At 59.3% G+C, this 57,671-nt stretch carries 46 protein-coding genes (1 of these 46 running past the window's edge); 23 read left to right on the plus strand and 23 right to left on the minus strand.

What is annotated here, in order from left to right; genetic code table 11:
• The first annotated feature begins 273 nt into the window (after nucleotides 1-273).
• Nucleotides 274-630 carry a PadR family transcriptional regulator gene (locus WCA10_RS23470; protein ID WP_472824968.1) on the plus strand — a complete coding sequence of 119 codons (357 nt, stop codon included), beginning with the start codon at nucleotides 274-276 and terminating at the stop codon, nucleotides 628-630.
• Between the two features lies 1 nt (nucleotide 631).
• Complete coding sequence (locus tag WCA10_RS23475) at nucleotides 632-3,337, plus strand: ADOP family duplicated permease (RefSeq protein WP_472824969.1); 2,706 nt, start codon at nucleotides 632-634, stop codon at nucleotides 3,335-3,337.
• Between the two features lie 174 nt (nucleotides 3,338-3,511).
• Here the strand turns inward: WCA10_RS23475 and WCA10_RS23480 are convergent, their stop codons facing one another.
• Nucleotides 3,512-4,084 carry a methyltransferase family protein gene (locus WCA10_RS23480; protein WP_472824970.1) on the minus strand — a complete coding sequence of 191 codons (573 nt, stop codon included), beginning with the start codon at nucleotides 4,082-4,084 and terminating at the stop codon, nucleotides 3,512-3,514.
• A 163-nt stretch (nucleotides 4,085-4,247) separates the two neighbouring features.
• The gene (locus WCA10_RS23485; RefSeq protein ID WP_472824971.1) at nucleotides 4,248-5,732 is read right to left on the minus strand and encodes a hypothetical protein; all 1,485 of its coding nucleotides are present in this window, start codon (nucleotides 5,730-5,732) and stop codon (nucleotides 4,248-4,250) included.
• 158 nt (nucleotides 5,733-5,890) lie between these two features.
• On the opposite strand from WCA10_RS23485, the gene WCA10_RS23490 reads away from it, so the two are divergent.
• Nucleotides 5,891-7,165, plus strand: coding sequence for a SpoIIE family protein phosphatase (locus WCA10_RS23490; RefSeq protein ID WP_472824972.1), 1,275 nt, complete (start codon nucleotides 5,891-5,893; stop codon nucleotides 7,163-7,165).
• Between the two features lie 19 nt (nucleotides 7,166-7,184).
• On the opposite strand, the gene WCA10_RS23495 is transcribed toward WCA10_RS23490, so the two are convergent.
• The 3 genes from WCA10_RS23495 to WCA10_RS23505 are packed head-to-tail and all read right to left on the minus strand — an operon-like array spanning nucleotide 7,185 to nucleotide 9,671.
• A complete protein-coding gene (locus tag WCA10_RS23495) occupies nucleotides 7,185-7,751 on the minus strand; it encodes a GNAT family N-acetyltransferase (protein WP_472824973.1) in 567 nt (188 codons plus the stop codon).
• Nucleotides 7,752-8,171: a VOC family protein gene (locus tag WCA10_RS23500; RefSeq protein ID WP_472824974.1), complete on the minus strand. Its 420-nt coding sequence runs from the start codon at nucleotides 8,169-8,171 to the stop codon at nucleotides 7,752-7,754.
• Between the two features lie 54 nt (nucleotides 8,172-8,225).
• Nucleotides 8,226-9,671 (minus strand): sensor histidine kinase, encoded by a 1,446-nt coding sequence (locus WCA10_RS23505; protein WP_472824975.1) that lies wholly within the window; start codon nucleotides 9,669-9,671, stop codon nucleotides 8,226-8,228.
• Between the two features lie 180 nt (nucleotides 9,672-9,851).
• On the opposite strand from WCA10_RS23505, the gene WCA10_RS23510 reads away from it, so the two are divergent.
• Together WCA10_RS23510 and WCA10_RS23515 are read left to right on the plus strand one after the other, a co-directional pair.
• A complete protein-coding gene (locus WCA10_RS23510; protein ID WP_472824976.1) occupies nucleotides 9,852-12,077 on the plus strand; it encodes an alpha-galactosidase in 2,226 nt (741 codons plus the stop codon).
• 68 nt (nucleotides 12,078-12,145) lie between these two features.
• Complete coding sequence (locus tag WCA10_RS23515; RefSeq protein ID WP_472824977.1) at nucleotides 12,146-13,522, plus strand: serine hydrolase; 1,377 nt, start codon at nucleotides 12,146-12,148, stop codon at nucleotides 13,520-13,522.
• A 42-nt stretch (nucleotides 13,523-13,564) separates the two neighbouring features.
• Here WCA10_RS23515 and WCA10_RS23520 read toward each other — a convergent pair whose 3' ends face one another.
• The 3 genes from WCA10_RS23520 to WCA10_RS23530 form a co-directional block, all read right to left on the minus strand.
• On the minus strand, nucleotides 13,565-14,725 hold the full coding sequence (locus WCA10_RS23520) for an alpha/beta hydrolase (protein WP_472824978.1): 1,161 nt from the start codon (nucleotides 14,723-14,725) through the stop codon (nucleotides 13,565-13,567).
• A 196-nt stretch (nucleotides 14,726-14,921) separates the two neighbouring features.
• Nucleotides 14,922-15,779, minus strand: a complete 858-nt coding sequence (locus WCA10_RS23525; protein WP_472824979.1) for a 3-hydroxybutyryl-CoA dehydrogenase — start codon at nucleotides 15,777-15,779, stop codon at nucleotides 14,922-14,924.
• A gap of 253 nt (nucleotides 15,780-16,032) precedes the next feature.
• Entirely contained in the window at nucleotides 16,033-16,965 is a 933-nt protein-coding gene (locus tag WCA10_RS23530; RefSeq protein WP_472824980.1) for a TraB/TrbI/VirB10 family type IV secretion system protein, read from the minus strand.
• A 456-nt stretch (nucleotides 16,966-17,421) separates the two neighbouring features.
• Between WCA10_RS23530 and eno the strand changes: the two genes are divergently transcribed.
• Nucleotides 17,422-18,714 (plus strand): phosphopyruvate hydratase, encoded by a 1,293-nt coding sequence (gene eno / locus WCA10_RS23535; protein ID WP_472824981.1) that lies wholly within the window; start codon nucleotides 17,422-17,424, stop codon nucleotides 18,712-18,714.
• Between the two features lie 153 nt (nucleotides 18,715-18,867).
• The gene (ampH, locus tag WCA10_RS23540; protein WP_472824982.1) at nucleotides 18,868-20,139 is read left to right on the plus strand and encodes a D-alanyl-D-alanine-carboxypeptidase/endopeptidase AmpH; all 1,272 of its coding nucleotides are present in this window, start codon (nucleotides 18,868-18,870) and stop codon (nucleotides 20,137-20,139) included.
• 10 nt (nucleotides 20,140-20,149) lie between these two features.
• Here ampH and WCA10_RS23545 read toward each other — a convergent pair whose 3' ends face one another.
• Nucleotides 20,150-20,995 carry an FkbM family methyltransferase gene (locus WCA10_RS23545; RefSeq protein ID WP_472824983.1) on the minus strand — a complete coding sequence of 282 codons (846 nt, stop codon included), beginning with the start codon at nucleotides 20,993-20,995 and terminating at the stop codon, nucleotides 20,150-20,152.
• Between the two features lie 196 nt (nucleotides 20,996-21,191).
• On the opposite strand from WCA10_RS23545, the gene gpmI reads away from it, so the two are divergent.
• The gene (gene gpmI, locus WCA10_RS23550; RefSeq protein ID WP_472825018.1) at nucleotides 21,192-22,796 is read left to right on the plus strand and encodes a 2,3-bisphosphoglycerate-independent phosphoglycerate mutase; all 1,605 of its coding nucleotides are present in this window, start codon (nucleotides 21,192-21,194) and stop codon (nucleotides 22,794-22,796) included.
• A gap of 73 nt (nucleotides 22,797-22,869) precedes the next feature.
• Here the strand turns inward: gpmI and WCA10_RS23555 are convergent, their stop codons facing one another.
• Nucleotides 22,870-23,352: a hypothetical protein gene (locus tag WCA10_RS23555; protein ID WP_472824984.1), complete on the minus strand. Its 483-nt coding sequence runs from the start codon at nucleotides 23,350-23,352 to the stop codon at nucleotides 22,870-22,872.
• A 215-nt stretch (nucleotides 23,353-23,567) separates the two neighbouring features.
• Complete coding sequence (locus WCA10_RS23560) at nucleotides 23,568-24,569, minus strand: MBL fold metallo-hydrolase (RefSeq protein WP_472824985.1); 1,002 nt, start codon at nucleotides 24,567-24,569, stop codon at nucleotides 23,568-23,570.
• 149 nt (nucleotides 24,570-24,718) lie between these two features.
• On the opposite strand from WCA10_RS23560, the gene WCA10_RS23565 reads away from it, so the two are divergent.
• A complete protein-coding gene (locus WCA10_RS23565; protein WP_472824986.1) occupies nucleotides 24,719-25,867 on the plus strand; it encodes a hypothetical protein in 1,149 nt (382 codons plus the stop codon).
• A gap of 227 nt (nucleotides 25,868-26,094) precedes the next feature.
• Here WCA10_RS23565 and WCA10_RS23570 read toward each other — a convergent pair whose 3' ends face one another.
• Together WCA10_RS23570 and uvrA are read right to left on the minus strand one after the other, a co-directional pair.
• Nucleotides 26,095-27,156, minus strand: coding sequence for a lysostaphin resistance A-like protein (locus tag WCA10_RS23570; RefSeq protein ID WP_472824987.1), 1,062 nt, complete (start codon nucleotides 27,154-27,156; stop codon nucleotides 26,095-26,097).
• Nucleotides 27,153-30,284 carry an excinuclease ABC subunit UvrA gene (uvrA, locus tag WCA10_RS23575; RefSeq protein ID WP_472824988.1) on the minus strand — a complete coding sequence of 1,044 codons (3,132 nt, stop codon included), beginning with the start codon at nucleotides 30,282-30,284 and terminating at the stop codon, nucleotides 27,153-27,155. The genes WCA10_RS23570 and uvrA overlap by 4 nt, the downstream gene beginning before the upstream one ends.
• A gap of 274 nt (nucleotides 30,285-30,558) precedes the next feature.
• Between uvrA and WCA10_RS23580 the strand changes: the two genes are divergently transcribed.
• Nucleotides 30,559-30,723 (plus strand): hypothetical protein, encoded by a 165-nt coding sequence (locus WCA10_RS23580; protein ID WP_472824989.1) that lies wholly within the window; start codon nucleotides 30,559-30,561, stop codon nucleotides 30,721-30,723.
• 118 nt (nucleotides 30,724-30,841) lie between these two features.
• Here WCA10_RS23580 and WCA10_RS23585 read toward each other — a convergent pair whose 3' ends face one another.
• Nucleotides 30,842-31,657 (minus strand): hypothetical protein, encoded by an 816-nt coding sequence (locus WCA10_RS23585; protein WP_472824990.1) that lies wholly within the window; start codon nucleotides 31,655-31,657, stop codon nucleotides 30,842-30,844.
• Between the two features lie 253 nt (nucleotides 31,658-31,910).
• Here WCA10_RS23585 and WCA10_RS23590 point away from each other — a divergent pair, with 253 nt between their 5' ends.
• A complete protein-coding gene (locus WCA10_RS23590; RefSeq protein WP_472824991.1) occupies nucleotides 31,911-32,900 on the plus strand; it encodes a hypothetical protein in 990 nt (329 codons plus the stop codon).
• 132 nt (nucleotides 32,901-33,032) lie between these two features.
• On the plus strand, nucleotides 33,033-34,064 hold the full coding sequence (locus tag WCA10_RS23595) for a threonine aldolase family protein (protein ID WP_472825019.1): 1,032 nt from the start codon (nucleotides 33,033-33,035) through the stop codon (nucleotides 34,062-34,064).
• Nucleotides 34,065-34,087: 23 nt separating this feature from the next.
• Here WCA10_RS23595 and WCA10_RS23600 read toward each other — a convergent pair whose 3' ends face one another.
• From WCA10_RS23600 to WCA10_RS23615, 4 genes are all read right to left on the minus strand, one after another.
• Nucleotides 34,088-34,846, minus strand: coding sequence for a Dph6-related ATP pyrophosphatase (locus WCA10_RS23600; RefSeq protein WP_472824992.1), 759 nt, complete (start codon nucleotides 34,844-34,846; stop codon nucleotides 34,088-34,090).
• A 50-nt stretch (nucleotides 34,847-34,896) separates the two neighbouring features.
• Complete coding sequence (locus WCA10_RS23605; RefSeq protein WP_472824993.1) at nucleotides 34,897-35,358, minus strand: GNAT family N-acetyltransferase; 462 nt, start codon at nucleotides 35,356-35,358, stop codon at nucleotides 34,897-34,899.
• A gap of 218 nt (nucleotides 35,359-35,576) precedes the next feature.
• The gene (locus WCA10_RS23610) at nucleotides 35,577-36,407 is read right to left on the minus strand and encodes an Mrp/NBP35 family ATP-binding protein (RefSeq protein WP_472824994.1); all 831 of its coding nucleotides are present in this window, start codon (nucleotides 36,405-36,407) and stop codon (nucleotides 35,577-35,579) included.
• Between the two features lie 38 nt (nucleotides 36,408-36,445).
• Nucleotides 36,446-36,973 carry an acyl-CoA thioesterase gene (locus WCA10_RS23615; RefSeq protein WP_472824995.1) on the minus strand — a complete coding sequence of 176 codons (528 nt, stop codon included), beginning with the start codon at nucleotides 36,971-36,973 and terminating at the stop codon, nucleotides 36,446-36,448.
• A gap of 187 nt (nucleotides 36,974-37,160) precedes the next feature.
• Between WCA10_RS23615 and WCA10_RS23620 the strand changes: the two genes are divergently transcribed.
• The 4 genes from WCA10_RS23620 (at nucleotide 37,161) to WCA10_RS23635 (ending at nucleotide 40,552) form a co-directional block, all read left to right on the plus strand.
• Nucleotides 37,161-37,481 carry a tetratricopeptide repeat protein gene (locus tag WCA10_RS23620; RefSeq protein ID WP_472824996.1) on the plus strand — a complete coding sequence of 107 codons (321 nt, stop codon included), beginning with the start codon at nucleotides 37,161-37,163 and terminating at the stop codon, nucleotides 37,479-37,481.
• A gap of 105 nt (nucleotides 37,482-37,586) precedes the next feature.
• On the plus strand, nucleotides 37,587-38,591 hold the full coding sequence (locus tag WCA10_RS23625) for a glycosyltransferase family 2 protein (protein WP_472825020.1): 1,005 nt from the start codon (nucleotides 37,587-37,589) through the stop codon (nucleotides 38,589-38,591).
• 209 nt (nucleotides 38,592-38,800) lie between these two features.
• Nucleotides 38,801-39,769: a quinone oxidoreductase family protein gene (locus tag WCA10_RS23630; protein WP_472824997.1), complete on the plus strand. Its 969-nt coding sequence runs from the start codon at nucleotides 38,801-38,803 to the stop codon at nucleotides 39,767-39,769.
• 63 nt (nucleotides 39,770-39,832) lie between these two features.
• On the plus strand, nucleotides 39,833-40,552 hold the full coding sequence (locus tag WCA10_RS23635) for an SIR2 family NAD-dependent protein deacylase (protein WP_472824998.1): 720 nt from the start codon (nucleotides 39,833-39,835) through the stop codon (nucleotides 40,550-40,552).
• Nucleotides 40,553-40,688: 136 nt separating this feature from the next.
• On the opposite strand, the gene WCA10_RS23640 is transcribed toward WCA10_RS23635, so the two are convergent.
• Together WCA10_RS23640 and WCA10_RS23645 are read right to left on the minus strand one after the other, a co-directional pair.
• Nucleotides 40,689-42,989 (minus strand): TonB-dependent receptor, encoded by a 2,301-nt coding sequence (locus WCA10_RS23640; RefSeq protein ID WP_472824999.1) that lies wholly within the window; start codon nucleotides 42,987-42,989, stop codon nucleotides 40,689-40,691.
• 82 nt (nucleotides 42,990-43,071) lie between these two features.
• A complete protein-coding gene (locus WCA10_RS23645; protein ID WP_472825000.1) occupies nucleotides 43,072-43,461 on the minus strand; it encodes a hypothetical protein in 390 nt (129 codons plus the stop codon).
• Between the two features lie 181 nt (nucleotides 43,462-43,642).
• Here WCA10_RS23645 and WCA10_RS23650 point away from each other — a divergent pair, with 181 nt between their 5' ends.
• Together WCA10_RS23650 and WCA10_RS23655 are read left to right on the plus strand one after the other, a co-directional pair.
• Nucleotides 43,643-44,872 carry a homoserine dehydrogenase gene (locus WCA10_RS23650; protein ID WP_472825001.1) on the plus strand — a complete coding sequence of 410 codons (1,230 nt, stop codon included), beginning with the start codon at nucleotides 43,643-43,645 and terminating at the stop codon, nucleotides 44,870-44,872.
• A 67-nt stretch (nucleotides 44,873-44,939) separates the two neighbouring features.
• Entirely contained in the window at nucleotides 44,940-45,146 is a 207-nt protein-coding gene (locus tag WCA10_RS23655; protein ID WP_472825002.1) for a hypothetical protein, read from the plus strand.
• A 9-nt stretch (nucleotides 45,147-45,155) separates the two neighbouring features.
• Here the strand turns inward: WCA10_RS23655 and WCA10_RS23660 are convergent, their stop codons facing one another.
• Both WCA10_RS23660 and WCA10_RS23665 read right to left on the minus strand, forming a co-directional pair.
• A complete protein-coding gene (locus WCA10_RS23660) occupies nucleotides 45,156-46,235 on the minus strand; it encodes a LacI family DNA-binding transcriptional regulator (protein WP_472825003.1) in 1,080 nt (359 codons plus the stop codon).
• A 96-nt stretch (nucleotides 46,236-46,331) separates the two neighbouring features.
• Complete coding sequence (locus WCA10_RS23665; RefSeq protein ID WP_472825004.1) at nucleotides 46,332-48,785, minus strand: alpha-L-rhamnosidase-related protein; 2,454 nt, start codon at nucleotides 48,783-48,785, stop codon at nucleotides 46,332-46,334.
• Nucleotides 48,786-49,067: 282 nt separating this feature from the next.
• Between WCA10_RS23665 and pstC the strand changes: the two genes are divergently transcribed.
• From pstC to WCA10_RS23690, 5 genes are all read left to right on the plus strand, one after another.
• Nucleotides 49,068-50,096: a phosphate ABC transporter permease subunit PstC gene (gene pstC / locus WCA10_RS23670; RefSeq protein WP_472825005.1), complete on the plus strand. Its 1,029-nt coding sequence runs from the start codon at nucleotides 49,068-49,070 to the stop codon at nucleotides 50,094-50,096.
• 38 nt (nucleotides 50,097-50,134) lie between these two features.
• Nucleotides 50,135-51,019, plus strand: coding sequence for a phosphate ABC transporter permease PstA (pstA, locus tag WCA10_RS23675; RefSeq protein WP_472825006.1), 885 nt, complete (start codon nucleotides 50,135-50,137; stop codon nucleotides 51,017-51,019).
• A gap of 1 nt (nucleotide 51,020) precedes the next feature.
• On the plus strand, nucleotides 51,021-51,779 hold the full coding sequence (gene pstB / locus WCA10_RS23680; RefSeq protein ID WP_472825007.1) for a phosphate ABC transporter ATP-binding protein PstB: 759 nt from the start codon (nucleotides 51,021-51,023) through the stop codon (nucleotides 51,777-51,779).
• Entirely contained in the window at nucleotides 51,776-52,483 is a 708-nt protein-coding gene (phoU, locus tag WCA10_RS23685; RefSeq protein ID WP_472825008.1) for a phosphate signaling complex protein PhoU, read from the plus strand. Before pstB ends, phoU begins: the two co-directional genes overlap by 4 nt.
• A gap of 75 nt (nucleotides 52,484-52,558) precedes the next feature.
• The gene (locus tag WCA10_RS23690) at nucleotides 52,559-54,379 is read left to right on the plus strand and encodes a MutS-related protein (protein WP_472825009.1); all 1,821 of its coding nucleotides are present in this window, start codon (nucleotides 52,559-52,561) and stop codon (nucleotides 54,377-54,379) included.
• On the opposite strand, the gene WCA10_RS23695 is transcribed toward WCA10_RS23690, so the two are convergent.
• Nucleotides 54,376-57,671: the 3' portion of a UvrD-helicase domain-containing protein gene (locus tag WCA10_RS23695; protein WP_472825010.1), read on the minus strand. Its footprint extends 340 nt past the window's final position; the window shows 3,296 of its 3,636 coding nt (coding positions 341-3,636); its start codon lies off the right edge, out of view — the gene reads right to left on this strand; it ends in the stop codon at nucleotides 54,376-54,378. The genes WCA10_RS23690 and WCA10_RS23695 overlap by 4 nt on opposite strands.

Below are 57,671 nucleotides of genomic sequence, written 5' to 3' on the forward strand. Positions count from 1 at the left end.
CCACGTCCTGCATCCCTATCCCGATGCTCGCTTCTACGCCACTCATCCTTCATAAGAGCCGTATGCGTAGACGCGCTCGTACGGATCTGCGCAGGGGGCGATCAGTGATGATCGTCCCTACTGCGACACTTGCCGGAAACACTGATCGACTTGAATAGCTCAATAAGTGATTGGCCTGAAGTCGTCATTGAAATCCCACATTCTGTTATGGCGCTTGACAATCGATAGTCGAGTGTCTACCATCATCGCCACATTGAGGGTAGAACGTCTTCCATGGCAAAACACACACCTACGCGGGTCGGACTTCTCCAGGGGACCTTGGACATGCTCATATTGCGGACCCTCCTCTACGGCCCTGCTCACGGTCATCAGATTGGCAAGCATATCCAGAGAACCACCAATGAATTCCTGCAAATGCAGCACGGTTCCCTCTATCCCGCGTTACATCGTCTGGAAGAAAGAGGATGGGTAAGCGCCAAATGGGAGATGGCTCCGGATCGAAACCGGGAATTCAAATACTACCGATTGACGGATAAAGGCAAGAAACAACTTGTCGTCGAAGAATCGCAGTGGAAGCAGATGGCCGAGGCCGTGGCGCGAGTGATGTGGCCCGCCGCTGAGGAGAGCTGAAATGAAAGGATGGCAGATTCGGAAACGCGATGCGGATTTGGAGCGGGAGCTGCGCTCTGATATCGAACTGGAAGAAGAGGAGCAACGTGAAAACGGCCTCTCACCGGAAGAGGCACGATACGCCGCTCGGCGTGCCTTCGGCAACTCAACGCTGATCCGCGAGCAGACACACGAAGCCTGGGGCTGGGCTGCACTCGAACGTCTCGGCCAGGACATCCGATACGGAGTGCGACAGCTGCTAAGATCTCCGGCATTCACCGTTACTGCCGTGTTGATTCTTGCTCTCGGCATTGGCGCTGTTACTGCGGTGTTCGGCCTGATCGATGCGGCACTTCTCAGGATGCTGCCGGTCGAGAAACCTGAGCAACTCGTCGAGTTCAAGGCAGCCAATCCCGCCCTTCCGGCGAACGATACTTTTTCGTATCCGACTTTTCAAACTTTCAAAAGTCAAACGCAGGTTTTGGCCGGTGCGTTCGCTTTTCGCAAACTATTCAAAATTGATGTCGAGGTGGACGGGCGAAGCGGACTGGCCGAAGGACAGTTGGTATCGGGGAATTACTTCACTGTGCTGGGAGTGGGAGCGGCCCAAGGTCGCACGATTCTGCCGATAGATGAATCCTTGACGGGACAAGCGCCGGTAGCAGTCATAGGGTATGACTATTGGCGGACCAGATTTGCACTCGATCCTGGCATTGTTGGAAAGCACGTCCTGATCAACAGCGTACCTTTCACGATTGTCGGTGTCACGAAACCTGAGTTCTACGGCGTTCAACCAGGTGACAAGGTCGAGATCTCAGTTCCGCTCACAATGATTGGCTCGGTGTATCCGGGCTTTGCTGCCACCGGGAGCCCCGCAGACGCCCTTAAGGCTCCCTTCCGCAACTGGCTTCACGTAATGGGCCGATTACAGGAGGGTGTTACCAGGGAGCGAGCGACCGCCAGCCTATCGCCGGCTTTCGCTCAGTCGATGCGCGAGGCTGCGGCAAGCCTCGCCGGGACCCCCATCGACTCCCCGGCTGTAAGGCAGACGTTTCTCAATTTCCGCCTGCAACTCGAACCCGGTGGCCAAGGACTCGCTGCGTTGCGCCAGCAATTCTCGAAGCCGCTTTGGATCGTAATGGCAATTGTCGGGTTGCTACTTCTGATCACTTGCGCCAATGTGGCGAATCTGCTGTTGGTGCGCGCCGGCGCCAGAGAAAAGGAAATCGCGTTGCGGTTCGCATTAGGCGTGGGCAAGGGGCGCTTGGTTCGTCAATTGCTTACCGAAAGCATCTTGCTTGGTCTGGGCGGCGGAGTGATGGGCGTGGGCTTGGCGTATTGGGGCAACAGATTGTTGCTCGCTCTCATGGCGCGTGGGCGCAGTCCGGTGTTGCTCAGTGCTCATCCTGACCTTAGGGTACTCGGATTTGCACTGGGAGTCTCTTTGCTTACTGCGCTCATCTTCGGCACGATTCCGGCATGGCGCGCCGCGGGTGTGGATCCCTCCCGCGGGCTCATGCAGAATGCGCGCAATAGCGCTGCCTCGGCTACGCGTTCTCGCGTGGGCAAGTCACTGGTTGTCCTGCAAGTAGCCATCTCGCTGGTGCTTGTGGTTGGCGCGGGCTTGCTGACACGGACGCTTGCCAATCTCAAAGACTTTTACCCGGGATTCGATCGGGACAATGTGCTTCTGTTCTCGGTGGATCCGACGGTAATCGGCTACAAGAATGTTGTCCCGCTTTACGAACGACTGCTCACCCGCCTGCGAGCAGTCCCTGGAGTCCGGTTGGCGTCGATGTCGGTCCACGAACCGTTAAGCATGAGTATGAGCACCACCCCGGTCCGAGTGCAGGGTTCGGCCTCCGGGCAGGCAGAGGATCTTGCTCCCGTGAATATTGAGCCGGTTGGACCGGACTATTTCGCCACCATGGGAACGCCTCTGTTACGTGGTCGCGACTTTTCCTGGAGCGATCGCGACGGAACCACCGAGGCTGCCATTGTGAGCGAAGGCATGGCCACGCATTACTTTGGAAATGCGGATCCGATCGGGCGGTTCGTAAGTATTCCCGGCTTTGTCGGCGATTCGAGCTGGATTCAGATTGTTGGCGAGATTCGGGATGTAAAAGTCCACGAACTCCGCGAGACCGGCGCGTTCATGCTTTATCTGCCTCTTCTCCAGTTGCCTGAAGGCGGCGCCACGTTTGAGCTGCGGACTGCGATCGATCCTGCATCCGTTCAGAGTGCCGCTCTTGACGCGGTCGAGGCGATTGACCCCCGCTTGCCGGTCGATTCGGTAAAGACCCTCAAGGTGCAACTCAATGACTCTCTTGTCCAGGAACGACTTGTCGGTTCGCTTTCGGGACTGTTCGCAGTGTTGGGGCTTTTGCTCACCTGCGTGGGTCTCTATGGGTTGATGGCTTACACCGTAAATCGTAGAACCAGCGAGATAGGCATTCGCATGGCCCTCGGCGCTGATCGGGCGCGGGTAGCGCGCATGGTATTGAGTGAAACTCTCGTGCTCGTGCTCTGTGGTCTCGTCCTAGGCTTTCCGGGTGCGGTCTTCGCTTCGCGTCTCATTGCGAGCCAGCTCTTTGGAGTAAAACCATGGGATCCTTTCACATTCATGGTTGCTTGCCTGCTCATGACAGCGGTCACGATAACTGCCAGTTACATCCCGGCTCGGCGGGCTGCATCGGTCGATCCGATGAAGGTATTGCGAACCGAGTAGACTGATAATCCTGCTATCTGTCTAGTCACTTTCAATTGGCGAATGATCGCCAATGCGCTCATCGAGGATGGAACGCAGAGCACTTGGCCGAATAGTCGCCTGCTCGTGCCGATGGTTTCCATCCTCAGGTTGGTTCAACTCGCTCTTGCTGGGGCTGAGATCGAGATGCAGCGATCAGAGGAGGTAAGGCACGAGGGCAGCAGTCTGACGAGCATAGGTGGCATACGTCTCGCCGAACTGGGAACGCATCCACTGTTCCTCCATGCGGAGCTTGATCCAGAGCGCGAGGAAGACGAGAACGAAAGCGATGAAGCCGCGCACTTGAGAGATGGCAATCGCCATGCCGAGGAAACCGGTCAGAATACCGGTGTAGATGGGGTGACGGACCACGGCATAGGGACCGGTGGTGATGAGTTCGTGGCCCTGCTTAATGGTGACGGAGCGGCTCCAGTTTCTGCCGAGGTGCTCGCGTGCCCAGACAGCGAACAGAAGGCCGGCGATGGTGACGGCAGCTCCCAGCCAGAAGGGCAAAAGGCCAACCGGCCAGAGCTGGAGATAAAGCAAGGGCAGCGGGATGCGCGTTGTGGAGAGAAGGACGATCGCGATCAGGAAGATGAAGACACGCAGGACGCGCGATGCAGCCGGCTCGAGGCGCTGGGTGGTTTTGGTCTTGGCGGCTTTGATTTCCCAGTAGAGAAGAAAAAAAATCCAGACCACGGGGAAGAAAGATTCGTAGAACCAGAGCATTCAGGACCTCCGGGCTCTGAAGGTGCTTACGCAGGTGAGCGAGGGGAGGTTCCGGAGCAGGCGACATTTCGCCGCCCCGGTGCAGATCAAACGTGCATCCCTCATGGCGGCACGACTGAAAGTCGTGCCCTTTCAAGGCCCACTATCCAAGTTCTGTTTACCGTTATTGCTTAGTCAATGACGCCAGCATCAGGCCTTGAGTGGCGCCGCGGCGGTTGGGTGCATCTACGAGAGCTTGGCGAAATGCGATGGCGGCGTCTGCGAGATGATGCTGCTGGAGCAGGAGGTAGCCGAGTTGTTCGCGGGCGGGAATGATGGGGCCGGGAGTGGCGGGCGATTTCTCCATTGCGTCTTCCTGGTCGGCGGCTGCGCGCATTTCGGTTACGGCTTTTTGAGAATCTCCGTTTGCCTGGGTTGACCAGGCAGCCACTTCCGCAGCCAGAATGTGCACCTGCGCGGCCCAATATTCCTGACCTGTGCGGTGCAATTCGTGCTCGTACTTTTGCAGCTGCGTTATTTCCGCGCTGACATCTGCCGGCTGCCTAGAGCGCACGATGCCCAGCGCGCGCGCCCACACGGCAATGGCCGCAACGTGCGGCACCGAGCCGGGGATGGGCTGGATCTTTGCTGCCTCGTCCCACTTGCTCTGTTCGACGGCGAAGCGCACGGGCATGGCGGTAGCCGAGTAGCCAGTCTTGAAGTCACCCGCAGCAGGAATCGGCATGCTGTGGAGTTGATCGACCACCTGGCGAGCATCATCGTAACGCCCGAGTTGCAGGTAGGCGTAGACGAGATAATCCATTGCGTGAAGCTCTTCGCCGGTATCGTTCTGTTCGCGTGCTGCTTTGCTGGATGCGAGATTTGACGCGATCGAATCCTGCCAAAGGCCAAGGCGCGTGAAAATGTGCGACGGCATGTGCAGGGCGTGAGGAGCATCGGGCGCGATCCGCGCATATTTGCGTGCGGCAGGCAGACCGCGTTCGGCGAGTTCGCCGCTGTCGCAGGCGTGGATGATGTAATGCGTGATTCCGGGGTGATCGGGATATTTGCGGTCGAGCGGCTCGAGAATCGCGAGCGCCTGTTTTTGCCGGGCGTGGGTTTTGTCGGCGAGGGAGGCATTGGAGAGCAGGGCCAGGGCGTAAAAGACCTGGGCTTCGAGGTCGTTCTTATTCTGTTGGGCGAGATCGGCCATCGCTTGTTCGTAGTGCAGATCGCGGGCGACGAAGGGAACGGAATCTATCTCGGCAAATATTTGGGAGAGCGCGTGAATGTAGGCACGTTCGCGCGGGCTCGGCGATCCGAGGGTCTGCGCTAATTCGATTTCATGCTTTGCTTCAGGCAATGTGGCCGGCGGGAGTTGCGGCTCCCAGAGTTCGTGAAAATCGGACATCGCTATGCCCCAGTGGGCGATGGCGCATTGGGGATCTTCGGCCACTACTTTGCGAAATGTGGAGTTAGCGTCGGCGAATGCGAAGGAGTGAAGCAGGGCGACGCCGCGATTGAATTCGGCCTGGACCGCGGGGGCGCAGGAGATGGGGAACGACACGGTGCCGAGCCTGGCTGGGACGGGGTGGTCGTGCATTTCCTGGTCACAGAGAGCCGGATACGCGCATGCCAGAAACAAGACGATCCCGCGGGCAATGATCATGGCCGACCTCCGGCGATGGTTACATAGATTTCTATCAGAACCCGATGGGCTTACCCTTCCCGCGCTGGCCTTTGAGGCCGGTAAATCTGTTGAATCGAGTTACTTCTCCGGGAATCCATACAGGAGGTCAGCCCGGCTCAGGGCAAGAGGTGAGTTGCATGGCTTCAGTAGCTACAATCCGTCCGCGCGCCGAGTTTATTCCATCCAGCATTCACTCGTCCGCGGACTTTACGCAGACGCTGATGAAACTGCAGCGGGCCACTCACCTGATTGCTTCGACGCTGGACTTCGACGCGCTGGTGGATCGCGTGGTGAAAGAGATTGCCAGCTCCATTGGGAGCGTGGAAGTAGCGGTCTGGCTGCGGGACGACGATGCAAACGAGATGGTGATGCAGGGAGTGTGTGGCTGCACGAAGTTCTCAAAGGGCAACCGGCTGCAGATCGGCAAGCAGGGGATGGTGGGGCACGTTGGGGCTTCAGGATGCATGCGCTATGCTCCCGACGTCAGCGTGGATCCTTACTTTATGCCATGCGAGCCGGGGACGCGTTCTTCGGTGACGATTCCTCTGAGGACAGGCGAACGGGTGATGGGGGTGCTTTCGATCGATCACGAGGAACTGGATGCGTTTTCGCCGGACCAGTTGAAGGTGCTGGAGGCGATCGCAGGCCACATTGCGATTGCGATCGAGAATGCGCGAGTTCTGCAACTGGAGCGCGAGCATCGGCAGCGATTGCAGAAGGAGTCAGCCGATGCGCGGGCCATCCAGGAGGCATTGTTTCTGAAGCCGGTGCCGTTGATTCCGGGGTTTGCGCTGGAGACGGCATGGCATCCAGCGGGGTCTGTTGCGGGCGATTGGTTCGATTTCATCGATCTGGGGCAGGATCGCTACGGGATCGCACTGGCGGATGTTTCAGGGAAGGGAATGCCGGCCGCGCTGTTGATGTCGGCCACGCGTGCACTGCTGCGTTCGATTGCGCCACTTTGTGCTTCGCCCTCAGAGACGCTTGCTCGCCTGAATCGGGCTTTGATTGAGGATTTTCCGGCAGGGAAATTCGTGACCATGATCTATGGAGTGCTGGATGCGCGAACGCGACAACTGACGCTGGCAAGCGCAGGGCATCTGCATCCGCTGGTTGTGAATCACAAGACGGCTTTTCTTGAACTTGATACGGGTCTGCCGCTGGGGCTGAGCGAGTCAGTGTATCCGGAGAAGACTATTGCGCTTTCGGCGGATACGCATGTGCTGCTCTATACGGACGGGATTACGGAAGCGGAAAACACGGTGAACGAAGAGTTCGGCGCGGACCGCCTTCTCAGGCACTTTCTTGCTCCCGGAGCTTGCGTGGAAGGGCTTGTGAAGCAGGTGAAGGAATTCGTGGGCGGGTGCCCGGACATGGACGATGCAACGGCCGTGCTGCTGCGAAGCCGGTAGGCCGAGATCGTAACGCGGATTAGAAACAGCGGACGTAACTGAAGACGTCACTTTTCTTTTGCGGTTTCAGGTTGGGGAAGACGAAGTGCTCGCGGTGGACTTCTTCGCGGGTGAAGCCGCACTTCTCGAGGACGTGGGCGGACGGGGTGTGCTCGGCGTGGCAGAGGGCTTCGAGGCGGGTGACCCCGGTTTGCTGTGCAATGTCGACCATGGCCTGGAGAGCTTCTGTTGCAAAGCCGAGGCCCCAGGCGTCTTTGGCAATGACATAACCGGTGATAGCGCGGGTGGGGCTTTTGTAGAAAAGGCCAGTGCTGCCGACGAGCGATGCGGCGACTCCATTGTCTCGGGAGAGGACGAGGTAAGGGCCTGCAGGCCAGCGCTGCCACTCGTCGTCGCTCATGGCGAGGAAGGCGAGTGTATCGGCAACGCTGCGGTGCGTGGGCCAACTGAGGTAGCGTGTCACATCGCGGTTGGAGGCGTAGCGGTGAAAGACCGCCTGGGCGTCGCTGCGTTTGGGGCGGCGCAGGAGAAGCCGTTCGGTCTCGATGGTCTCCGGCGCTTTAACGGCTTTTGGTTCCAATTGCAATCATCCCTCCGAGAGCACTTTGCCGATTTCCCAGTGATGACCGAAGGGATCGAGCACGCGGCCGATGCGCCATCCGTATTCCTCATCGCGCACGGGGCAGATGGAAGAAGCGCCGGCGGCAACGGCCTGGTCGAAGACGGCATGGGGATCGTCGACGATGAGGACCATGTGCATGGTGCTGCCGCCGAGCGATTCGGGGCTGAAGTTCTGGTGGACGGGCGATTCTTCGGAGACCCAGAAGTCGCCTTTGCCCACGGCGAGATGCGCGAGGACGCTGCCGTCTTCGTTGTCGACGCGTTCGAGGGGCGTTGCGCCGAATGCGCGCGTGTAGAAATCAACGGCGGCGGCGCTGCGACGGACGTAGAGGATGGTGGTGAGGGTTGTTTCGACTTGGTTGCTGGTAGACGAAGAGTCGGCCATTGGAAAGCTCCTATGGTGTGGACGTGTGGTGTGCGTGTATTCAGTCTTGCGGCGTTAGTAGGCCTGGAGCTGATCGAGAGGCAGACGAACGCGGAAGCAGGTTGACCCCGGATCGGAACGGACGCTGAGGTGGCCGCGATGTTTCCGCACGATGCGCATGGCGTTGTCGAGGCCCAGACCGAGACCCTGGCCGGGCGCCTTGGTGGTGAAGAAGGGCTCGAAGATGCGGTCCTGCAATTCGGGAGGAATGCCGGGGCCGGTGTCCCAGATTTCGACCAGCATCATCTCGCCTTCAAGGCGGCAAGTGAGCTTAAGTTTGCCGCCGTGGTCGGTTTCTGCGAGGGCGTCGAGCGCGTTTTCAATGAGCGCGGTCCAGACCTGGTTCAGTTCGCTGCCATAAGCACTGATGCGGGGCAGATCGGGCTGGTAGTTGCGCTCGACGGCGACGTTTTTCATACGCGACTGGAGCATCTGGATGGTCGCATCGAGGCCGGCGGGTACGTCGACCTCGAGGATCGGGGCACGGTCCATGTAGGAATAGGCCTTGACCGCGCTGATGAGATCGAAGATGCGCGCTGTGGAGTTGAGCAGGGTATCGACGGAGCGGGCAGACCGTAAGTAGCGCGCGAAATATTGCAGGGAAACACACGTTTCGCCGGCGCCGATCAAGGCGCGAAGTTCTTCGAGGTCGGCGACGTTGGCGCGCTGTTCCGCGAGTTGTGCGGCTACTTCCCATGCACCTTCGCAGGGAAGGGCGGTGAGCCAGTTGCGGAGTTCCTCTTCAAGCTGGATCTGCGCGCCGGTGTCGCGCGGGTCCTGGCGGATTGAGCGGCTTATGACTTTCTGTTCCCAGGCTTCGACGCCATTGATCTGTTCGTCGGAGAGGCAGAGGTTGACGAGCTTGAACCGATTTTCGCGGTTCGAGCGCAGCTCCATGACAAGGCTGGAGGCAGCCCGCTGCGCGGCCGATGCGGGATTGTTGAGCTCATGGGCCAGATTGCCGGCGAGCTTGCCGAGGGCGGTCAGCTTTTCAGCCTGCTGCTCGATGCGGGTGACTTCGCGCACGCGGTCGAGGAGAGTGGAGACGACGCGCTGGCTCATGGAAGGGATGGCTTCGAGCATGGCCGGGAACTCATCCTTGCAGATGAGGAGCGCCCAAACGGGCGTGACGGCAAAGCCCTGTCCGCCGGAGACTTTCATGCGCGAGAAGGGGAGCAGGCCGGTCATCGCGCCGGTGCGGCCGATGAACAGCTCCATGGGCCCGCCGCGCTGACGGCGGACGTGAATCTCTCCCTTGAGGATGAGGATCATGCGATCGGCGGGCTGGCCCTCTTCGAAGAGGATGTCGCCGGGCTGTGCGACGACCTCTTCCCCATGCTGCGCGAGCCAGAGGCGGTCTTCGAAGGGGAGTCCCTGCAATGGAACGACGCGATCGATTGCAGCCGCGATGGTTTCGGCGGGAGTGGGACATGCTGGCGCGGTTAGGGTTGGGGAAAGCATCCTGAACCTCCGGCTAGGTCAGCTTCAGGATAGCCCATACCCCGGTGGAAGGCTGTCAAGAAGTGTTGTGAAGCGGTATGGCGGATGGGTGAACGGCGAAGGGTTGACGGCGAAGTGCGGCGAAGTGCGCATGCCGATGCTATGATGGGCGGTTTGAAAAATCACTTCAGGAAAGAACTTATGCTGCACAGAATGTTTTCAATCGCGCTGCTGGTTTCCTCTTCGTTTATCGCCATTGGGCAGTCCTCGAGTGCAACGTTTGACGAAGGCAGCAAAGTGTTTCGGCTGGACGGCGGCGACGTGACGTATGCGTTTGGCGTGAATGCGCGTGGGGAATTGCAGCAGCTTTACTGGGGCGGGCGGCTGGGGGCGGCGGATCGGATTCCGCAGGCGGCGCCGGCGCGGGAGTGGGCTTCGTTTGACTCTTCGTACACGACGACGCCGCAGGAGTATGCGGGATGGGGTGCGGGGCTGTTTGTGGAGCCGGCACTGAAGGTGACGTTTGCGGATGGGAATCGCGACCTGGTGCTGCATTACGATCGGCATGAGACTACATCGGATGGTTTCAATATTGTTCTCAAGGACATCAAACGGCAGGTTTTCGTGACGCTGCGCTACTCGATGGATGCGGGGAGCGGAATTCTGGCGCGGTCGGCGACGATTGAGAACAAGGAGGCACAGCCGATCACGATTGAGCAGGCGGCAGCGGCGGCCTGGGCGTTGTCTGCGGCGCATTACACGCTGAATTATCTAACAGGACGGTGGGCGGGCGAGTGGACGCTGACGCAGGAGACGCTCCATCCGGGAGCACGCGTGATCGAGAGCCGGCGCGGATCGACGGGGCACCAGGCGAACCCGTGGTTTGCGATCGAGGCAGGCGACAGGCCCGATGAAAATGCGGGCGAGGTGTGGTTTGGGGCGCTGGCGTGGAGTGGTTCGTGGCGGATAACTGTCGAGCAGGACCAGCTGGATGGAATTCGCGTGACGGGTGGATTCAATCCCTTTGATTTTGGGTATGTGCTGCATCCTGGCGAAAAGCTGGAGTCGCCGGTGTTCTATGGCGGATATAGCGCGCACGGGCTGGGTGGAGCATCAAGGATTTTGCATCACTACGAGATTGCGCACCTGCTTCCGCATCGTGTGGGCGAGGGGGATGAGGCGGCGCCGAAGCCGCGGCCGGTGATCTACAACTCGTGGGAAGCGACGGAGTTCAACGTTACCGAAGAGGGGCAGAAGGCGCTGGCGGAGAAGGCGGCAGAGCTGGGCGTGGATCGATTTGTGATGGACGATGGGTGGTTTGGGCAGCGCAAGAATGACCATGCGGGCCTGGGCGACTGGTATGTGAACTCGACGAAGTTTCCGCACGGGCTGAAGCCGCTGATCGACAAGGTGCACGCGCTGGGGATGGACTTTGGGCTGTGGGTTGAGCCGGAGATGGTGAATCCCGATTCGGATTTGTATCGGAAGCATCCGGAGTGGGTGTTGAATTTTCCGGGACGACCGCGGTCGGAACAGAGGAACCAGCTTGTGCTGAACCTTGCACGGCCGGATGTGCGCGAATACATTCTTGGATTTCTGGACAAGCTGCTTACGGAAAATGACATTGCGTTTTTGAAGTGGGATTACAACCGCAACTGGAGCGAGCCGGGGTGGGATCAGCTTCCGCCGGCGGAGCAGAAAAAAGTTTACGTGGAGTTCACGCGGAACCTCTATGCGATTCTTGCGGAACTGAAGAAGCGGCACCCGAAGGTGGAGTTGGAGTCGTGCTCGGGAGGCGGTGGGCGCGTGGACCTGGGGATTTTGCAATATGCGGACGAGGTGTGGCCGTCGGACAACACCGATCCGTTTGACCGGCTCACGCAGCAAGATGGGTTCACCTATGCGTATACACCGCAGATCATGATGGCGTGGGTGACGGATTCGCCGCACTGGTTGAACAAGCGGACGACTTCGCTCGAGTACCGGATGCTGAGTTCGATGCAGGGCTCGCTGGGGATTGGCGCGAACATCAGCAAGTGGAACGACGTGGAGATGGCGACGGCCAAGCGGCTGATCGCGGCGTATCACCAGGTGCAGAGGACGATTGTGCAGGGAGATTTGTATCGATTGATTTCTCCACGGAACGGGAGCGAGTTTTCGGCGACACAGACGGTGAATGGCGACAAGAGCCAGTCGGTGGTATTCGCGTTTATCCATTCAACGCAGGAGGGACGCGGGTTTCCGCTGCTGAAGCTGGAAGGGCTTGATGCGAAGGCGGAGTATGCGCTGACGCCGATTGAGGGCGCTGCGGCGAGGGGAACTTCGGCGACGGCGAGCGGCGCCTGGTGGATGAATCATGGGCTGGAGATGAGCGAAAACTTCAAGGGGGATTTTCAGGCAGCGGCATTCCGGCTGGACAGAAAGTGATAAGGGCTTCGAGATCGACCAGGTCCGGGCGGAAAGGCAAAATCAATGATTAACCGAAAGGGCAATTTATGACGCGTCGCATTTTTGTTGCGTTACTCGCATCGGTGTGTATCCTTGCCGGCACCATCACCAGTGGGGCTCAGCAGAAAGATGAAGCAGCTACCAAGGCGCGCCTCGAGCAGATTGCCAGCTCCTACACGCCTAAAGACACTTTTATGGGGACGGTTTTGGTGGTGGATGGTGACCAGGTTCTGCTCGACAAAGGGTACGGGATGGCCAGTCTCGAGTGGCAGGTGCCGAACGTTCCTGAAGCGAAGTTCCGGCTCGGATCGCTGACCAAGCAGTTTACGGCGACGCTTGTTCTGCTTCTGCAGCAAGACGGCAAGCTCAGCATCAACGATCCTGTCAGCAAGTATCTGCCTGACGCGCCGCCGGCGTGGGCGAAGATCACGCTGGCGAATTTGCTGGGGCACACCTCGGGAATTCCGAGCTTCACGGGCTTGAAGGAATTTCCTACGTGGAGCATGAATCCGCATACACCGGCGGAAGAGATTGCGCTGTTTCGCGACAAGCCGCTGGATTTCGAGCCGGGCAGCAAATTCGACTACAGCAACTCGAATTTCATCGTGCTTGGCGTGGTGATTGAGAAGGTGAGTGGGAAGAAATACGCGGATCTTCTGCGTGAGCGCATCTTCGAGCCGCTTGGGATGAAGGACTCCGGGCTTGATAGCGATGAACTCGTTCTTCCCAAGCGGGCCGAGGGTTATCGGCCAGGCCCGCATGGAATTGAGATTGCGCGGTCTGAGTCGATGAGCATTCCGTGGTCGGCAGGATCGATTTATTCGACGACCGGCGACCTGCTGAAGTGGGAACACGGGCTGTTCGGCGGCAAGATTCTGAACGCGGAGTCGCTGAAGTTGATGACGACTCCGGGGAAGGGCGACTACGGGCTCGGGGTCTTCATACAGAATAGGGACGGCATACGGATTGTCAGCCACGGCGGCGGCATCGAGGGATTCAATACTCATCTGGCTTACGCGCCGGAGAAACAGATTGCCGTCGTTGTTCTCAGCAATGTGAATGGTGGCGCGCCCGGAACGATGGGCGGCCAGTTAATGGATACCGTCCTCGGCAAACCAGTTGTCCTTGCCAGTGAACGCAAACCAGTACCGATCTCCAAGGAAGAGCTGACAAAGTTTGTCGGCGTTTACGATACCGCTCCGACATTCTCGCTTACCATTGCAATCGCCGGTGACCATCTTACGGGGCAAGGAACGGGGCAACCGGCGATAGACATGATGTATCAGGGAGTGAAGGACGGACATCCAAGTTTCTTCATCGCGCAGGTTGGTGCGGAAATTGAATTTGTACCGGATGCGAGTGGCGCAATCGGTTCGCTGATTTTGCACCAGGGCGGTCAGAATATTCCTGCGAAGAAGCGTTAAAACTGCCTCTATTTCGGTTCCGCGATCTGGGTTTGCACTACATCATTTCGACCCTGGCGCATTGTAGCCGGCCCAGACGTATTCGAGGGCTTCGGGGAGGGTCTGGGCTTTGACAGCGCGGTCGACGTGGGCGGCGTTTTCAGCGAAGACGAACTGGTGGTGATACTTCCTTGCTGCAAGGACTTTTGCCATGCGCTCGTTGGCTTCGACCCAGTCGTGCATGTTATCGCGCATGACGTTGGGATTGAAGAGATCGCGGTCGCCAACTTCCATCCAGAGGCGAATCGGCTTGCGTTTGCTTTGGGGAATCAGGTGCTCGTGGAATTCCCAGGCGCCATGGGGAGTCTTTGCGTCGGGGGGCCACTGCTGGTTGACGTAGGTTCCGGAGTAGGTGAGGACGCGGTGGTAGAGCTCGGGGTGATACCAGGCCATGATGAGCGCGCAGGAGCCGCCAGAACTTCCGCCCATGGTGGCGCGGCCGTCGGGGTCGTGTGTGAGTTTGACGTGGGCTTCGGTCTCGACGCGGGGAAGGACTTTGTTCTCGATGAACTCGGCGTAGCGGCCGGACATGGTGTCGTATTCAAGGCCGCGCTCGCTGCCCTGGGCGTCGCCGCTGCCGTTGCCGATGGAGATGGCGATCATGACGGGGAGTTTGTGTTCGGCGATGAGGCTGTCGAGCGCGGTGAAGAGCATGCGGTCGGTGCCGTCGGCGCCAACGATGAAGGGGGCTTCGCTGCCGGGGACGTAGGATTTGGGAACATAGACCGCAACTTTGCGCGTGTAGGGGGCGGGATGGCTGGTGGTGATGATGAGTTTTGCCGGGTCGGAGGGGTCGGGTGTGCCGAAGGTGCCTTTGTCGCGGGCGATGCCGGGGTAGTACTTGCTGTCGGCAGAGTTCATGGTGAATTCGACGACGGAGCCGTTCGTCAGATCGGGCGCCGTGGTTTCGGGCGCAGGCGTGTGGGTGGGACCGATGATGAAGTTGCCGTCGGCGGTGGGTGAGGGAACGGCGCCATCGGGCAACTGGGTGGCGGAGACGTAGCCGGGGGTGTGGGGATCGCGGGTGGGAAAGGCAGGGCGCGGAGATTGCGGCGCGGGAGGGATTGAGGGAGTTTGGGCCGATCCTGGAGATGCAAGCAAACATGCGGAGAGAGCGATGAGGAGGCAAGGCATTGCAATTCTTGTTTGGTGAGTCGCGCGCATTTTGGATCTCCTTGTCGCTTGTTGTCGAAGGCCCGGCCCGGGAAATGGATTGCTTCAGTAGCTCGTGAGGCTGCGCTAAAAGAGCAACTGCAGGTTCCTCGGCTCCCTTCGGTCGCTCGGAATGACAATGCTAAGAAGAATGACAGTGCTGAGTAGAATGACAGTGCTGACCCGGTGATGACGGGAATCGTCATCGCTATTTTTCGTAGGTGAAGAAGCCGCGGTTGGATTTGCGTCCTAGCCAGCCGGCGTCGACCATGCGGACGAGGAGCGGACAGGGGCGGTATTTTGGGTCGCCGAATCCTTCTTGCAGGACGCGCAGAATATCGAGGCAGACATCGATGCCGATGAAGTCGGCGAGTGTGAGCGGGCCCATCGGATGCGCCATGCCGAGCTTGAAAACCTGGTCGATGGCTTCGGGCGTGGCGACGCCTTCCATCACGGCGAAGGCGGCTTCGTTAATCAGCGGCATGAGGACGCGATTGGAGACGAAACCGGGTGCATCGTTCACCTCGACGGGCGTCTTGCCAAGCAGCACGGCGACCTCGTAGACCGTTGCAAAGGACGAATCGCTGGTTGCCATGCCGCGCACCACTTCTACCAGCGCCATCACGGGGACAGGGTTGAAGAAGTGCATGCCGATGACCTGGGCGGGGCGGCGGGTGAGCGCAGCCATTTTCGTGATCGAGATGGACGAGGTATTCGTGGCCAGGATTGCCGTGGAAGGCAGAATGCGGTCGAGGGCGCGAAAGACTTCGGCTTTCAACTCGTAGCGCTCGGGCGCGGCTTCGACAGCAAGCTCCGCGCCGGTCAGCGATTGCATGTCTACGGTTGCGCGAATACGGCTGAGGGTGGGCTCGATTTCGGCCTCGGACAGCTTGCCTTTGGCGGCTTCGCGGCCGAGGTTGGTCCGGATAGAGGCGAGGGCGCGGTCGAGGAACCGCTGTTCCACATCGCAAAGCGTGACTTGAAAGCCGGATCGGGCAAAAACATGGGCGATGCCTGAGCCCATGGTCCCTGCGCCGATGACGGCGATTGATTGTATGTCTGCCACTGCCGAGTCCTCCCAGGCAAAAGGGAGTTTAGCAGGGTTGCGGCGGATTCGAAGAACCAGCGAGGATGAACATGCGACCGGGAGCCTTTGCCAATCTCGATGGCTGCGCCCTAAAAGAGCAACTGCAGGTTCCTCGGCTCCCGTTGGTCGCTCGGAATGACAATCACCACCTCCAGGGTATTTGCCACGGTCCAAAGACAAAAGCGGCGCGAACTGAGTCGCGCCGCAAATTTACGCTATTCCCGCGAAGGAGTTAATTGCCCTGGGAGCCTTCGGGTACGAGCCGCACCTGCTCGGTGAGCGTGAGCATGAGGTAGGTTCCCGTTTCAAGGTTGGCCTGGGGATGGCTGACGAGAAGATGCGTGGTGACTACGCCGGCGCCGATGATGCCGCCAGCCAGCATTCCAACGGGGCCGCCGAGAGCAGCGCCGACGATCATGCCGCCGCCGCCCACACCAGCGTATTCATAGCCGTCCTTTTTAAGGCGCGAGCCGGGCGTTATGACACCTTCTGACCCGACGCGGAGGTTGGAACCTGGAGTGGAGGCAACCATGGCGTGGAGCTGATATCTGCTGCCGTTTTCGAGGGTGACGGTTTCCGGCTCGAGAAGGAGGGAACCGTGTCCGGCGAAGTGACCGGTAGAGACCTGGGCGACTTTGCCGTCGATCTCGGCGCCCGCGGGGATCACAACCCGGCCGTCCTGCAATACATCGGAGGCCACGCGGCTGCGGAAGGGCTCTCCCTGTTCTGAAAGTGCGCTTGAGATTTCGTTGATGAGCTGCACGCGGATGAGAGTGCCTTCACCGAGAGTGCCCGGGGGAAGCGGCGCGGGATGCACGATGTCGCCATCGGGATCAGCTGATGCGGCGCGAGAGACCAAGCCGGGAGCGGAAGGCGCGACTCCAACGATGCCGTCATCGGTGCCGTCGCCGTAGGTTTGTGGAACGGGACCGGCATTTCGAGCCGCGTTCATGGCTTGCGGAGCCGGTTGAGCCGCGGGCGCCTGTTGCATGGGATGGCCGGCGGGCGGCTTAGGGATGGGGACCGGCTGCTCGCTGGTGATGATGGTGTCGTCCGGAGGCGGATTGGAAGTTCCCTCGTACGGATTGGTCTGGCTTGATTGTTGAGCCACGAGGGCTGTGGTAGCCAACGCCAAGAATGCACATGCAAGAATCGGCCGATTCATCCGAATTCCCCCTCTGATTTGGTGCAGGCAGTACTCCCCTGCGAATATAGACCCGCGCTGCGGGAAAAAGTTCTGAGATGCGACGTGCGGAATTCTCTCCGGCGCACATTGCGCCTGGATAAATGCTAGCTTGCGGCCGTTATCGGTGCAGCATTGCGAGGAGCGGTGGGTGCCTTCGGCAGTACGAATCAACTGAGATAACACACTGCGCATCTTTCGGCGCAGCAAGCGTTTGCCGAGTGTGACCGTTGCCACACGAGGTGTTCAAGGTGCGTTTGTTAGAATCCGGATTGAACAGTTTTCAATTTATTTCACGCTTTTTTCGCGGACGGAGAGGGGTTGAAGCACGTGCACGAGCTTCTGGAAACAATTCAGAGCGCTGCCGGAGAGGCCGTTGCCGTGGATCGCCGTCCCAAACTGAACGACCGGCTGCAGCACCGTATTGCGAGGACAGAAATGACAGAGATTGTTGCGATTCGCGCCCGCGAAGTACTTGATTCGCGTGGAAACCCCACCGTGGAAGCCGATGTAATCCTGGAGAGTGGCGCACTGGGACGCGCCATTGTGCCTTCGGGCGCATCCACCGGCGAGCATGAGGCCGTTGAGCTTCGCGACGGCGACAAGAGCCACTATATGGGCAAGGGTGTGCTGCAGGCCGTGGCCAATATTGAAACCGTGATCGCACCCGAGCTTGAAGGGATGGATGCGTCGAATCAGCGGCTGATCGATCAGACGATGATCGCGCTGGACGGGACGGCCAACAAGGGCAAGCTGGGCGCGAACGCCATTCTTGCCGTATCGCTGGCAGCGGCGCGGGCGACTGCGCAAACGCTGGAGATTCCGCTGTATCGCTACCTGGGCGGGGTGAATGCAAGCGTGCTGCCGACGCCGATGCTGAACGTGCTGAACGGCGGAGCCCATGCCGATTCAAACGTCGACTTTCAGGAATTCATGATCATGCCGGTCGGCGCCGAGCGCTTCAGCGATGCGCTGCGCTGGGCGTCGGAGACCTTCCATGCGCTGAAGAGCGTGCTGAAGAAGAAGGGCTACAACACGGCCGTCGGCGACGAGGGCGGGTTTGCTCCTTCGCTGAAGTCGAACAATGAGGCGATTGAGTTGATTCTCGAGGCGATCACGCAGGCCGGTTACAAACCCGGCGAACAGGTTGCGATTGCGCTCGACCCGGCATCGAGTGAGTTCTACGACAAGGAAAAGAACAAGTATGTCTTCAAGAAGAGCGACAAGCGCGAGCTGAGCAGCGAAGAGATGGTCAGTTTTTATGACAATTGGGTGCAGCAGTACCCGATCGTGTCGCTTGAAGATGGCCTGGCCGAGGACGACTGGGAAGGCTGGAAGATTCTGACCGACAAGCTGGGCGGCCGCATTCAACTGGTCGGCGACGATATTTTCGTGACCAATGTGAAGCGTTTGCAGCGCGGAATTGAAGAAGGTGTCGGCAATTCGATTCTGATCAAGGTAAACCAGATCGGCACACTGACCGAAACGCTGGAGACGATTGAGCTCGGCCGCCGATACGGCTACACTTCGGTGATTTCGCACCGGTCGGGCGAGACCGAGGATACGTTCATTGCAGATCTGGCGGTGGCGACGGGCGTGGGCCAGATCAAGACCGGGTCGGTGAGCCGCACGGATCGTATTGCCAAGTACAACCAACTGCTCCGAATCGAGGAGGAGTTGGGGGCGGGCGCGGTCTACCTGGGATTGGAAGCGCTGAACTACGAAGACTGATCCCGCATTCGGCAATTCATAGATACGGAATCGTGTTTTCCCCATCCCGGATAGAGCGGGGTGGGGGACACGATTCAGCCGACTTGTTGAACTGGATGCCCTAAGTTTCCAGGCTTCAACGGGACGTGGGCGGCGAGGCCTACACTAAAGACAATGCGCCTGCTGACAGCTTCCCTTTTCCTGCTGAGCCTTCTGCCTGCTGCGGCACAGACAGCGCCTGTGATGACCCTGCACGATTTGAAAGACGCCGAGACGCTGGGCGCCGATCTCTATACAAACTCGAACGCAACGGGGCTGGTGCTGGTGGTGGTGCGCGGCAACCAGATGTATTTCGAGGGCTACGGGGAAGCAGTGCCGGGGTCGCGCGAAGCTCCCAGTCTGAATTCAGAGGTCCGGCTCTGTTCGCTGACGAAGATTTTCACCACGGACATGTTGGCAAAGCTTATGTCCGACGGCGCGGTTCGCCTGGATGACACGCTCAAGAAATATGCTCCTGAAGGGGCGGTCGTTCCACAGAAAGAAGCGCCCATTACTCTGGAGGAGTTGGCGACGCACACTTCGGGGCTGGAGCGCGAGATTGGAACCGCACCGCGGCGGACACCGCACTTTTCCTATCCCGACTACGAGACACGATGGCACTGGCTTGCGAGCACGGAGCTGAAGTTCACGCCGGGGACGAAGGCGTTCTACTCGAATGTTGGGTTCGATCTGTTGAGCGACGCGCTGGCGGAGGCTGCCCATACGCCCTACGCCACGCTGCTCGAGACGCGCACACTGAAGCCGCTGAAAATGTGGGACACGACCTTCTATCCAAATTCCGGACAGTGCGAACGGCTGATGACGGGCGCGCACGAGGAGGGTCCGTGCACCATCACGGCGAACACGGAGGGAAGCAGCGGCCTCTACTCCACGCCGGCGGATATGGTGAAGTTTCTCCGCTACCTGGTTGGCACGGGAGCACCGGCCCAGGCCGACGATGCACATGGTGTGTATCTACTGCCGTCGAAGCTGGCAGGCCAGTATGGACTGGACCACGCAGGCAGACCGAGCGGGATCGGGTTGGGATGGATGCACCTGGCCGCGAACGGGGACGTATCGCACATTATTGAGAAGACGGGCGGCGGAGCGGGATTCACGACGTACATTGCGATTCACCCCGCGAGCCACACGGCGCTTTTTGTGGCGGAGACCGAAGGGCGAACGCGCGGATGGGAGCCCGGCTTCAATCTCTTCAAGTCAGCGAACAATGGGTTGCTGGCGCTTGCGGGGCTGCCACCGTTACCGGAGCCGCAGGCGAGGAGAGCCGGAGCCCGGCATGTTTTGAGAGCAACTCAGAGGGGCCGCGCGCGGAGACCAAGCAAACAGCGACGCGCGGTACGCGTGTCGCAGCGGAAGGTCACGCGCAGATCAGCGAACGTGCGCTAGCGGTGGAGGCTCAAGAGGTTTTGCTTACATCGCCGCGACGGTATGCGCCGATTGTGATGTCCTGATATACGTCCTGCAGAGTAATGGGATCGCAGCCTAGAGCGCCGATCTGGTACTCGTACCCATGGTCTTCAAGTGTGCCGAGAAAACGGGAGAGACGCGAAGGGGCGCTCCCGATTTTGTGGTGATATTCGATCACCATGGAAGCAATCTGGCTGAGCGATCCGCTCGCGATGAGGTCATCCAACACGTCAAACTCAGATCCTTCGACGTCCAGTTTCAGAAAATCTACGGGTCCTTTGATAAATCGGGACAAGCGTGCCGCCGGTACGGTTACCTCTCGATGATCGGAGACGCGATTCGGGTTCGCACTTCCCATCAAGTTGGCGGCGGGGTCATTGGTTACGAAGAACGAGCTGTCGCCCTCAGTGTTTGCAAGCATCAGGTTCTGGACTTCAACGTCGCGAAGCTGGTTGTTCGCAATATTGGCTTTCAACACTTCTGCAATATTGGGATCGGCTTCGAATGCCGTGATGCGGGCCTGGGCATAGAGATGTTTGAAGAAGAGCGTGGCTAAGCCAATGTTCGCTCCACAATCCAGGATCACCGGTGCTTCGGTCCGTGCGGTGAAGCGGTATTCCCCCTTGAAGAAGATCTCCCACAATGCGATTCGAAATGAGGCACGATTGAGATATTTGACCTTGTAATCGAGAACCTGGGCCTGGTGGCCTTTCGTCATTCGGGCGCGAAAGAGACTCAGACGCTCTCGAACCGAATAGCGCATCCCCGATTCACCGGAGATTCGAATTGCATCTTCGACAATGCGGATTGAATGGGAAATCGGCTTCAAGGACATGTTGTTATCTCTCACCTGCACTCTAACAAATCCACCCACCGAGGGAAGAAGATCTGGCTCTGAGCTTGATCAAGTGAGATTGCTCGACGGGCGGCATTCTACGACAATCCTGGAGTGTGAATCCGGCACGAGGAGTGAGAGCCCCAGTGCGCTATGCTCGAATCAGTTATTCGAGGAGATTCTGGAATTGCCTACATTGAAACGCCCTCTTGTTCTGACCATTCTCGATGGATGGGGATATCGCGCCGAAACGGCCAACAATGCGATTGCGCTGGCACGGAAGCCTAATTACGACAAGCTGCTGCGTGAGTTTCCGAATACGCTGATCCAGGCTTCGGATCATTTTGTCGGATTGCCGGATGGACAGATGGGGAACAGCGAAGTTGGCCATCTGAACATCGGCGCGGGGCGCATTGTGCAGATGGACATTACGCGCATCGACGCGCTGATTGCTTCGGGTCAATTCTCGAAGGAGCCGGAGATTGTGAAGGCAATGCAGAGGGCGCGGGACGGGCGGCATGCGCTGCACCTGTTCGGGCTGGTCTCGGATGGAGGCGTGCACTCGCACCAGGAGCATCTTTACGCCCTGTTGCGCACGGCTCGTGAGTACGGGCTGCACAACGTGTTTGTACACGCGTTCATGGATGGGCGCGACACGGCGCCGGACTCTGGCGCCGGATACATTGCGAAGCTTGAGCAGAAGATGCGGGAGTACGGCGTGGGCAAGGTGGCGGCGATCAATGGCCGCTACTACGCGATGGATCGCGACAAGCGCTGGGAGCGCGAGCGCAAGGCATTCGACGCGATGGTGAACGGCAAGGCCGAGGGCGGGGCGTATCCGGACCCGGTGGCGCGGCTCAAGGAGAGCTACAACAACGGCGTGACCGATGAGTTCGTTATACCGTTTGTGGTGGTGGACGCGGCAGGGAAGCCGGTTGCGCAGATTCGCGATGAGGATGTCTGCATCAATTTCAACTTCCGCGCCGATCGTGCGCGGCAGATTACGCGGGTGCTGGCGCGCGAGAGCGGGTTGAACAAAGACGGCGGACGGAATCTCGAGGGTTGGGAGTCGCTGGATGAAACGATTCCTCGCAGCGAGATTCCGAAGAACCTGCATTATCTGTGCATGACACAGTACGACAAATTGTATGCGCTGCCCATGATCATTTTGCCGGAGTCAATGGACAACATTCTGGCGAACATTCTTTCGGCGCACAATCTGCGCAATCTGCGTGTGGCCGAGACGGAGAAGTTCGCGCACGTGACGTACTTTTTCAATGGCGGCATCGAGAAGCCGTTTCCGGGCGAGGAGCGCACGCTGATTCCATCGCTCAAGGTAGCTACGTACGATCTGGCGCCGGAGATGAAGGCCGAGGCGATTGGCGACACGATCGTGAAGGCGATTGACGACACCGCGTTCGACCTGGTGGTTGCGAATTTTGCCAATGCGGACATGGTGGGCCACTCGGGCAAACTGGAACCGACCATTCGCGCATGCGAAGCCGTGGACGTGCAGCTCGGGCGCATTTACAAGGCGATCAAGGAAAAGAATGGGAGCTGGCTGATTACGGCGGATCACGGCAATGCGGAACTGATGGTCGATCCGGTGACGGGCGGTCCGCACACGGCGCATACTACCAATCCGGTGCCGATGATTTATGTTGCCGAAGATGGTCCGAGTTATCGGCTGCGACCGGATGGCTCGCTGCGAGACATTTCGCCGACGCTGCTGAACCTGCTGCACCTCGGATTGCCGAAGGAGATGACGGGTGGAGATCTGCGGGTGCCGATCGCGAAGTGAGATGATCGCCGCGAACTGCGCTCGCGAAAAGGCCCCCGCGCGGGAGGCCTTTTGATATTGGAGTGGATGATGGTTAGCGCGGGCGGAGGGACTTGATGGCGTTGGGCAGGCGTTCGAAGGCTTCAGGGAGCCGCTCTTCGAGGATGCGGGCGCGTTCGGCGGCGATTCCGCCGAGATACGACGGAACGGGCGTCGCCGTGAGCACCAGCACAAACGCAGCCACCGAGAAGCAAACGCCGGCGATCGCTGCAGAAACAAGCATGTGATAGGTGTCGATGCTATCGAGGCCGAGGATGTTGAACGCGACATGCTCGAGCGGCTTGATGTGGCGCAGAACGGCGAGCGCGAAAAGTGAGAAGAATACAGAGAGAGAGGTGAGAACGACGAGGGTTACGTCGAGACTGCGGTGGAATTTCAGGCGGGCGCGGCAGCGGCTGCAATCGGCGAAATGCTGCTCATAATCCCTGCGCATCTCCGGGGAAATTCCTGAGATGTCATACCGCCAGCTCGCAAGAATAGCGCCCACAACGCGGTCGGTACATTCAGTTTTCGCCATAAACTTTAGACTCGCTCTGTGCACATTCTGGAAGTTGTCGCGCTTTGCACGGGAGAACGCGGCAACAGCGTTTCGTGTTCTTGGATGCTCCGCGAGTACCCAATGATGCAGGATTACTGAAAACTTGCTGATAATACAAAACTTACATCGCAGGGATTGCAATAAATCCTCAGCAAGGGCCCATTACTCCCACTTACGATTGTAATCGAGTTTTATCAAAAACAAATAGTTGTCATGGGCTCATGTTGCGCCGCAAGCAACAGGCGGTTGCCCAGGAGACTGGCGCGGCCGTTAAGTGCGCGTTCGGCAGCGATGCGGGCCAGCTCAGGAAGGTTATTGCTTTCAGAGAGATGCCCGAGGATGACATAGGAGGCCTGGCCATCGTACTCGGTTTCGAGGTAGGTGGCGGCTGCTTCGTTGGAGAGGTGTCCGACGCGGGATAAGACCCGCTGCTTGACGGACCAGGGGTAGGGGCCGTCGCGGAGCATCTCCAGGTCGTGATTGGATTCAAGGAGAAGAAGATCAACGCTTTTGAGCTGGGCTTTGACGTTGGGCGGGATATAGCCGAGGTCGGTTGCCACGGCCATGCGCACGCCTTCGGCCTGGAAGACGAAGCCGACGGGGTCCACGGCGTCATGGGGAATGGTGAACGGGCTTACGGAGATGTCGCCGATTTGAATGGGCTTGCCAGACTGAAAGAACTGGAGGGAGGGAAGCCAGGTGGGGTCTTTTTCGGGCGCAGCCTTTACGGGTGCGGGCTCAGGTGTTTCTGTCGCAGCTGATCCAGTAGACAGTTCAGCGTCTTCGGGATCGCATTCTTCAGCGGGAGCAGCATCGGCTTCGGCCATGCGCGCGGCGGCCTGTTTGCGGCATTGTTCGAGCCATTGCGCGTAAGTCATCTGCTTGCGCGGTGAAAGCCATCGTACCCAGGCGCGGTGGGTGCCCTCGGTGAAATAGACCGGGATGCCAAGTTTGCGCGCGGTAACGGCGAGGCCCGCGACGTGGTCGGAGTGCTCGTGAGTGATGATGATGGCATCGAGGGTGGCCGGGTCTTCATCGACGAGGCGCATGCGGCGGAAGAGTTCGCGACAGCTCAGGCCAGCGTCAACGAGGATGCGCGTTTTGCTGCCGGTGATAACCGTGCAGTTTCCCTTGGAGCCCGACGCCAGTACCGTGAACCGCACCATGAAGTGAGCATAACGCGCGAGCCTGTGCATTGCGAGGACCGCCGTTAATGGTTTGGGAACATCCTTCGATTTGGAAGATTGGAACGGGAAAACATGCCGGGATGGAACTTGCGGACGTATGCTGGCAGTAGAAAAGCCTGTAAGGCAAAGATTCCCACATTGATTCAGAGGTCCAGAGGATGACAAACAAGCTCCTGCCTAGTGGGATTACTCTGGTCGTCCTGGTGAGCGGCGCGCTTTGTGTTTGCGTAATGCGTGTGCCGGGAGTGAATGTGCAGGCGGCCGATAAGCCCGCAGTCACAATGCAGGGCTGGAGTCCAACGGCCGCGCGGCAGTATCTCGATCGTCGCGAAACGTGGTGGCAAGGGTGGGGTCGCGCGCAGAAGGACCACGGCACGCTGTGCGTGAGTTGCCACACGCAGGCAAGCTACGCGCTCGCAAGGCCTTCGCTGCGCAGTCGATCGGGCGAGCGTGGGCCTTCAGCGCAGGAGCAGGTGATGCTGGCGAGTGTGGAGAAGCGCGTTCGTGAGTGGAAAGATGTGCAACCCTTTTATAGCGACGCAGTGTACGGCGCCGGAAAAGAGGTGGAGTCGCGCAATGCGGAGTCGGTGCTGAACGCGTTCATTCTTGCTTGTTACGATGCGCCGAAGGAGCAACTGAGCGAGCGTACGCGGATGGCATTCGATCATGCCTGGGCTCTTCAATCCGCATCGGGACCGGATGCCGGTGCGTGGGTGTGGCAAAACTTCGAGTACGCGCCCTGGGAGTCAAAAGAATCGCAGTACCACTGGGCCGCGCTGATGGCGCTGGCTGTGGGAGCTGCGCCCGATGGCTACATGAACGACAAGAAGATTGCGGCGAACGTTGCTTTGTTGCGAGACTATCTTCGGAGCCACTACGACACGCAGCCGCTGGTGAACAAGATGATCGCGTTGTGGGCTGCGAAGTATTTTCCCGGCTTCATGAGCTGGGACCAGATGCAGTCCCTTGTCTACCAAGTCAATAGCCTGCAGCACGAAGACGGCGGCTGGAGCTTGACGGATTTCGGCACATGGAAGCGTCGCGACGGCACGCCGCTCGAAACGCGATCGGATGGGTACGCGACGGGGCTCGCGGTGCTTGTGCTCGAAGAGAGTTTAATTACTTCGGACAAAAAGCCGCATGTGGCGCGCGGACTGCAATGGCTCGAAGCGAACCAGGACAAGGCGACGGGCGCGTGGCCAGCGTGGTCGCTGAACAAGAACCGCGATCCGAAGTCGGATGCGGGCATGTTCATGAGCGATGCGGCGACCAGCTATGCGGTGCTGGCGCTGGAAGATCGGCGGTAGCGCGTTTCGGCATGACAAGGGCGGTGGCGTTTCGAGGCTAATTCGTGCAGCCGGTACGATTGTGGTGAGTTGAAGTGCGGGGAGCAAGAGCAGATTATTCGCTCACCACTGCCAAACTCCGCCCCAACGAGCCACCCAGAGGGTTCCCGTCGCTCTTTGGGGACCCCGAATACGTTTGGGGCCCCATTCACAGAATGACACTGCTTATGATGGGGAGGATTTCAGAGTCACATTTTGTCGAGGTGTTTGAAGCCGCCGGTGCCGAGGAGCATGAAGGAGAAGAGCATGAAGTTGTAGCAGGCGTGGACCATGGTGCTGGCGGCGAGGGAGCGGGTGTAGAGGCGGACGGAGCAGAGAACGAGGCTGACGAAGATCAGCAGGAGAAAGGGTCCGAGCGACCAACCGGTTTGCGCGCCGTGCATGAGTGCGAAGGGGATGCTCGTGAGCAGAGAGCCGACGACCATTGCCGATAGCGACCATTGCGGGTTGTCAAATTCGTCGACGGTACGTCTTGCGGCGCCGGTGAAATGTTCGACGGTCCAGTCGTACGCGGTGCAGAGCGAAGGAAGCAGGAATCCGCGGAAGGCCATCTCCTCAAAAAACGGGGCGAGCGTTACCCCGAAGGCGAAGAAGACCCATGCGGCTCCGGGCGCCTTGAAGAGCTGGTCGATGGGAGCGTTGGTGGGGCCCGGCATGAGGATGCCATTAATCATGGCGACGAAGAAGCATAGGACCGCCGCGCTGATGAGGCGTGTGGTGCGGTGCAGTGCGTCTGCGCCGTGCCAGTGAATTCCTTCGAAGTAGGGCTTGTGCCAGAGGATGGGGAAGACGACGAGGCATCCGACGAAGGTGATGATGTACTGCGCGCCCTGGCTGGCGAGGGCGTAGCGATAATCGGTAGCGGCCTGCGTGAGGTTGGTGATGCCGAAGAGATGAAAGTGGAGAGCGAGCGGCACAAGCATCATGGTGCCGATGAGGCCGAAGAGGGCGAGCAGGGCTAAGAGACCGAGATGGCCGAGGTGCGGGATGCGTTCTTCGCGGTAGATTTGCGGCGGCGCGTGGACGGAGAAGAGGGGTTCGCGGAGGATCTCTTCAGCGGTGGGCGGAGCGGCGAAGACAGGCGGGGCCAGCTCGTTTGGTTGGGTGGGGGATGCGGGTTCGCCGGTCCATTCGGCGGGTGGGTCGGGAAGGTTTTCGGGCGCTAGGGGATCGGTGGACGACGGCTCAGCGGGCTCGACAGCGGGCGAGTCGTCGGGCGCGTGGGGAAGCGGCTCGGGGAATGTGCTCATGCGCGCACCGGTCTCTTGCTGCTGGATTTCTTTGCCGGCTTTGTGGAGTTTTTAGTGCGAGATGGCCGCGCGGGAGTTGCAAGAGCAACAGCAGGTCCTTCGACTCCCGTTGGTCGCTCAGGATGACGATCGTTGGAAGCAGGTCCTTCGACTCCCGTTGGTCGCTCAGGATGACGAGCGTTTTGATGCAGCGAACCGTTAGGGGAACCGTTGGGAGAGATCTTGTTGTGAGGGATCTCTGTGAGTTTGCCGTTGTGGGAGGCGTAGTAGCGGGCGAGGAATTCTCCGGTGAAGGAACCGGGGGTGTTTGCGATTTTTGCGGGGCGGCCTTCGCCGACGACGCGGCCACCGTCTTCGCCGCCTTCGGGGCCGAGATCGAGGATCCAGTCGGCGTTGCGGATGACGTCGAGATTGTGCTCGATGATGATGATGGAGTTGCCGAGGTCAGTGAGGCGGTGCAGGACCTCGAGCAGCTTGCGCACATCGTCGAAGTGCAGGCCAGTCGTGGGTTCGTCCAATAGATAAAGTGTCCGGCCGGTCTGGCGCTTGGAGAGTTCGCGAGCCAGCTTCATGCGCTGGGCTTCGCCGCCGGAGAGAGTGGTAGCGCTCTGGCCGAGATGCACGTAGCCAAGGCCGACATCGACGAGGGTCTGGAGCTTCTGGCGGACGGTGGGAACGTCGGCGAGGACGGTGAGCGCGTCTTCGATTGTCAGGTCAAGAATGTCGGCAATGGAGTAGCCGTGGAATTTTACGGCAAGGGTCTCCTGGTTGTAGCGGCGTCCGTTACACACTTCGCACTGTACGTAGACGTCGGGCATGAAGTTCATTTCGATGCGGCGCTGTCCGTCGCCGTGGCAGGCTTCGCAGCGGCCTCCGGCGACGTTGAAGCTGAAGCGGCCGGGCTTGTAGCCGCGCTCGCGGGCTTCAGGGAGCCAGGCGAAGAGATCGCGGATGGGCGAGAAGACCTGCGTGTAGGTGGCGGGGTTGGAGCGCGGGGTGCGGCCGATCGGCGCCTGATCAATGCGAATGACTTTATCGATCTGATCGGCGCCTTCGAGCGATTCGTGCACGCCGGGTTCTTCGCGCGATCCGTAGAGCGCCTTGGCAAGCGAGCGATAGAGGATGTCGTTGATGAGGGTGCTTTTTCCGCTGCCGCTGACGCCGGTGACGACGGTCATGACGCCGAGCGGGACGCGGATGGTGAGGTCCTGCAGGTTGTGTTCGCGTGCGCCGTGGACGGTGATCCACTTGCCGGTGAGAGGGCGCGGTTCGGGGCGATGAAGAATGCCGGTGGCGCCGGAGAGGTATTTGCCGGTGAGGGATTCAGGGCAAGCCATGATGTCGGCGGGCGTGCCCTGGGCTACGACGTAACCGCCGAGGCGCCCGGCGCCGGGACCGAGGTCGAGCACGTAGTCGGCATGGCGGATGGTTTCTTCGTCGTGTTCAACCACGAGGACAGTGTTACCGAGATCGCGAAGGCGGACGAGTGCGTCGATTAGGCGGGAGTTGTCGCGCTGGTGAAGGCCGATGGAGGGCTCGTCGAGGACGTAAAGCACTCCGCGAAGACGAGAGCCGATCTGCGTGGCGAGACGGATGCGCTGGCCTTCGCCGCCGGAGAGGGTGTTGGCGTTGCGGTCAAGCGAGAGGTAGTTGAGGCCGACGGCGCAGAGGAATTCGAGGCGCTCGATGACTTCGCGGCGGATGCGGTCGGCGACGTGGGCTTCGCGCGCGGTGAAGTTGAGTTCGTAGGCGGCGGAGAGGGCGCGGTTGAGCGGGAGCGCGGTGAAGTCGGCGATGGAGAGGCCGTTGATTTTGACAGCGAGAGACTCGGGACGGAGGCGCTTGCCGCGACAGGCGGAACAGGGCGTCGCCGACATGAAGGTCATCATGTACTCGCGGTAACCGTCGCTGCGGGCTTCGTCGATGGTGTCGCGGAGGTAGTTAAGGATGCCGTGGAAGCCGGTGCGGGGGGCTTCGCCCTTGGGCGGTCCGTAGACGAGGATGTGCTGCTGCTTGGGAGGCAGGTCTTCAAAGGGCTTCTTGAGATCGATGCCGTAACGCTCAGAGGCAAGATTGATGAGGCGCAGCAGGTATTGCGAAGCCGAGCCGGGGCCGAGTCCGCCGTCGAGCAGGGGCTTCGACCAGTCGGTGATGACCTTGGCAGGGTCGAGATCGTAGACCGAGCCGAGTCCGTGGCACTCCGGGCAAGCGCCGAAGGTGGAGTTGAAACTGAAACTGCGTGGCTCGAGCTTGGGAACGTCGAAGCCGCAATCGGGGCAGGCCATGGAGGAGGAGAAGATCTGCTCTTCGCCGTTGGCAAAGCCGATGAGAACGAGGCCGTTGGAGAGTTGAAGGGCTTTGGCGACTGCGGATTCAAGGCGTTTTTCGACGGAGGGCTTGCCGGGGTGAGGATCGTGCGTACCCACCCTTGACGACGATGATGCCGTCGTCAAGGATGGGGCACCCACTTCAGTGGAGGAGTCGACAACGCTTGGCTTCAGGAGGATGCGGTCGACGATGGCTTCGATGGTGTGGTTCTTGCGCTTGTCGAGCGACGGAGGCTCGGAAAGGTCGACGATTTCGCTGTCGACGCGGGCGCGAAAGCCTTGCTGATCAAGCTGATCGAGCAGATCCTTAAACTCACCCTTGCGGCCCCTGACGATAGGGGTCATTACGGTGACGCGTTCGCCGGTGCCCATTTGCAGGATGCGCTGGACGATCTGGTCGGCGGTCTGGCGGGTAATAAGACGGCCGCAGTTGGGGCAGTGGGGGGTACCCACCGAGGCGTAGAGGAGGCGGAGGTAGTCGTAGATCTCGGTGATGGTGCCGACGGTGGAGCGAGGGCTGCGGCTAGTGGTTTTCTGCTCGATGGAGATGGCGGGACTGAGCCCTTCGATGGAATCGACGTCGGGGCGCTCTATCTGATCGAGAAACTGGCGGGCGTAGGCCGAGAGCGTTTCAACGTAGCGGCGCTGGCCCTCGGCGTAGATGGTGTCGAAGGCAAGCGAACTTTTGCCGGAGCCGGAGAGTCCGGTGACCACGGTCAACGTGTTGCGGGGGATGCGCACGTTGATGTCGCGCAGGTTATGCTGGCGCGCTCCACGCACCGAAATGTGAGTAATTGGCATGGTCAGGCGATGGAGATGGTGGGTGCCCTGGAGATGCACTGCGATGCTGATGTTACGCGCAGGGAACTCGATGTGAACCTTCGTTATGTAGCCCGGTCCGGAATTACGTACGTACTAGGGGTATTCTATTTGGCAATAGAAACAAGGGTCAACGCGGCAGGTTTTCTGAGACAATCCTTGAGAGAAAGCTGCAGCATTCGGCAAGAAGCGCCGGGCATGCATCCAATAACGATAAGGAACTTTCCCCAGCAATTTTTGACGGGGGTCTTAAAAGATGGCAGATGTAATTAATTTAGTGATGCTGGTTTGCGCCGCAGTTGGGGCGATGGCGTTTGGCGTACTTACCGCTTATGGAATTTTTCGCGTGGGCTTTGCGCTGATGCGTCCGCGGACAGCTCGGATGGCGATCAAGGTAAGAACCCAGCTGGCGCCGGAATAAAATCAACAACACCCTGACCATCAAGGCGCGTCGACGCGGGATGTAAGCGGCGCGCTTTCATGCGTTTGGGGATAAAACTTAAAATCGGTTTTTCTTATTGCGCAGGCGGGGAAGCGAGCTACTGCGGCGGATTCTGCTGCTGCTGTTGCTGCTGCTGCTGTTGCTCCTGAAGCTGCTGTTGCTGCAGAATCTGGCGCTGCTGCATTTCTTCCATTACCTGCTGCGGAGTGCGGACGGGGCCGCCGGGCCCGAAGCCGGGGCGCTGAGTGTTTTGCATCTGCGGAGCCTGAATGGGGGGCTGATCTTCAGGCTGTTCGGGAACATCTTCGTCGCTTTCCTGCTGGGGGCGATTCATGGCGGTATTCGGCGGGCTATTGGGACCGGTCTGGCGTGGACTGAGAATGATTTCGCGCGGGGCGCCCTGACCGATATCTCCGGCCAGAAGCACGTTGTATCCGGAGCCATGCAGAAGTTGCGAGAGCACGTCGCGCGCCTCGCCGGGACCATACTCGCCGTAAACGCGCTGATCGGCATTCAAACCTTCTACTTTCGTCCCCGTCTCAGTAGAGACCTCGCTGAGGATTTGCTGGAGGCTGGAGTTGGAGGCATTGATGCGAAGTCCGGTGGCGTCCCAAACGACAGAGGCGGGTATAGGCTTGTCGTTGATCGGCCAGTCGGGCATGGGAGGCGGGGGCGGAGTAGGGGCTACGGGAACAGGTTCCTGCTTCTTCAAATGCCGGTGAGAGCGTGCATGGTGCGGACGGACCGGTTGTGATTTCCACGATGTGGCAGCGACTGCGGGATGGGTTGGAGACTGCGCTGCAATGGGTGCGCCGCAAAGAAGGGTACCGGCGAAGAGTGCACCGGCGAGCATTACGCAAGGGAATCGATGAGAGGAAGCGATGCGTGACTGCGGCGCGGTGAATGTTCGCATGGAGGTCATTCCCTCAGGGCTGTGCCGGCGCTTGATGCTGTGCTGATGTGGAGGGACGTTATCACAGCGCCCCACTGCATTAGACTATCAGTGGCCGTGGAACGCTCATAGAGTTTTTAAGGCGTCTTTTCGTAATCGGCGAACCCGGACGGCGATGTTGCTGGAACCGGGCCTGTTGCCGGTTCTCAGAATGGCCGGCTGGGCGACACTCCAGTTAGGAAACCTGCTGTGCGGTAGAGAGGAAAAGCAATCGATGCGCTTCTGCTCGAGAAGTTTCATTGCCGCGCTTTTGGTCCTGGTTCCGGCGCCGGGATTTGCTGCCAATTGCACGACGCAGGCCGCCCTGGCACCGGAAGTTCGCGGCACGTTGGCTTCGATTGGCGAGCAATTGTCGGATGCCGTGCTACGGCAGGACACGAGCGCATTGCAGAGCATTCTGCTTCCGGCCATGGCGGGGCAATGGGATGGGATCCACGACGCAATCGAGAATGCTGCGCCTCTGGTGAAGGGCGGCAAGGTCCAATTGCGCAATATGTATCTGCTGGATGCAAGCTCGCTGACGGGGCCGTCGGATACGCAGTTTTTCTGCTCGAACGCAAACGGGTCGATGACGGTTACGATCAGCATGCACGCGTTGCCGCCGGGGAAGTATGCCTTGATTCTTTCGGATGCTGCCGGGGTGCCACTGGCAGGTCAGATGGGGTTCGTGCTGGTATGGGATACGACCGGGGCTCCGGGATGGAAGCTGGGTGGATTTTCTGCACGGCAGGGTGAGTTCAACGGCCACGATGCGGTCTGGTACTGGACGCGGGCGCGCGAACTGGCGCAGAGCAATCTGCCGTGGGCGGCATGGTACACGTATGAAACGGCGCGCTACCTGGAACTTCCGGTTGATTTTCTGTCGTCGCCGAACCTGGACAAGCTGGTGCAGGAGCAGGCGCAGATCAAGGGTGGTCCGACCGCTGACTCGTTTCCCTATTCGGTGACGAGCGGCGACCGGACGTGGAAGATCGACGGTGTGCGGCTGGACGCTTCACTGCATGAGGCGGACCTTGGCGTGTCATATGAGTCGACGGGATCAACGGATCCAGCCGTGTTGCGTACCGAAGCGATCGCCGTGCTGGGAGCGCTGCTGAAGGCGCAGCCGGGATTGCGCGAGAATTTTCACGGGATGTGGGCGTATGCGTCGACAAACGGCAAGGTGACGCCGGTGATGGAATTGCCGATGGGGCAGATACCCTGAAGGCAGTTCACAGTTCACAATTCTTAGTTCACAGTGAACAAGTGGACTAGTGAATAAGTGAACTAGTGAATAAGTGAACAGTGATCAGTGGACAGTGATCGGATCCTAAATGAGGAGTGTGGCTTGTCTGAGTTGATTGATTTGCGGTCGGATACGGTTACGCGGCCTACGCCGGAGATGCGGATGGCCATGGCAGCGGCCGAGGTGGGAGATGACGTGTATGGCGAGGATCCCACGGTCAACCTGCTGGAGAAGCGGGCCGCGGAGATCTTTGGGCGCGAGGATGCTTTGTTTGTGCCGACGGGCACGATGGGAAACCAGATCGCCATTCGGCTTCTGACGCAACCGGGGCAGGAAGTGATCTGCGAATCACGGTCGCACATTCTGGATTGGGAGATGGCGACGACGGCGGTATTTTCAGGATGCCTGGTGCGTGCGGTGCCGACGGAGCGGGGAACTCTGACGTGGGCGGACATTGAGCCGGTGATCTACAAGCGAGGAGCGTTTCGCGCGGCGACGGGACTTATCGAAATTGAAAACACGGCGAACCTCACGGGCGGGCGCTGTACTTCGCTGGCGGTGATGGAAGAGATCTGGGCGAACGCAAAAGAGCGCAAGCTGCCGGTGCATCTGGATGGGGCACGGATTTTTAATGCATCGACGGCGCTGGGCGTGGATGTGAAGACGTTGACGCGCGGGTTCGACACCATCATGTTCTGCCTGTCGAAGGGGCTGTGCGCGCCGGTGGGATCGATGCTGGTGGGTTCGGCGGAGATGATGGAGCAGGCGCGGATATTTCGCAAGGCACTGGGCGGCGGCATGCGGCAGGTGGGTGTACTGGCTGCGGCGGGACTGATTGCGCTGGAGAAGATGCCGGCCCGATTGCACGAGGATCATGGCAATGCGCGGCTGCTGGCAGAGGCGCTGTCGCACATGGAGTGCGTCGATATCGATCTGGACGCGGTGGAGACAAACATCGTGATCTTCAAGTTGAAGGGCGAATTGAGTGCGGCGGAACTTGTGGCAAGGATGAAGGCTCGCGGCGTGTTGATCAGCACGGTTGGGCCGAACGCGATCCGGGCTGTGACGCATCACGATGTAAGCAGGAATGACTGCCTTACGGCCATCGAAGCTCTCAGCGCCGAGGTGGAAGTCGCTGCATAAGTTTCGCGCTTGAGAGAAATCATTCATAAAGAAAACGTCCTCACCGATGGTTCCGGTGAGGGCGTTTTTGATTGGCGGACGGGAATATCGGGGGCCGGCTGACGATCGTGATCCAGAGTTTTTGCGAGCTTGAAGTCGGCGTAGATGAAGCCGTCGCGGTCGACGGTTTCGCCGGCGTCAAGCGCGAGGGGATGCGAGAACATGGGGCCGTCGTAAACGCAGGAGTGGAACTCGCCGCGCTCTCCGCATGGGTCTATGGACGCAGGCAGATCGCGAAGCAATGCGGCATCGAAGTCGCGGCCGGCGAACGACGGATCGAGCTGCCGGGAATCGACGCAGACAAGTTTGGCGCGCAGGCCGCTGGAGATCATATCGAGGGCCAACTCTTGCGTGGGAATATCCCAGAGCGGAAAAAGCGGCTCGATGCCGGTGGATTGTAGCTGTTTTTCGCGGTAAGTGCGCACATCGCGCAGGAACAGGTCGCCGAATGCAATGGCTTCAATGCCCTCGCTGGTAGCGCGAAGACAAACTTCGGCCATGCGGCATTCGTATTCCTCGTTAGAACAGGGCCAGGGCAGCGGGATCTTCCACAGCGGAAGGGCGGCGGCTGAAGCCTGGGCTTCGAGGACTGCGCTGCGGGTTCCGTGCATGGCGACGCGGTCGAATTCGGAGTTGATGGTGGTGAGCATGGCCACGATTTTAATGCCGGATTGTTGGCGGAGCAGGTGGAGGGCCCATGCGCAGTCTTTGCCGCTGCTCCAAGAGACGAGGATTCTTTTCATTTGCGATCTCGTTTCGATGTGTCGCCGCCGGATAAGTTTAAAAGTTCTGCTCAGAGATTCTTGCGATAGAGGACAAATCCAGATTTCTCCGCGACCTTGTCATATAACTTCATTGCGGTTGCATTTGTTTCGTGTGTCAGCCAGTAAACCCGGCCGCAGCCCGCATCAGCGGCGATTCGATAGACTTCCTGAATGAGTGCGCGGCCGATGCCCTTGCCGCGCGCCGCCTCTACGGTGAACAGGTCCTGCAAATAGCAGGTTGGCGCAATCGAAATTGTGCTGCGATGGTAGAGGTAATGCACGAGGCCAAGGATTCGTCCCGCTTGCTCGGCGACTAATGCGTGAACGGGTTCGTAACTATCGAAGAAGCGAGACCATGTGCTGCGGGTGATCGCGTCGGGCAGCGCTGCAGCATCCTTGCGGCCATAGAAGGCGTTGTAGCCATCCCAGAGGGGTTTCCATTGGTCGAAGTCGGATTGTTGTACGGGACGGATGAGAAGGTCGGGCGTCAATTGTTGGTTCCTTTCGCATCTGCGTCTGGCCACTGGAAGTAAAGACAAGAAGCAGATCCTTCGCTCACCACCCCCAGACTGAAATGCGTCTGGGGCCCCGTTCGCTCAGAATGACACCGTTCATTATTGGGAGGTCGAAGGCGTTTGGGGCTCCGTTCACTCAGAATGACACAACCAATTACTGAGAGGATGCAGATGGATCAATGACACGCTGGAGGCTAGGTGATTTCGATGACATCGCTGCTTGCGGCTGCCGCGGCGTCGGCGCGCTCCATAAGCTTTTGGGCCACGCCGTAGAATTCGGCGGCCTGGGGGCTCTTGGGACCAGCGAGGGCTACGGGGAGTCCACGATCTCCGCCCTCGCGAATAGCGGGGATGAGCTCGATGGAACCGAGGAAGGGAGCTTTAAATTGCGCCGCCGTGCGCTCGGCGCCGCCCCTGGAGAAAATGTCGATCTCGTGATGGCAGTGGGGGCAGGTGAAGTGGCTCATGTTCTCGACGATGCCGAGGACTTCGACATTGACCTGTGCAAACATCTCAAGTGCCTTGCGCGCGTCCTGGAGGCTGACGTCGCTGGGCGTGGAGACGACGACGGCGCCGGTAAGCGGGACGGTTTGGACGAGAGAAATTACAACGTCACCGGTGCCGGGGGGGAGATCGACGATGAGGTAGTCAAGCTCGCCCCAATCGACCTGCTGCAGAAACTGGCGGATGATCTGATGAAGCATGGGACCGCGCATCACCATGGGTTTGTCGCCCGGCGAAATGTAGCCGATGGAAATTGTTTTGATGCCGTGCGTGTCATTGGGTTGGATCTGGTTGTCGGCACCGACACGCGGCGATTGCGTTGACCCCATCATGAGCGGGACATTGGGTCCGTAGATGTCGGCGTCGATGAGGCCGACGCGCTGGCCGAGCTTGGAGAGCGCGATAGCGAGGTTGACGGCGACGGTGGTTTTGCCCACGCCGCCCTTTCCGGAACCGATGGCGATAATCTTGGATACTCCGGGGAGAGCTACAGGCTGAGGCGTGGCTTGTCCGTGGGCCATTTTCGAAAACCTCCTTGAACAGGTTCGAGCTTAGTGGGTCAGGCTGTGGCGATGCCTGCGATGCGCGTCTCCCGCTTGCGGCGGGCCGATTCGGATTCGCGATGCTCGCGGCGGCGTAGCGCGTCATTGAAGCGGCGGATTTCGTCGGGTGTCTCTGGCTGTGCCTGGGGAACATGCTGGCGTCGGCCGTGCTCGTCGATTGCAACGAAGACCAGATATGCGCTGGCAACGTGCAGGTGCGTGCCGGTTTGTGGATCCTCCACCCACACCTTGACGCCGACTTCGACGGATGTATTGAAGGCACGATTGACGCTGGACTTGAGAATGAGCAGATCGCCGACGTGCACTGGCTGAATGAAGTCGATGTGATCCATCGCGGCGGTCACGACGTGGGTACGCGAGTGGCGATAGGCGGCGATGGCGCCGGTGAGATCGATGAAGTGCATGAGACGGCCGCCGAGCAGGTTGCCGAGCGTGTTGGCGTCGTTAGGGAGGATAACCTCCGTCATTTCTGACTGCGTGCTGGCGACGGTACGGACTTGCGGGCTGGCTTCAGCGGTACTCATGTTTTGACTTGCTCCATCTTTCAGTTACAGGCTTTCGGTTTGGGGCTTTCAGTTGCAGGGCCTTTAGCGGAAGTTCACTTCAAGCTACAATGAGAGCACAGCTGAATTTTTGCGCCGAAGCACCAGATTCCAGTTTCGGCAATCCACGCCAATTACGCAAATCGCCCTGGTGCAGAAATCCCCCATTATGAGCACAACGGACAAGATTGCAGGACTGAAAGAGATTCTCGCGCTTGACCCGAAGAATGCCTTCGCGCGATACGGCATCGCCATGGAACTGGCGAACCGCGGCGAAGTGGATGCAGCGTTGAAGGAATTCGATGTGCTGATCGAGCAGAATCCTGACTACACGGCGGCCTATTTCATGTCGGCGCAAACGCTGGCCAAGGCGGGCAGGAATTCCGATGCGGTAGAGAAGCTGAAGGCGGGGATTGCCTGTGCGGCCAGAACCGGCAACCATCATGCTCTCAGCGAGATGCAGGGGATGATGGACGAACTCGATCGATAGATCATTTGCTCGAATGAAGCGTGAACGCGCAACTGTAAATTCTCGTCCACGATGAGTAACGAATATGTGCGCCGTTCCGAATTAAGTCGCGTCTATACTATTAATATGCCGAAGTATTCGATTGTCGTTCCTTTCCACAATGAAGAGGAAAATGTAACTGTTTTATATGCCCGTCTGAAGCAGGTGATGGAGCAGGTGGGCGAAAGCTTTGAGCTGGTGCTGGTGGATGACGGCTCGAACGACAAGACTTACAAGCTTTTGGAAGAGATTGCCGCGGTGGACAGCCGCGTGCTGGTGGTGAAGCTGCGCCGCAATTTTGGACAGACGTCGGCGCTGGCGGCGGGTTTCGATCACGCATCGGGCGATTTTATCCTCGCGATGGACGGCGATCTGCAGCACGATCCGAACGAGATTCCGAACTTCCTTGAAAAGCTGGAAGAGGGATACGACGTGGTGTCGGGCTGGCGCAAGGAGCGCATCGACAACTTCGTGATGCGGCGGATTCCTTCGCGCTGCGCGAATTGGCTGATGGCCAAGCTCTCCGGCGTGGACATTCACGACTTCGGCACGACGTTCAAGGCGTATCGGCATGAAGTGATCCAGAACATTCCGCTGTATGGCGAGATGCACCGGTTTATTCCGGCGCTGGCGAGTTGGTACGGCGCGTCGATCTGCGAGATTCCGATCAAGAACGTGCAACGCGAACGCGGCAAGAGCCACTACGGCATCGGGCGCACGTTCCGCGTATTTTTCGATTTGCTGACGATTCGGTTTTTGTTGAAGTACATGAGCCGTCCGCTGCACTTCTTTGGCAGCTTTGGCGCGCTGGGAATTCTAGCCGGCAGCTTTATTTCGGCGGTATTGCTGGGAATGAAGATCATGAATCCGCATCAGAATGTGATGGACGTACACGGTCCATTGTTTGTGATTGCGGGCGTGCTGATCCTGGCGGGCATTCAGATGCTGGCGATCGGGTTGCTGGGAGAGCTGCAGGTGCGGCACTTCCATACATCGCAACAGCGCGCGCCGTACACCGTTGATCGCGTGGTGCGGTTGAGAACGCCGGAGGAGCCGAGCATTTTGTCGGACCGGCGGGATGACAGGTTTTAGAAGCAGGGAATTTAAGAACAGGGACTAGGAACTAGGAACTAGGGACTAGAAAGACAAGACCCCGCTGGGAGAGATCCTGGCGGGGTTTTTGTTTTGTCTGTGCGGTTGTGGATCAAGGTCGATTGGTTCGGATTCACAGGCAAATGTGAATATGCCGGGAAATACTCTGCTTGCAGTTTTTGGGTGTAAGGGTGCATTCTTGCGCATATATGAACGCAATACAGATACAGAGTACGGGTGGGCCTGAAGTTCTTCAGCTCGCCGAGTTGGAGATTCCTGTTCCAGGTCCCGGACAGGTGCTGATTCGCGTTGAAGCGATCGGCGTGAATTTCATCGAGATCTATTTTCGCAAGGGCACGTACAAGGCGACGTTGCCGCTGATTCCTGGCAGCGAGGCTGCGGGAACGGTGGAAGATCTTGGCTCGGGTGTGACCGGATTCAAGCCCGGCGACCTCGTGGCATCCGTCGGCGTGTTGGGCAGCTATGCGGAGTATGCCCTGGTGCCGGCGTCACAACTGGTTAAGGTTCCGGATGGGTTGACTCCGGAACAGGCAGCGGCGGCAATGCTGCAGGGAATGACGGCACATTATCTCGCCACGTCGACGTATCCACTGAAAGCCGGAGAAACGGCGCTGGTGCATGCGGGCGCGGGCGGCGTGGGATTGCTGCTGACGCAGATGGCTTCGCGGATCGGTGCGCGCGTGATCACCACCGTGTCGACGAAAGAGAAGGCCGAATTGTCGCGCGAGGCCGGTGCGGCGGAAGTGATTCTCTACACCGAGCAGGACTTTGTCGCCGAGGTGAAGAAGATGACGGGCGGCAAGGGCGTCGACGTGGTGTATGACTCGGTTGGCAAGACCACGTTTGACGGCAGCTTGAATTGCCTGCGGCCGCGAGGGATGTTGGCATTGTTTGGCGGATCCAGCGGCCCAGTGCCGCCGTTCGATTTGATTCAACTGAGCGGCAAGGGATCGCTGTTTGTGACGCGGCCGACATTGTGGCACTACGTTGCGACACGCCAGGAACTGGAATGGCGAGCAAACGAGGTGCTTGGCTGGGTGGCGAAAGGCGATCTGAAACTGCGCATGGAACATATGTTTCCGCTGGTCGAAGCGGGGCAAGCGCAGACGGACATGGAAAACCGCAAGACGACAGGGAAGATTCTGCTGGAACCTTAGAGGCAGTGAAACAGTGAAACAGTGAACAGTGGACAGTGATTAGTAAAACCTTGGAGTTTTTCGTTGGGAAAGATTGTCATTGGGTCCGGGGATTGGGTTTTTGTTTTGACCGGAGCGGGGATCAGTGCAGAGAGTGGTCTGCCGACGTTTCGTGCTTCGGATGGTTTGTGGGCAGGACATCGCGTCGAGGATGTGTGTACACCGGAAGCGCTGGAACTGAATCCGGCGCTGGTGTGGCAGTTCTACTCAGAGCGGCGGGCGCAGGGTGCGAAGGCGGACCCGAACCCGGCACATATTGCGCTGACGGAGCTTGAGGCAAAACTCGGCGACCGATTTTTTCTCTGTACGCAGAACGTGGACGATTTGCACGAGCGAGCCGGGTCGAAGCGGCTGGTACACATGCATGGCGAGTTGGCGAAATCGCGCTGCGAGGATGAGTGCGGACAGCCGCCGGTGACAGATCGCGCCGTATATACAAGCCTGGACGAAGTAGGGCGCTGCGCGTGCGGGGCGCGGCTGCGGCCTCATATTGTTTTCTTCGGAGAGATTCCGCTGGAGATGGAGCGGATTCAGCGGGAGATTGGCAGGGCGACGCTGATGGTGGTGGTGGGGACATCGGGGTCAGTGTATCCGGCGGCGAATTATGTGCAGTGGGCTCGGCAGGGTGGCGCTCGGACGGTGTATGTCGGACCGGAGCCGCCCTTGAATGCGCATGCGTTTACGAACGTGGTGGAAGGCAAGGCGGGGGAAGTTTTGCCGGGGTTATTTGTGGTGGAGACTTAAGTCACAATTCAAGGCGGACGTTCCGCAGTTCGCATCCAGAAGCAGGTTCTTCACTTCGCTTACCCCTCGAACGTTCCGTTCGCGGGGCCCCTAACCGCTACGTTCAGAATGACAGCGCTGAGGAGTGGGGCAAAATTCAGAAATGGAAGCGGTAGCGGAGTTGAGCGGAGAACATTCTGGGGTCGTTGTAATGGAAGCCGCCGATGGTGACGGAGTTGTCGAGCAGGATGCGGCGGTTGGTGGCGTTGAGGACGTTGGCGGTGACGGTCCAGTTCTCGCGGAAGGTGTGGCCGGTGGAGATGTCGAAGGTGGTGTGGACGGGGAGATAGGCGGCGTTGTAGGGGCCCGTGTCGGTGCCGGCGAGACCGTTGGTGAATCCTGAGCCGTAATAGACATTGCCGGCGAACCACGTGTGCATAGGAAGGTTGGCTGTGAAGCCGGTGTTGAGCGTGTTGCGCTGATCGTGGTCAACGGGAGTGTAGCCGGGTCCGAGATTGCAGGCGGGGTCGTTGGGGTCAGTGCACGTGAATCCCCCAATGATGTTGCCTCGTTGTTCGGCGATCTGGTTGGAGTACGTGACATAGAAGCGGCCGAGATGGGCAAGTTCGGGCGATCGCATTGACATCTCCCATGCGCGAACGAGGGCGCCGTCGACGGCGACGGGGAAGTACATGTTGGATTCACCGAGGTTGGAGTGATCGAGGAAATTGTCGATGCGGTTTTTGAAGGTGTCGACGTCGAGGGTCCAACCGCGCCAGGGTATCTGGATTCCGAATTGATGTTCTTCGTCGCGCTCGGAGCGTAGGGGTGTGAAGGTGTTTTCTCCGCCAGGAAGATTGCTTGCGTAGTTGAGTACGGAGGAGGAGACGGTCTGGATCGGCGCGGGCTGGAAGAAGTGTCCGTAGAAACCGCGGAGAACCCAATGGAGACGGGGAATTTCGATGCTGGCGCCGATGCGGGGATAAATTGCTGTTTCGTCGATACCGGCGCGGTAGATGGTGAAGCGCTCTCCGCCGAGCAGCGTGACATAGCGGCCGAAGCGCAAATCGTCGGCGAGGTAGAACTCGGTGATTGCTGCATCGGCATTTGATTGCGTATTCGGTTGGGATGGTGCGGAGTTGTCGTTGATGAAAGTGCCGAACAGGTCCGTTTCGGATTGGTAGAACGTGTAGACACCGGCCGAGAAGCTATTGGGACCGATTTCGTCGTGAGCATCGGCCTGGCCGCCGATGTAGTTAGAGGTCTGATGCCATGTTGTGGCGACGGGCAGGTCGGAGGCGCGCGAATCGTAGTTGGATTGGTTGAAGTGGTAAAAGGGCGCGAAGGAGAAGAGCGCTTTGGGTGAGAGGGTGTGAACCCAGTTGGCGATGACGAAGGAGTCTCGCTCAGTTTGCCCGTCGCGCAGGCCGTAGGAACAATAGTAGTCGGACGCGCATTCGTAGTCGGTGCTGCTGGGATCGTAGGGGACCTGGAAGAAGTCCTGGCGGTACTGCGCGTCTAGTCGCAGCTGATCGCTCGCCGTCTGGTTGCGAATGAGGGAGACGAAGCCGCTGCCGGAGTTGGTGGCGTCGTGGAGAATTTGGGGAATCGGCGTGGCGAGGCCATAGTTCGAACGCGAACCGGTGAGGCTTGTGTACCAGGCGGTGCGTGCGGTGTGGTCGCCAAGCGAGATCTGGGCTTCGCCGGAGTAGAAACTCCCGGCGTCGAGGAGGAGTTCTGCCTGGCGGTTGCGCTCGAATCCGTTGCGGGGCAAGACGTTGAAGACGCCGTAGGTGCGATCGCCGATGTCGGCGGCATAGCTGCCACGCTGGGTTTCGAGCTGGTCGATGTCCTTGGGGTCAATCTGCGGTCCGACGTTGGAGGCGATCTTGGTATTGGGGATGGAGACGCCGTCGATGAGCCAGCTGGTTTGATGGCCACCGCGGATGTGCAGCATATCGTGCGTCATGTAGGAGCCGGGCACATAGTTCGTAATCATCTGCATGCCGGTGGTTGCGGTGGCTCCCGGAGTCTGGTCGATCATCTGGCGCGTGATCAGGGTTGTGGGGGTGACCGAGTCTGAAGAGGAGACTGAGCCGGCGTCGGCCGTGACGGTGACGGACTGCGTCGCGGCTCCGAGGTCGAGCGGGATGTGGAAGACAGGGTTGGTGCCGGAGGCGACGGTGATGGTCTGCAGTGAGGAAGCGAAGCCGGGAGCGGAGGCTTCGAGGGTGTAGATGCCAATGGGGACCTGGGAAAGCTGGAACTCGCCAACGGAAGAGGTCACGGCGGTTAGCGTAAAGGCGGAGTCGGCAGCGTTGAGTTTGATTTGCGCGCCGGCAATGGGGCGGTGTTGAGGGTCGTGGACGACGCCGTGAATGGTGGCGAAAACGGAGGCGCGCGCGATGATCGGGGCAAACAGAAGCCAAAATCCAAATAGGATGCGTGACCGGCTCATGGTCGAGTGACCTCCACGGCGAAGGCAGTGGCGCACTCGCGCGAGGGGATCGCGCGAGCGTGCATGGAAGGAGAAAGTGGAGTTAGCTGGCGAGTGTCAGTGCCGGAGGGCCGCGGAGTGCAGGTGTACGGAGATGGATGCTGCGCGCATGCGCGGCGGACGGGGCGACAGATAGCAATGCTGGAATTCCCACGATCGCGGTTTCGGGCGCGCGGGCAATGGCCAGGGTTGTCGACGGCGCAGCGTTCCCGCGTGCGGGGTATTGCGGGCAGTGGCTGGGAGCAGTGAATGCAGGAGTGCTGAGGGCGGCCTGGATCATGTGCGCCAACATTGCATCGGTCATTGCGCAATGGTGTGCGCCGTTGCGGCGGCAGCAGGCGGGTAGGGATGTGTTGTCTCCGCCATCGATGAGGACAACAAGGGGTCCAAGACCGAAGAAGAGAACGAACAAAATGGAGAAGGCGCGGCGCATCTCGCCTTCATAGTACAGGAACTTTGGAGTAATCCGCGATTCGAGAAAGTTTGAGGCCTTCAGGTATCATCGATGCATCTCGAATTCCCGATACACACTGAAAGGTTGACTGCCGTCTCACGTGAAGAATTCTGTCTCGGAAAGAGAAGCCTCGGTCGTTGTGTCGAATGAGCGGCCACCCTTGCGCATCGCGCTGTTCGGATTTGGTACGGTCGGCAGCTCGGTCGCGCGGATTATCCTGGATTCGAAGCCCGAGGGGCTGGAAATTACGCATATTTATAACCGCAACGTTGCACGGAAGAAGGTCGACTGGGTTCCGAAAAGCGTGGTTTGGAGCGAGGACTGGGAGTCGGTTCTGGCATCGGACGTGGACGCGATTGTGGAACTGGTTGGTGGGTTCGACCCAGCGGGGACATGGGTGCGGCGCGCGATCGATGCGGGCAAGAGCGTGGTGACGGCCAACAAGAAGCTGATTGCCTATCACGGGGTGGAACTGGAGCGGCTGGCCGCGGCGAAAGGCGGACATCTGAAATATGGCGCCGCTGTGGCGGGGGGCATTCCGGTGATCCCCGGACTGGAGCAAGGGCTGGCCGGCGACCGCATCGCGCGCATGGAAGGGATTCTGAACGGAACCTGCAACTTCATCCTGAGCAAGATGGAGGCCGGGGCAGAATATGCGTCGGTGCTGGCTGAGGCGCAGGCAAAGGGCTACGCCGAAGCCGATCCCACGGAGGATGTGGGCGGATTCGACGCGCGGTCGAAACTGGCGATCCTGATGCGGCTGGCGCTGCGGGTGGTGGTGGATCCCGATGAGATTGTGCCGCAGCCCATCACCAGCGTGACGGCGGTGGACTTCAGCTACGCGCGGGATTTGAATTGCACGATTCGGCAGGTGGCGCGGGCAGAAGAACACGACGGCGCGGTGGCGGCGACGGTGGGTCCGATGCTGGTAGACAGGAATTCGCCGCTGGCCTGGTCGCGAGGCACCGAAAACATGGTGATCCTGACGGGACATTATGGCGGCGATGTGGTGTTTTCAGGTCACGGTGCGGGGGGACATCCGACGGCGGTTGCGGTGGTGAGCGATCTGCTTGCGCTGGCGCACGGGTCGCGCCGCGTGGCAATTCCTTCGGTTCCGGCGAAGATCGGCGCGGAGTTCGAAGTGCCGCACTATATTCGATTCCTGGTGGCGGATCGGCCGGGGATCGTTTCGGAGATCACGGGTGCGCTGGCGCGGGAGCGGATCAATATCCGGGCTATCGTGCAGAAGCCGGGGTATCCGGCAGAGGCGCTGCCGTTTGTGGTGACGGTGGAGCCGTGCAAGTCGTCAGCGATGAAGCGGGCCCTGGCGGAGATCGGTAAGATGGATTGTCTGCTGGAAGCGCCGTTGGATTTGCAGATGCTGGAGTAGCAGTGGACAGTGAAAAAGTGAAAAGTGAAATAGTGAAACAGTGGACAGATTGGTCGGAGGTTTTTTGGTGATTGACACGGTTTATCGGTGCGAGATTTGCGGGGAGGAGAGCGACAGGCCTGTCCGATGGATCGTGATCCACTGCAGCGACGCACAGTTGACGGTTTTTAAGTGGACCAAGGAAGCGGCGGACAAGCCACACGCCCGGCACTACTGTGGCGAAGCGCATGCGCAGGTGTATATCAGCCGGTGGTTCCAGTCGTTCTGCGGATAGGCGAGTGAATCAGGAAGTTGGCCGGGTGCCTGCCGGGCCAGTGGATTCGCGCACAACCAGTTCAGGCGCCATCACAATTTCGGCAGCATAGGGCGCCTCTCGATTGGCAATGCGCTCAAGCAGAATCTGTGCTCCGCGCTGGCCCATTTCAAAGAGCGGCTGGCGCACTGTTGTGAGGGATGGCGTGGAATAGGCAGCTGACTGAATATCGTCGAAGCCGACCACCGACACATCCTCAGGGACGCGCATGCCGGCATCTTTCAAAGCACGAATGGCGCCGATGGCGGAGATGTCGTTGAAGCAGAAGATGGCGGTGAAGTCGCGCGTTTTTTCGAGCAGGCCCTGCATGGGCTTGTAGCCGATCTCCGGCGCCATGGGATGCTGGCCGGTTTTCATGGACCACCCGGCGGAATCGATGCGGATGACCAGCGCGGGGTCAATGCCGATACCAATTTCGCCGGCGACCTGCTGGATGCTCTGCCAGCGATATTCGGAATCGGGAATTGCGCGCGGACCGCGCATGAAAGCGATGCGGCGATGGCCGAGCGAGTGGAGGTGAAGAAGGGCGGATTCCACTGCCTTGTGATGGTCGAGAACGATATTGGTGACGTTTTGCACTGCGCTGTGTGCCGAGATGGCAACCACCGGGACAGGTACTTCGATTTGGTCGGCGGGCGTGTTCAAGAGCAGGAAGCCGTCGACGGCGCGCTCGACCAGCATGCGCGGATACTGCTCGATGAGTTCACGCTTCCAGTCGTGGCAGGCGGTGAAATAGAAGTAGTGAGCCTGGGTGAGTTCCTGGACCACGCCGCTCATGACGCGAGTGAAGTAGCCTTCGCTCAAATCGGGCGCGAGAACGCCAACAGACATGGAGCGGCTTTGGCGCAGGGACCGGGCGAAGTAGTTCGGCCGGTAGTTGAGGCGCGTCGCCGCTTCGAGGACGCGGTTGCGCGTCTCCTGCGGAATGGACTTTGCTGAAGGTGAGTTGTTGAGGACCAGTGAGACCGTGGTTTGCGACAGCTCCAGGTGTTCAGCAAGCGTTCTTAAATTGACGTGCCCTGATGGCTTTGTCTCTGTACTTCTTGCCATGTTGGAAGTTGTAGCACGTTTACAGGAAACAAGGAACAGGGATTCAGCGTTAAATACATCGATTTTCTTTGGGAGTAACCAGCGAAATCATCTTTGTCATTTGGCCTGGATTTTGTTGAGGCCGGGCATGAGCTGCCGGGTTTGCCCCTTGTAAATGAAGCTGCCGGTCAGTCCGCTGGGGAGGGTGATGGTTGCGGCCAGGCTCGGGCCCTCGCGGCGGTATTCGACCTTGATGTCACCCTGCGGGTGGGGAAATGTGGCTGACAGGTGATCGAGCGCACCAAGATGGGGAGCGATGCGCACGGTGGCGAAGCCGGGGCTTGCAGGTTCGATTCCGGCGACGAGGGTGAGCATGTCGTAGATGGGGTGGGCCGACCAGGCATGGGAGTCGGAGCGGGTGTCGCCGGGTATTTCGGGCCAGGTACTGAAGTGGAGGGGCAGGAGTTTTCGCCAGGGGTCGAGGGATTGGAGGTAGCGGACGGCCATGCCGGCGTGGTCCTGATTCGTTCTTTTGTCGACTTCGTCGAGCGCGCGGGCGAGGTAGTAACGGAAGTAGTAGGAGGCGGAGAGAATTCCGTCGGGAGTGGTGCCGGGCTCAATGGCGAGGATTTTGCGCAGGACCGACTGCTGCTGGTCCTGCGGGACAACGTCGTAGAGCACGCCGAGGATGTTGGCCTGCTGCGAATAGATCTTCTGGTCGGGATTGTCGGCGAGCAAGCCGCGTGACGCGACCCAACATTTGGAAATGAGGCCGGTGCGAACGTGGTCGGCGCGGGAGTGATAGCGCGAGGCTAGCTCAGTGTCGCCGAGATTGCGCTCGAGATCGGAGGCGTCGATAAGCGCGCCGAGATATTGGAGCGTGGTGACGCAGGACTCGCCGTGCGCGTCGTAGGTGGGGATTTCGCCAGAGGGCACCCAATCGATGAAGCTCCACCACGGAAGTTCTTCGAGGAGGCCATCGGGAGCCTCGTAACGCGAGAACCATCCGAGAACATCGCGCGTGCCGGGGAGGTGGTCACGAACGAATTGGGGATCAGGCCGGTACATCCAGTAATCGTGGAGCATGCCGATCCAGAGCAGAGAGAAGGTAGGGATGTTCTGCGGAAGGGAACTGGGATATCGGCTGCGCGTGATGCCTTCGGGAATGCGGGAATCGTCGAAGGCGGTAATCGCCTGGCGGGCGAGGCGGTCGTCGTCTGCAACGGTGTAGGAGATGAGGGCCTGGATACGAGTGTCGCCGACGTACTGGAGCTGCTCGTAGTAGGGCGTGTCCATGTAGGTTTCGTGGGCGTCATCGCGGGCGGTACGCCAGGAGATTTCCCAGATTTTGGCGAGATCGGGATCGGGGGATTCGAACTTGGCACGCTCTTCGAATGGGTAGGCGGTGAAGTATGCCTTCAGTGATTCGAGGGTGAGGGGTTCGGAGCCGGTGGTGATGTCGAGGTCGAGATAGCGCCAGGTGCGCCACCAGAGGGGCATGAAGACGCGATGCGGGCCGCCGTCTGGGAGGAAGCTGTCGGTTAGGCCGAGGGCTTGGCGGTTGGCGACTTCGTCGCGGTCGCCTTTGTGTTGATTCTCGTCGTAGAGGGCTTCGGAGTAGGTGAGGACGATGTGGGAGCCTTGGCCGCCGGAGACGATGAGTTCAGGATAGGCGGTGGTGAGAGTTTTGCGGTCTAGCAGGATGCGAACGTGGGAACCGGCGGGCATGCTGACGGCCGAGAGCGGAAAGGTCTGCAGAGATGGGACGGTGATGGCTGACAGTGGAAATGACTTTTCCAAAGCGACTACACCCGTCCTGACAACCGTACCGACGGAGGTGCCTGAGTATTCCATGTGCGGCAGTTCATCGGGGATCAGGCCCCAGGGGTTATCGCCGGTGGTGTCGGCGGAATGGGCGTGGTTGGTGCCGGGGAAGATGCTGTCGCGCATCGGCGAGGCTGCGGGAACCCAGTGTTGGCCGACGGTGGCGGAGTCCCAGTTCCAGTCGTATTTGGAGGCGTCGATTTCTTCGCCGGGGCCGGAGGCGAAGTAGGTCTTGATGGTCACGGTTGAACGGTCGAGCGGGCGCTGGCCGGGTTCTTCCTCGACCAGCCAGTCCTTGGGGGTGCTGATGTCGGTGGTGCCAGAAGCCTCGCTTTCGAGCAGGAAGGCGGTGCGATCGCTCATCTGAGCGATGGGGGCAAAGACGCCAAAGTTCCAGACGGTGGCGGTGATGAGGTTTTGACCTTGCTGGAGATAGGGCGCCAGGTCAAACCGCTCGTAGCGCCAGTGGGTCAGATCTCCGCGGGCGGGTCCATCTCCTACTCGCTTGCCATTCGCAAACAAGATGAAGCGGTTGTCGGCACTGACGCGGACGATGTAGCTGGCGGGGACGACGGGCAAATTGAGGATGCGGCAAAAGTGGAGGACCAGAGGCTCGCGCAGGGGCGCGGTGGGATGCGTGATCCAGGAGGCCCTCCAGTCGCGATGAGGTGCATCGGGCTGCGACGGACTTTGGGACAGCGCCGCGATGGTTGCGGTGAACAGGAGGGCGAGCGCAATTTTACGCATGGGTTTAGCCTAATAGCTTTCAGTGCATCAGCTTACAGGAGTTGGCGCGTCTTTGGTACATCGGGGCGAAGTCTGCCGTTTCATTGCCGCTGTGTCACGGTAAACATCGAAAGGGAAAAGGACGAGACGGAATTCAAGCAAATCGAGAAGATTTCCTCGCAGAAGTGCGTTATATGCGTTTGATTTAGCAGCCCTGTAACCTTCTATTCATCTTTGCCCGGTAGCCTACTGACGGTGACAGCTCACGTGCCCGAGATTCGGATCTCTCAACCACAAGTTAAAATGCAACCCGATGTTCCGAGTACCGCGCAGGCAGCGGAAGCGGGCAAGAGCGAGGTCTCCGCAGTTCGCAAGTTCCTGCTTTCGCGCGGAAATTCGGCGCTCGCCGACCGCGTATTTCATGTGCTGATGGTGGTCTGCGGCCTGAGTATATTCGGAATCGTGATTTTGATTCTCGCGGAGCTGGTGGAGCGTTCTAACCTCGCTTGGAAGACGGTCGGCTTCAAATTCTTCGGCAATTTGACTCTCAATGGCAGCTTCTGGGACCCGGTGAACGGGCACTTCAGCGCGCTTCCGTTTGTGTATGGGACGCTGGTTTCGTCGTTTCTCTCGCTTTTGATCGCGGTTCCGCTTGCGATTGGCCTGGCGATCTTTCTCACGGAGATGTGCCCGAAGTTGCTACGCGGGCCGCTCGCGTTTATTACCGAATTGCTTGCCGCGATTCCAAGCATCATCTATGGATTGTGGGCCTTTTTTGTGCTGGTTCCACTGCTCAGGGAGCACGTGAATCCGCTGCTGATCAAATACCTGGGGTGGACAGGGCTCTTTGAAGATACCAATCCGACAGGTCTTGGTTATTTTGCCGCTGCTGTAATCCTGGCCATCATGATTTTGCCGATTATTTCGTCGCTGACGCGCGAGGTGATGACAGCAGTGCCGCACTCGCAGCGGGAAGCGGTGCTGGCATTGGGAGCGACGCGCTGGGAAATGATTCGCATGGGCGTACTGCGCAATGCACGGATCGGAATTGTGGGCTCAGTCATTCTCGGGTTGGGGCGGGCTCTGGGCGAAACGATGGCGGTGACGATGGTGATTGGCAACACGCCGCAGATCAGCAAGTCGCTGTTGGACAACGGCAATTCGATGTCATCGGTGATTGCGACCGAGTTTACTGAGGCCGTGAGCGACCTGCACCGCAGCGCGCTAATCGAGATTGGATTGGCGCTGTTTGTCTTGACGATTATCGTGAATGGGTTGGCTCAGCTGCTTGTTTGGGCGGTTACGCGCGGCGCACCGGCGCGAGTGAATTGACAGGCGTGGGAATCAGTTTTCAGTCATAACGGCAGGGAATGGAGACGACGAAAGTGGCGATGACGGGGACCAGTTTTCGATCAGGATTGAGGGCGGTGACCGATCATACGGTGACGGGCCTGGCAATTCTGGCTACGGTGCTGGTGATCTTGCCGCTCGTCGCGATCTTCATTTATCTGATCCTCAAGGGTGCGAGCTCACTGAACCTGGCTTTCTTTACGCAGAACCCCGTGCCTGAGGGTGAAGTGGGCGGCGGCATGGCAAATGCCATCGTCGGGTCGGGAGTATTACTCGGCATCGCCAGCATCATCGGGATCCCGATTGGGATTGGAGCGGGAATCTTTCTCGCGGAGTTTGGACGCGGCACGAAGCTGGCCAATGGGATTCGCTTCACGGCAGATGTGCTGAACGGAGTTCCTTCGATTGTGATAGGGCTTGCCGCTTATTCGCTGATCGTGGTCCCGCAGGGACATTTTTCGGCATTCTCCGGTGGAGTGGCGCTTGGCATCATGATGATCCCCACGGTAGCGCGAACCTCGGAAGAGATGCTGCTGATGGTGCCGAACAACATTCGCGAGGCGGCACTGGGATTGGGGCTGCCGAACTGGCGCTCTGTTCTTTCGATCACCGTGAAAACGGCTTCGCCGGGGATTATCACGGGCTGCATGCTGGCTTTTGCACGCGTGGCCGGAGAAACGGCGCCGCTCATCTTTACAGCGCTGGGTAATGCATTCTGGAGCACGAACCCGAATCAGCCGATTGAAGCGCTGCCATTGCAGATATGGATTTATGCAACCGGACCTTATGAGGACCAACACAGGCTGGCGTGGGCGGGTGCGCTGGTGCTGATTGCATTGATTGTGATTGCAGTTTCAATGGTGCGTTATGTGACCAGTCGCGGAGTTCTGAAAGGGGTAAGCTAACGTGGGTGTCGGCATCGAGGTGACGAACCTGAACGCATGGTATGGAACCAACCACACGTTGCAGGACATCAACCTGAATATTCCAGCCAATCATGCCACGGCGCTGATTGGTCCGTCGGGGTGCGGCAAGAGCACGTTTGTGCGGTGCCTCAATCGGATGCATGAGACGAATCCGATCGGCCGCGTAACGGGGACAGTGCGGATTGGCGATTTGGACATTTACAACGATGCCAAACCGGTGGAAATCCGGCGGCGCGTGGGGATGGTATTTCAACGGCCCAATCCGTTTCCGACCATGTCGATTTACGACAATGTGGCGTCGGGGCTGAAGTTGAATGGGTTCAGGAATCGACGCGCGCTGGATGAGATTGTCGAGCGCTCCCTGAAGAACTCGGCGCTTTGGGACGAGGTGAAGGACGATTTGAGGTCGAAGTCGGGCGCGAGTCTCTCTGGCGGCCAGCAGCAACGGTTGTGTATCGCGCGGGCGTTGGCGGTCGATCCTGAAGTTCTGCTGATGGATGAACCCGCGTCCGCTCTCGATCCGGTATCTACTTCGAAAATAGAAGACCTGATTTTTCAGTTGAAATCGCAGTACACTATCGTGATTGTGACCCACAACATGCAGCAGGCAGCGCGCGTGGCAGAGAAGACCGGGTTCTTTTTGAACGGTCGCATGGTGGAGTTCGATTCGACGCACAAGATCTTCACCAACCCCAGCGACAAGCGGACTGAGGATTACATTACGGGCAGGTTCGGATGACACGTATTCGCTTTCAACAAAGTCTCGACCAGCTAAAAGAGAATCTGCTGGTGATGGCCGGCTTGGCCGAGCAGGCGATTCAGCGCGCCATTGAAGCCTATCGTGTTCGCGACCTGTCGATCTGCGACCTCGTGAGCCGGAGTGAAGTTGCGATCAATCGGCTGGAACGCGATATCGACCAGGCAGCGCTCGACCTGCTGGCGATGGAGCAGCCGATGGCGATTGATCTGCGCTTCATTCTGAGCGTGATCAAGATCAATGCGGATCTCGAGCGTGTGGGGGATTCGGCGAAGAGCATCAGCGAACGCGTTCGCAACATGGAGCAGATGCCGGCTGTTCCAGAATTGCCGGTGGACATTCCGCGGATGGCCACGCTTTCAGCGGAGATGGTGCGGAAGAGCCTGCAGTCGTTTATAGACGCCGATCCGGAATTGGCACGCGCTGTGCTGATGATGGATGACGCTGTGGACACGATGAATCGTGCGGCGTACAAGTCGCTGACAAAGGTGATGGAGGAGCAGAGCCATATCGCTCCGCAGGCTCTGAATGCGCTGATGATTTGCCGGGCACTGGAGCGCGTGGCGGACCATGCGACCAATATCGCCGAGGACGTGATCTTCTGGATCGAAGGCTCGGATGTGCGCCACCACAAGAGCGTGATGGCACAGAAGAAGGCTGCCGAGGCTGCCGCGTCTTCAGGCTAAGTCATCCCTCTTTCCGCTATAGCGTTGCGCTCTTCACGACTGCGTTAGTCTTGAGGTAGGACGCCGGAGCGGGGCATGAGCGCAACTGAGACTACGCAACCAGAGGTTGAGCCGGCTGTACTGTATGCCGAACGTCTGAAGCAGTTGCAGCTTGAGCAGGCTGCAGACCAGAAACGGGAGCGGCAGCTTGGATACGCGAAAGTTGCGGTTGCCTCTGTCGCGGTACTGTCCGCAATTATTCTTCTCTACTACACAAAACTGATTTGGCTGCTTCTGCTGCCGGTTGCGGCCTTTGTGTGGCTGGCGGTGTGGCACGAGAAGAAACTGCAGTGGATTCGATGGAGGCAGCGCGCGCTGACCTTCTACGAACGCGGAATCGCGCGCATCGAGGATCGATGGGCGGGAGCCGGCGAGACCGGAGATCGCTTCCTCGATGAGGCCCACCCGTACGCGCGCGATCTGGATTTGTTTGGCAAAGCTTCGCTGTTCGAGTTGCTCTGTACGGCGCGCACGCGAGCGGGAGAGGAAACGCTGGCGGCGTGGCTGCTGGCGGCCGCGCCCGTGGCGGAGATCAAGGCACGTCATGCCGCGGTGCGCGACCTGCGGGAGCGGGTGAAACTCCGCGAAGATTTGTTTTGCATTGGGGAGTCCGTCCGTGCGGGCGTGCAGCCTGACAAGTTGGCCAGATGGGGCGAGCAGAAGCCTATCCTGAAAAGCACGTCGGTTCGGGTGATCACAACTTTGCTGGGCATGCTGTGGATTGCGGCCATGATTACCTGGGCGGTGTTGGGATGGGGTACATTGGCGCTCGCAATTTCCGCTCTGAATCTGGCCTGGGCGCACCGGATCTTCCAGCGATGGGATGCTGCCGCTGACGCGATTGAGGAGGCGGCGCATGATCTGGATATTCTTGCCGGCGTTCTGCGCCTCATCGATCAAGGACAGTTTTCGGCGACCTGCCTGAAGGAAATCCAAGGCCGCCTGAGGCACGCGGAATATTCTCCTGCCGATGCAATTCGCAAACTGGATCGCATCGTCGGCTACGTCGAATCGCGGCGAAATCCAGCGCTGGGCCTCTTCAATGTGCTGATGTTCTGGAATGCGCAATGCGTGTTTCTGGCAGAGAGCTGGCAACAGGAGTTTGGCCCGCAGATTCGCGGATGGCTCGAGGCTGTGGGCGAGTTTGAGGCTCTGACGGCACTGGCAGGGTATGCGTTTGAGCATCCCGACGACGTTTTACCGGAGTTTGTGGAGCGCGGTCCGTTGTTTGAGGCGAAGGAAATTACGCATCCACTGCTGCCGGCAAATGTGGCTGTGCGCAACGATGTGAAGCTGGACGGCGCAGTGCAACTGATGGTGCTGAGCGGGCCGAACATGGCGGGGAAGAGCACTTTCATTCGCTGCCTGGGGGTGAATGCTGTGCTTGCGCAATGCGGCGCGCCGGTGCGGGCTCGTTCGTTGAGGATGTCGCCGCTCGCCGTGGCCGCTTCGATCTGTGTGCTCGACTCGCTTTCTGGGGGTACTTCGCGGTTTTATGCGGAGATTCGCAGGCTGAAGGTTGCCGAGGATCTTTCGGCGGGGCCGATTCCGGTGTTCTTTCTGATGGACGAATTGTTATCGGGCACAAACTCGCATGATCGGCTGGAAGGAACAAAGCTGGTGGTGCGGAGCCTGATGGAGCACGGAGCGATCGGTATTGTGAGCACGCACGATCTGGCGTTGGCAGAGATTCCGGCAGCGATGAATGGCCGCGCCGTGAATTGTCACTTCGAAGACCGGCTTGAGGATGGGAAGCTGATCTTCAATTACAAACTTAAGCCGGGCGTGGTGAAGACGAGCAATGCGCTCGAGCTGATGCGGTCGATTGGGCTTGGCGCTGCGACCGAAGTGCGCTAAATCTCCCACCAATCAAAGAGCGACATGCGCGGGAAGTAGAGGCCGGCACGGAGTTGAACCTGAGGGCCGTACAGATTGCGTAGTACATCGGCGTAGGCCTGGAGCTGGGGTCTGTAGGTTGCGTGGAATTCCGGGAGTGCCGATTGTGCGTCGAATTTGTCGGCTTGCGCTGTTTTGTAATCGATGATCCAAAGGGCGTCGTCGCCGGGCTGCAGCGGTTCGAGGCCGGCGCGGAAGAGGCGGTCGACCCGCACGAGGCGCAGACTGCCGCCTGCGATGCCGGCCCATCCGGATTCGCTGGCGGCTTCGGAGTGCGGGGAGAGGATCCATTGTCCGAACGTGTCGCGGGACGCGCTGCGAGCGATGTTGAATGCCTGCGACGAGATGTCTTCAGCCTGTGTGAGGGAGATGCCGGTAGAGCGCACCGTGGCTGTAATGCGTGGCCGGATGTTTTCGAGTGCTTTCAGCGAGGAATCCCAATCGAGTGACAGACGCAAGCGAGCGAGTTCCTCGAGCAGCTTGTGCACGGCATTTCCCAGGCTGCGCGAGAACAGGCCGCCTTCGTGGCGCTGGTAGGCGGCTTCGCCGAGGCCGATTACCGATTCAATAGGCGAGAGGCTCGCGCCGACCGTTGTTGCGGCTTCAAAATCAGGCGGCAACCGGTGCATGATGGTAGGACGAGACATGACGGTGACGTTATTTTCGCCAGCGGCAATGGTAGTGATTTCTCCGGGTTCGGCATCCTGTCGTACAGACAGGTTCCATTGATCGAAGCGATTTCTGATTTCTTCTTCCAGGGCGGGCCAGGCCGTGTGGAGCAAACTGTTACGAGGCTCCAGCAAGGTGCGCGAATCGTCTTCTTCGATTTTGTATGCCGGTTGCGCGAAGAGATGCAGCTCTTCGCGAGCGCGGGTCGCGGCAACATAGAGGATGCGACGCGTTTCCTGCAATTCACGTTCGCGCCTCACGCGGTCTACCCAGCTCTTTGCCTGGCCGTGCTCGGATCCCTTGAATTGAAGGGGCGCAACGAGGAACTCGGTGAGGTCGCCTGATTCATCCGGTTCGACGATGCCGCGCTCCAGCCAGGAGAGAAGATCAGGTTTATTGCTGCCGCTCCGCGCCTGCAAATCGGGGACGATGACAACTTCAAATTCGAGGCCCTTGGATTTGTGAATCGTCATGAGCTGAACGCCGCACTCGCTGCTGGATGCAGGGTCAGGTAGCGAGAAGAAGTCTGCGAGGGCGGCTTCGAGGGCAGGACCATTCAGATCCTGTTCGCCTGCGGGAAGATTGTCGAGCAGATTCCAGAAAAGGTCGAGGTTCGCGCGGGCACCTGCATCGACGCATCGGTCACCGCCCAGCGATCGCCAGAGTTGCTGAAGGTGCGTGCCGAGGGATGCGGTGGGAAGTGTATTTCGCAGGTGGGGAACGGATGCGAAGGCCGCAAGCACGCGCTGGGCAGCTTCGCGTGAATCGGGTGAGAGCAGGTCGAGGCGCTGATGCAGCAGTTGCGGAATTGTGTTTGGTGCTTGCGGCCGATCGTCTGTTCCGGCAACGGCATGAAGTTCAGCAAGGCTCAAACCACACCACGGCGCACGCAGAACGCCGAGCCAGGCAACGCGATCTTCAGGATTCGCCAGCGCCCTTGCCAGCGCAACCGCATCCAGAATTTCGGGACGCTCCTGCAGGTTTTCAAGCTCAACGGCGCGGAAGGGAATGGAAGCGTCACGCAGAGCTGCCGCGATGGGAGCGAGTGCCGTGCGAGCGCGGCCGAGCACAGCGACACGATATTTCTCACCGGCGTCGCGGGCGGACTCCATGCGCTGAAGGTGGGTGCGAATAAGAGCGACAACCTCGGCGATCTGCGCCGCGCGGACGGCTTCGCGCTGCGAGGCGATCTCTTCCGCAGAGAAGCTCGCGCCGGAAATGGTGGACTTCCTCGGCTTCGATTGGGGAAGGAATGCGATGTGAAGTTCGAAATGCCTGGAGTTTTGGGAAGAGGCTCGCGCGGGCTCTGACTCGTTGAACTCGATTCCGCTGCCGTCGGGATCGGCAAAGACCTTTTCAAACGCATCATTCACGGTTGAGACGAGGCGCGGATCGGTGCGGAAGTTCGCGGTGAGGCGGACCAGATCAAGCGGGAAAGACTCGTCCTCGCTGAATTCAAAGCCTCTCTCCTGAACGCGTCCAAAGAGTTCGGCCTCGGCATCGCGGAAAGAGTAGATCGACTGAACCGGGTCGCCGACGACGAAGATGGTGCGACCGGTGCGTTCAGGCCACGCGGCGATGAGCGCGGAGATGAATTCGTGCTGTCGGCGGCTGGTGTCCTGGAACTCGTCGACGAGGAGGTGGTGAATATCATCGGCGACGGCAAGGGCCGCGTCGGTGGGCAAGTGATCTTCGTCGCGGAGGACCTGCCGGGCGATCTGGGCGACTTCGACGAAGTCGACGGTTCCGGCGTCGGCGAAGACGGCCTTCAACTCCGCGGCTGCGTGGCGAAGCAGGGTGAAGCTTGCGCGGACGATTTGCCAATCTTCGTCGCTGTAACGGGCGGGGGGAAGCTTTCGGACGGCGGCGAGAGCTCGTTCGAGGCCGGACACGGTGGAGAGTTGCTCGCTGAGATCTTCAATGCGCAGCTTTTCTTCGGTGTGTTCCTTTGGAAATCCGAGAGTGATGTTGAATTGCCGGCGGAAACGATCTTTCTGTGTCAGCAGCAGTCCTGCCAGGCAGAGGTAGGCGTTCCGGGCATCTTCAAGAGCGGCGCTGTCCTGGTGCGGCCCGTAAGGGAAGTTGGCGAGTTCGGCGAGATCGCGATGGAGATCGTTTGCGCCGTGGAGACACGCAAATTGCGCAAGGTCGATCGCTTCATCGCCTGCACCTGGAACCAGCTCCATGAGTGACTTCAGGCCGTCGAGTGCGATGCGCACAGCATTGGCGAATGGTCGTTCGAGCCACTCGCGAACTGCATTCCAATCCGGTTCCTGGCTCAGCACAAACTTGTGCATCCAGCGATCGCGCTGGCCGAGCATCTTGACCAAAAGCTCTTCCAACTCTTTCCAGCCGTTATCGCGCCACAAGAGGAGGTTGGTGATTGAGTCACTGAGTTCGGGAAGGCGCGAATCGCCGAGTTTCTCAAGCGTGAGTCGCGCCGCACGGCGATAGAGATCGGTGGGTCTTTCGTTGATTTGTAAATTGTTACCGATACCGGAGTGTATCGGCTGCTGGATCGCAAGTTCGCGGCAAAAAGAGTCAATGGTGGAAATGCGCAGTCGTGAGGTTAGATCGAGCAACT

The sequence above is a fragment of the Occallatibacter sp. genome, assembly GCF_049582745.1.
In the GTDB taxonomy this organism is placed as follows: domain Bacteria; phylum Acidobacteriota; class Terriglobia; order Terriglobales; family Acidobacteriaceae; genus Telmatobacter.

Bases quoted from the DNA above. Each gene is read 5' to 3' on its own strand.
- WCA10_RS23470 (WP_472824968.1), top strand. From the start codon at position 274: ATGGCAAAACACACACCTACGCGGGTCGGACTTCTCCAGGGGACCTTG.
- WCA10_RS23475 (WP_472824969.1), top strand. From the start codon at position 632: ATGAAAGGATGGCAGATTCGGAAACGCGATGCGGATTTGGAGCGGGAG.
- WCA10_RS23480 (WP_472824970.1), bottom strand. From the start codon at position 4,084: ATGCTCTGGTTCTACGAATCTTTCTTCCCCGTGGTCTGGATTTTTTTT.
- WCA10_RS23485 (WP_472824971.1), bottom strand. From the start codon at position 5,732: ATGATCATTGCCCGCGGGATCGTCTTGTTTCTGGCATGCGCGTATCCG.
- WCA10_RS23490 (WP_472824972.1), top strand. From the start codon at position 5,891: ATGGCTTCAGTAGCTACAATCCGTCCGCGCGCCGAGTTTATTCCATCC.
- WCA10_RS23500 (WP_472824974.1), bottom strand. From the start codon at position 8,171: ATGGCCGACTCTTCGTCTACCAGCAACCAAGTCGAAACAACCCTCACC.
- WCA10_RS23505 (WP_472824975.1), bottom strand. From the start codon at position 9,671: ATGCTTTCCCCAACCCTAACCGCGCCAGCATGTCCCACTCCCGCCGAA.
- WCA10_RS23510 (WP_472824976.1), top strand. From the start codon at position 9,852: ATGCTGCACAGAATGTTTTCAATCGCGCTGCTGGTTTCCTCTTCGTTT.
- WCA10_RS23515 (WP_472824977.1), top strand. From the start codon at position 12,146: ATGACGCGTCGCATTTTTGTTGCGTTACTCGCATCGGTGTGTATCCTT.
- WCA10_RS23520 (WP_472824978.1), bottom strand. From the start codon at position 14,725: ATGCGCGCGACTCACCAAACAAGAATTGCAATGCCTTGCCTCCTCATC.
- WCA10_RS23530 (WP_472824980.1), bottom strand. From the start codon at position 16,965: ATGAATCGGCCGATTCTTGCATGTGCATTCTTGGCGTTGGCTACCACA.
- eno (WP_472824981.1), top strand. From the start codon at position 17,422: ATGACAGAGATTGTTGCGATTCGCGCCCGCGAAGTACTTGATTCGCGT.
- ampH (WP_472824982.1), top strand. From the start codon at position 18,868: ATGCGCCTGCTGACAGCTTCCCTTTTCCTGCTGAGCCTTCTGCCTGCT.
- WCA10_RS23545 (WP_472824983.1), bottom strand. From the start codon at position 20,995: ATGTCCTTGAAGCCGATTTCCCATTCAATCCGCATTGTCGAAGATGCA.
- WCA10_RS23555 (WP_472824984.1), bottom strand. From the start codon at position 23,352: ATGGCGAAAACTGAATGTACCGACCGCGTTGTGGGCGCTATTCTTGCG.
- WCA10_RS23560 (WP_472824985.1), bottom strand. From the start codon at position 24,569: ATGCACAGGCTCGCGCGTTATGCTCACTTCATGGTGCGGTTCACGGTA.
- WCA10_RS23565 (WP_472824986.1), top strand. From the start codon at position 24,719: ATGACAAACAAGCTCCTGCCTAGTGGGATTACTCTGGTCGTCCTGGTG.
- WCA10_RS23570 (WP_472824987.1), bottom strand. From the start codon at position 27,156: ATGAGCACATTCCCCGAGCCGCTTCCCCACGCGCCCGACGACTCGCCC.
- uvrA (WP_472824988.1), bottom strand. From the start codon at position 30,284: ATGCCAATTACTCACATTTCGGTGCGTGGAGCGCGCCAGCATAACCTG.
- WCA10_RS23580 (WP_472824989.1), top strand. From the start codon at position 30,559: ATGGCAGATGTAATTAATTTAGTGATGCTGGTTTGCGCCGCAGTTGGG.
- WCA10_RS23585 (WP_472824990.1), bottom strand. From the start codon at position 31,657: ATGCGAACATTCACCGCGCCGCAGTCACGCATCGCTTCCTCTCATCGA.
- WCA10_RS23590 (WP_472824991.1), top strand. From the start codon at position 31,911: ATGCGCTTCTGCTCGAGAAGTTTCATTGCCGCGCTTTTGGTCCTGGTT.
- WCA10_RS23600 (WP_472824992.1), bottom strand. From the start codon at position 34,846: ATGAAAAGAATCCTCGTCTCTTGGAGCAGCGGCAAAGACTGCGCATGG.
- WCA10_RS23610 (WP_472824994.1), bottom strand. From the start codon at position 36,407: ATGGCCCACGGACAAGCCACGCCTCAGCCTGTAGCTCTCCCCGGAGTA.
- WCA10_RS23615 (WP_472824995.1), bottom strand. From the start codon at position 36,973: ATGAGTACCGCTGAAGCCAGCCCGCAAGTCCGTACCGTCGCCAGCACG.
- WCA10_RS23620 (WP_472824996.1), top strand. From the start codon at position 37,161: ATGAGCACAACGGACAAGATTGCAGGACTGAAAGAGATTCTCGCGCTT.
- WCA10_RS23625 (WP_472825020.1), top strand. From the start codon at position 37,587: ATGCCGAAGTATTCGATTGTCGTTCCTTTCCACAATGAAGAGGAAAAT.
- WCA10_RS23630 (WP_472824997.1), top strand. From the start codon at position 38,801: ATGAACGCAATACAGATACAGAGTACGGGTGGGCCTGAAGTTCTTCAG.
- WCA10_RS23640 (WP_472824999.1), bottom strand. From the start codon at position 42,989: ATGAGCCGGTCACGCATCCTATTTGGATTTTGGCTTCTGTTTGCCCCG.
- WCA10_RS23645 (WP_472825000.1), bottom strand. From the start codon at position 43,461: ATGCGCCGCGCCTTCTCCATTTTGTTCGTTCTCTTCTTCGGTCTTGGA.
- WCA10_RS23660 (WP_472825003.1), bottom strand. From the start codon at position 46,235: ATGGCAAGAAGTACAGAGACAAAGCCATCAGGGCACGTCAATTTAAGA.
- WCA10_RS23665 (WP_472825004.1), bottom strand. From the start codon at position 48,785: ATGCGTAAAATTGCGCTCGCCCTCCTGTTCACCGCAACCATCGCGGCG.
- pstC (WP_472825005.1), top strand. From the start codon at position 49,068: ATGCAACCCGATGTTCCGAGTACCGCGCAGGCAGCGGAAGCGGGCAAG.
- pstA (WP_472825006.1), top strand. From the start codon at position 50,135: ATGGAGACGACGAAAGTGGCGATGACGGGGACCAGTTTTCGATCAGGA.
- phoU (WP_472825008.1), top strand. From the start codon at position 51,776: ATGACACGTATTCGCTTTCAACAAAGTCTCGACCAGCTAAAAGAGAAT.
- WCA10_RS23690 (WP_472825009.1), top strand. From the start codon at position 52,559: ATGAGCGCAACTGAGACTACGCAACCAGAGGTTGAGCCGGCTGTACTG.